This is a genomic window from Micromonospora sp. NPDC048999 (genome assembly GCF_040649295.1).
Lineage (GTDB): Bacteria > Actinomycetota > Actinomycetes > Mycobacteriales > Micromonosporaceae > Micromonospora.
Genome location: NZ_JBEZFI010000020.1, coordinates 57,672 through 112,613 on the forward strand (window position 1 = coordinate 57,672; position 54,942 = coordinate 112,613).

Annotated in this window: 40 protein-coding genes and 1 pseudogene (1 of these 41 cut by a window edge); 34 read left to right on the top strand and 7 right to left on the bottom strand. The window is 69.6% G+C overall.

The window, feature by feature from the left end:
- The 10 genes from AB0C02_RS20675 to AB0C02_RS20720 all read left to right on the top strand — a co-directional run.
- Nucleotides 1-76: the 3' portion of a sugar ABC transporter substrate-binding protein gene (locus AB0C02_RS20675; protein ID WP_357550146.1), read on the top strand. 1,169 nt of this gene lie to the left of the window's left edge; only the last 76 of its 1,245 coding nucleotides appear in the window; its start codon lies off the left edge, out of view; the stop codon is at nucleotides 74-76.
- Between the two features lie 110 nt (nucleotides 77-186).
- Nucleotides 187-1,098, top strand: coding sequence for a sugar ABC transporter permease (locus tag AB0C02_RS20680; RefSeq protein ID WP_357550151.1), 912 nt, complete (start codon nucleotides 187-189; stop codon nucleotides 1,096-1,098).
- A 4-nt stretch (nucleotides 1,099-1,102) separates the two neighbouring features.
- A complete protein-coding gene (locus AB0C02_RS20685) occupies nucleotides 1,103-2,020 on the top strand; it encodes a carbohydrate ABC transporter permease (protein WP_357550154.1) in 918 nt (305 codons plus the stop codon).
- The gene (locus AB0C02_RS20690) at nucleotides 2,017-3,948 is read left to right on the top strand and encodes a beta-L-arabinofuranosidase domain-containing protein (RefSeq protein WP_357550156.1); all 1,932 of its coding nucleotides are present in this window, start codon (nucleotides 2,017-2,019) and stop codon (nucleotides 3,946-3,948) included. The genes AB0C02_RS20685 and AB0C02_RS20690 overlap by 4 nt, the downstream gene beginning before the upstream one ends.
- Nucleotides 3,949-4,229: 281 nt before the next feature.
- The gene (locus tag AB0C02_RS20695) at nucleotides 4,230-9,494 is read left to right on the top strand and encodes a PxKF domain-containing protein (protein ID WP_357550159.1); all 5,265 of its coding nucleotides are present in this window, start codon (nucleotides 4,230-4,232) and stop codon (nucleotides 9,492-9,494) included.
- Between the two features lie 514 nt (nucleotides 9,495-10,008).
- Nucleotides 10,009-12,129: a Xaa-Pro dipeptidyl-peptidase gene (locus AB0C02_RS20700; RefSeq protein ID WP_357550230.1), complete on the top strand. Its 2,121-nt coding sequence runs from the start codon at nucleotides 10,009-10,011 to the stop codon at nucleotides 12,127-12,129.
- A 32-nt stretch (nucleotides 12,130-12,161) separates the two neighbouring features.
- The gene (locus AB0C02_RS20705; RefSeq protein ID WP_357550162.1) at nucleotides 12,162-14,759 is read left to right on the top strand and encodes a M64 family metallopeptidase; all 2,598 of its coding nucleotides are present in this window, start codon (nucleotides 12,162-12,164) and stop codon (nucleotides 14,757-14,759) included.
- A 607-nt stretch (nucleotides 14,760-15,366) separates the two neighbouring features.
- Nucleotides 15,367-16,650, top strand: coding sequence for a transposase (locus tag AB0C02_RS20710; RefSeq protein WP_357550165.1), 1,284 nt, complete (start codon nucleotides 15,367-15,369; stop codon nucleotides 16,648-16,650).
- A 122-nt stretch (nucleotides 16,651-16,772) separates the two neighbouring features.
- Nucleotides 16,773-17,654: a S8 family serine peptidase gene (locus AB0C02_RS20715; RefSeq protein ID WP_357550167.1), complete on the top strand. Its 882-nt coding sequence runs from the start codon at nucleotides 16,773-16,775 to the stop codon at nucleotides 17,652-17,654.
- A gap of 320 nt (nucleotides 17,655-17,974) precedes the next feature.
- On the top strand, nucleotides 17,975-20,101 hold the full coding sequence (locus AB0C02_RS20720; RefSeq protein WP_357550170.1) for a peptidase M6: 2,127 nt from the start codon (nucleotides 17,975-17,977) through the stop codon (nucleotides 20,099-20,101).
- Nucleotides 20,102-20,169: 68 nt separating this feature from the next.
- Here AB0C02_RS20720 and AB0C02_RS20725 read toward each other — a convergent pair whose 3' ends face one another.
- Together AB0C02_RS20725 and AB0C02_RS20730 are read right to left on the bottom strand one after the other, a co-directional pair.
- Nucleotides 20,170-20,733, bottom strand: a complete 564-nt coding sequence (locus AB0C02_RS20725; RefSeq protein ID WP_357550173.1) for a redoxin domain-containing protein — start codon at nucleotides 20,731-20,733, stop codon at nucleotides 20,170-20,172.
- Complete coding sequence (locus AB0C02_RS20730) at nucleotides 20,730-21,170, bottom strand: hypothetical protein (RefSeq protein WP_357550175.1); 441 nt, start codon at nucleotides 21,168-21,170, stop codon at nucleotides 20,730-20,732. Before AB0C02_RS20730 ends, AB0C02_RS20725 begins: the two co-directional genes overlap by 4 nt.
- Before the next feature lie 418 nt (nucleotides 21,171-21,588).
- On the opposite strand from AB0C02_RS20730, the gene AB0C02_RS20735 reads away from it, so the two are divergent.
- Genes AB0C02_RS20735 through AB0C02_RS20755 form a run of 5 tightly spaced genes read left to right on the top strand, consistent with a single transcriptional unit; the run spans nucleotide 21,589 to nucleotide 27,262 of the window.
- Entirely contained in the window at nucleotides 21,589-23,247 is a 1,659-nt protein-coding gene (locus tag AB0C02_RS20735) for an ABC transporter substrate-binding protein (RefSeq protein ID WP_357550178.1), read from the top strand.
- Nucleotides 23,248-23,254: 7 nt separating this feature from the next.
- Nucleotides 23,255-24,259, top strand: coding sequence for an ABC transporter permease (locus AB0C02_RS20740; protein ID WP_357550180.1), 1,005 nt, complete (start codon nucleotides 23,255-23,257; stop codon nucleotides 24,257-24,259).
- Nucleotides 24,256-25,197, top strand: a complete 942-nt coding sequence (locus tag AB0C02_RS20745) for an ABC transporter permease (protein WP_357550181.1) — start codon at nucleotides 24,256-24,258, stop codon at nucleotides 25,195-25,197. The genes AB0C02_RS20740 and AB0C02_RS20745 overlap by 4 nt, the downstream gene beginning before the upstream one ends.
- A gap of 2 nt (nucleotides 25,198-25,199) precedes the next feature.
- Entirely contained in the window at nucleotides 25,200-26,210 is a 1,011-nt protein-coding gene (locus tag AB0C02_RS20750; RefSeq protein WP_357550184.1) for an ABC transporter ATP-binding protein, read from the top strand.
- Nucleotides 26,207-27,262, top strand: a complete 1,056-nt coding sequence (locus tag AB0C02_RS20755) for an oligopeptide/dipeptide ABC transporter ATP-binding protein (protein ID WP_357550186.1) — start codon at nucleotides 26,207-26,209, stop codon at nucleotides 27,260-27,262. Before AB0C02_RS20750 ends, AB0C02_RS20755 begins: the two co-directional genes overlap by 4 nt.
- Before the next feature lie 3 nt (nucleotides 27,263-27,265).
- On the opposite strand, the gene AB0C02_RS20760 is transcribed toward AB0C02_RS20755, so the two are convergent.
- The 3 genes from AB0C02_RS20760 to AB0C02_RS20770 are packed head-to-tail and all read right to left on the bottom strand — an operon-like array spanning nucleotide 27,266 to nucleotide 30,476.
- Nucleotides 27,266-28,738, bottom strand: a complete 1,473-nt coding sequence (locus tag AB0C02_RS20760; protein ID WP_357550189.1) for an NAD(P)/FAD-dependent oxidoreductase — start codon at nucleotides 28,736-28,738, stop codon at nucleotides 27,266-27,268.
- Nucleotides 28,735-29,004 (bottom strand): (2Fe-2S)-binding protein, encoded by a 270-nt coding sequence (locus tag AB0C02_RS20765; RefSeq protein ID WP_357550191.1) that lies wholly within the window; start codon nucleotides 29,002-29,004, stop codon nucleotides 28,735-28,737. Before AB0C02_RS20765 ends, AB0C02_RS20760 begins: the two co-directional genes overlap by 4 nt.
- Nucleotides 29,001-30,476: an FAD-binding oxidoreductase gene (locus AB0C02_RS20770; RefSeq protein WP_357550192.1), complete on the bottom strand. Its 1,476-nt coding sequence runs from the start codon at nucleotides 30,474-30,476 to the stop codon at nucleotides 29,001-29,003. Before AB0C02_RS20770 ends, AB0C02_RS20765 begins: the two co-directional genes overlap by 4 nt.
- On the opposite strand from AB0C02_RS20770, the gene AB0C02_RS20775 reads away from it, so the two are divergent.
- The 12 genes from AB0C02_RS20775 (at nucleotide 30,433) to AB0C02_RS20830 (ending at nucleotide 43,850) form a co-directional block, all read left to right on the top strand.
- Nucleotides 30,433-31,329, top strand: coding sequence for a dihydrodipicolinate synthase family protein (locus tag AB0C02_RS20775; RefSeq protein WP_357550194.1), 897 nt, complete (start codon nucleotides 30,433-30,435; stop codon nucleotides 31,327-31,329). The two genes, AB0C02_RS20770 and AB0C02_RS20775, sit on opposite strands and share 44 nt — an antisense overlap.
- Before the next feature lie 18 nt (nucleotides 31,330-31,347).
- Nucleotides 31,348-32,358 (top strand): proline racemase family protein, encoded by a 1,011-nt coding sequence (locus tag AB0C02_RS20780; protein WP_357550196.1) that lies wholly within the window; start codon nucleotides 31,348-31,350, stop codon nucleotides 32,356-32,358.
- 33 nt (nucleotides 32,359-32,391) lie between these two features.
- Nucleotides 32,392-33,777, top strand: a complete 1,386-nt coding sequence (locus AB0C02_RS20785) for an aldehyde dehydrogenase family protein (protein WP_357550197.1) — start codon at nucleotides 32,392-32,394, stop codon at nucleotides 33,775-33,777.
- Between the two features lie 97 nt (nucleotides 33,778-33,874).
- On the top strand, nucleotides 33,875-34,576 hold the full coding sequence (locus AB0C02_RS20790) for a GntR family transcriptional regulator (RefSeq protein ID WP_357550199.1): 702 nt from the start codon (nucleotides 33,875-33,877) through the stop codon (nucleotides 34,574-34,576).
- Complete coding sequence (locus AB0C02_RS20795) at nucleotides 34,573-35,787, top strand: amidohydrolase family protein (protein ID WP_357550201.1); 1,215 nt, start codon at nucleotides 34,573-34,575, stop codon at nucleotides 35,785-35,787. Before AB0C02_RS20790 ends, AB0C02_RS20795 begins: the two co-directional genes overlap by 4 nt.
- Nucleotides 35,788-35,959: 172 nt before the next feature.
- Nucleotides 35,960-37,330, top strand: a complete 1,371-nt coding sequence (locus AB0C02_RS20800) for a cytochrome P450 (RefSeq protein WP_357550203.1) — start codon at nucleotides 35,960-35,962, stop codon at nucleotides 37,328-37,330.
- Nucleotides 37,327-38,247 carry a terpene synthase family protein gene (locus AB0C02_RS20805; protein WP_357550205.1) on the top strand — a complete coding sequence of 307 codons (921 nt, stop codon included), beginning with the start codon at nucleotides 37,327-37,329 and terminating at the stop codon, nucleotides 38,245-38,247. The genes AB0C02_RS20800 and AB0C02_RS20805 overlap by 4 nt, the downstream gene beginning before the upstream one ends.
- 14 nt (nucleotides 38,248-38,261) lie before the next feature.
- On the top strand, nucleotides 38,262-39,899 hold the full coding sequence (locus tag AB0C02_RS20810) for a prenyltransferase/squalene oxidase repeat-containing protein (protein ID WP_357550207.1): 1,638 nt from the start codon (nucleotides 38,262-38,264) through the stop codon (nucleotides 39,897-39,899).
- A gap of 124 nt (nucleotides 39,900-40,023) precedes the next feature.
- Nucleotides 40,024-42,435: a nitrate- and nitrite sensing domain-containing protein gene (locus AB0C02_RS20815; RefSeq protein WP_357550232.1), complete on the top strand. Its 2,412-nt coding sequence runs from the start codon at nucleotides 40,024-40,026 to the stop codon at nucleotides 42,433-42,435.
- A 16-nt stretch (nucleotides 42,436-42,451) separates the two neighbouring features.
- Entirely contained in the window at nucleotides 42,452-42,871 is a 420-nt protein-coding gene (locus AB0C02_RS20820) for a roadblock/LC7 domain-containing protein (RefSeq protein WP_357550208.1), read from the top strand.
- 9 nt (nucleotides 42,872-42,880) lie between these two features.
- On the top strand, nucleotides 42,881-43,258 hold the full coding sequence (locus AB0C02_RS20825; RefSeq protein WP_357550209.1) for a DUF742 domain-containing protein: 378 nt from the start codon (nucleotides 42,881-42,883) through the stop codon (nucleotides 43,256-43,258).
- Complete coding sequence (locus AB0C02_RS20830; protein ID WP_357550212.1) at nucleotides 43,239-43,850, top strand: ATP/GTP-binding protein; 612 nt, start codon at nucleotides 43,239-43,241, stop codon at nucleotides 43,848-43,850. Before AB0C02_RS20825 ends, AB0C02_RS20830 begins: the two co-directional genes overlap by 20 nt.
- Nucleotides 43,851-43,883: 33 nt before the next feature.
- On the opposite strand, the gene AB0C02_RS20835 is transcribed toward AB0C02_RS20830, so the two are convergent.
- Nucleotides 43,884-45,023, bottom strand: coding sequence for a hypothetical protein (locus AB0C02_RS20835; RefSeq protein ID WP_357550213.1), 1,140 nt, complete (start codon nucleotides 45,021-45,023; stop codon nucleotides 43,884-43,886).
- Between the two features lie 277 nt (nucleotides 45,024-45,300).
- On the opposite strand from AB0C02_RS20835, the gene AB0C02_RS20840 reads away from it, so the two are divergent.
- Together AB0C02_RS20840 and AB0C02_RS20845 are read left to right on the top strand one after the other, a co-directional pair.
- Nucleotides 45,301-46,362: a hypothetical protein gene (locus tag AB0C02_RS20840; protein WP_357550215.1), complete on the top strand. Its 1,062-nt coding sequence runs from the start codon at nucleotides 45,301-45,303 to the stop codon at nucleotides 46,360-46,362.
- A 334-nt stretch (nucleotides 46,363-46,696) separates the two neighbouring features.
- Complete coding sequence (locus tag AB0C02_RS20845; RefSeq protein WP_357550217.1) at nucleotides 46,697-47,752, top strand: hypothetical protein; 1,056 nt, start codon at nucleotides 46,697-46,699, stop codon at nucleotides 47,750-47,752.
- Between the two features lie 46 nt (nucleotides 47,753-47,798).
- Here the strand turns inward: AB0C02_RS20845 and AB0C02_RS20850 are convergent, their stop codons facing one another.
- The gene (locus tag AB0C02_RS20850) at nucleotides 47,799-49,088 is read right to left on the bottom strand and encodes a D-alanyl-D-alanine carboxypeptidase (protein ID WP_357550218.1); all 1,290 of its coding nucleotides are present in this window, start codon (nucleotides 49,086-49,088) and stop codon (nucleotides 47,799-47,801) included.
- A 380-nt stretch (nucleotides 49,089-49,468) separates the two neighbouring features.
- Between AB0C02_RS20850 and AB0C02_RS20855 the strand changes: the two genes are divergently transcribed.
- The 5 genes and pseudogenes from AB0C02_RS20855 to AB0C02_RS20875 all read left to right on the top strand — a co-directional run.
- Nucleotides 49,469-51,634 (top strand): BTAD domain-containing putative transcriptional regulator, encoded by a 2,166-nt coding sequence (locus tag AB0C02_RS20855; RefSeq protein WP_357550221.1) that lies wholly within the window; start codon nucleotides 49,469-49,471, stop codon nucleotides 51,632-51,634.
- 154 nt (nucleotides 51,635-51,788) lie between these two features.
- On the top strand, nucleotides 51,789-52,322 hold the full coding sequence (locus AB0C02_RS20860; protein WP_357550222.1) for a hypothetical protein: 534 nt from the start codon (nucleotides 51,789-51,791) through the stop codon (nucleotides 52,320-52,322).
- On the top strand, nucleotides 52,319-52,864 hold the full coding sequence (locus AB0C02_RS20865) for a hypothetical protein (protein ID WP_357550224.1): 546 nt from the start codon (nucleotides 52,319-52,321) through the stop codon (nucleotides 52,862-52,864). Before AB0C02_RS20860 ends, AB0C02_RS20865 begins: the two co-directional genes overlap by 4 nt.
- Before the next feature lie 17 nt (nucleotides 52,865-52,881).
- The gene (locus AB0C02_RS20870) at nucleotides 52,882-54,345 is read left to right on the top strand and encodes a hypothetical protein (protein WP_357550227.1); all 1,464 of its coding nucleotides are present in this window, start codon (nucleotides 52,882-52,884) and stop codon (nucleotides 54,343-54,345) included.
- A 390-nt stretch (nucleotides 54,346-54,735) separates the two neighbouring features.
- Nucleotides 54,736-54,942: pseudogene (locus AB0C02_RS20875) on the top strand (permease); the annotation flags it as partial.

Genomic DNA, 54,942 nt, shown 5'->3' on the forward strand with positions numbered 1-54,942 from the left:
GCGCGACCAGGTGCTGGGTGACGGCGGCAACCTGCAGAAGGACAACGACGAGATCTCCGCCGTGCTCGGGCAGTAGACCTTCGCCGTGGGCGTGTGCCGGGCCGTCGGCCCGGCACACCCTCGCGCCATGACACCGACCCGGACACCTCAGCGATCTGCCCGCCAGCCGACGAACGAGAGGTTCCCATGAGAGTCAACGCACCCCCAGCCGGTGCGGCGACTCGACGCGTCGCTCGTCGCAGCGGCCGTCGAGCCCTGCTCGGCTGGCTCTACGCCACCCCGACGGCGGTCATCGTGACGGCGCTGTTCGCCGTCCCGCTGCTGCTCGTGATCCGGATGTCGGTGTCAAGGTGGCCGCTGCTGGCCGGCGACCAGGGCATCAACTTCCCCGACAACTTCGTGAAGGCGTTGAACCACCGGTTCTTCACCTCCTCGGTGGTGTTCACCATCAAGTACACGGTGCTCGCGACCGTGCTGCTCCTGCTGCTCGGGCTGGGCCTGGCCCTGCTCGTGCAGGAGTCGAGCCGATGGAACAACCTGATTCGCGCGTCGTTCCTGGTTCCCAGCGCGCTCGGGTTGGCCTCGGCGTCCCTGCTGTTCTACGTGCTCTACTCGCCGTTCGCGAGCCCGCTGGCGCCCCTGATGGAGCGTTGGGGCTTCACCTTCCTCGGTTCACCGACTGCGGCGCTCTTCTCGACGCTCTTCCTCATCGTCTGGCGCTACGCCGGCTTCTACATGGTGCTCATGCTCGTCGGCCTGCAGGGAATATCGGCGGACGTGTACGAGGCCGCCCGGATGGACGGCGCCAGTCGCTGGCAGACCTTCTGGAAGGTCACCCTGCCGCTCCTGCGCCCGACGCTGGCGTTGACCACCGTGCTCTGCGTGACCGGCTCCCTGCTCGCGTTCGAGCAGTTCTACATCCTCACCAAGGGCGGCCCGGACAACAGCACGATCTCCGTGGTGCAGCTCATCTACTCGGTGGCCTTCCAGGGCCAGAACGATCTCGGGGTGGCGGCCGCCATCTCCATCATCGTGCTGGTGGCCCTGGTCATCATCAACGCGCTGCAGATGCGCGCCTTCCGGTCCGAGGAGAGCTGACGCGATGCGCACCGGTTCCCCGTCCACCCCCACCACGGTCGGTGAACGGCCGCCGGCACCCCCGGCCGTACCTGCCGCACCAACCGGTTCGGCCGGTGCCACCATCGCCGGTGTCGCGCTGCGGACCCCCTACTGGGTCCTGACCGGGGCGCTGGCCGTGATCTTCCTGTTCCCGCTCGGCTGGACCGCTGTCGCCTCGATCGCGCCGCAGGCCGGCACGAACCAGACGCACGGCTGGGGGTTCGGCAACTACGAGACGTTGACCCACTACCAGGCCGGCATCTGGCGCTACCTCGCGAACTCCGCGTTCGTGTCCGGGCTGACGGTCGCGTTGACCCTGCTCATCTCCCTGCTCGGGGGCTACGCGTTCGCGCGGTTCCGCTTCCCCGGCAAGAACGTGCTGTTCCTGGTCACGCTGGCCATCCTGATGGTCCCGTACGCGACGCTGCTGATCCCGCTGTACGTGCTGCTCAACGAGGTGGGGCTGCAGAACTCCCTGGTCGGGGTGGCCCTCGTGCTCACGGTGTTCCAACTGCCGTTCTCCACCTTCCTGATGCGCATCTCCTTCGAGGCGGTGCCGCGCGAGCTCGACGAGGCCGCGATGGTCGACGGCTGCTCGTCCTTCGGCGCACTCTGGCGGGTACTCGTGCCGGCCGTGAAGCCGGGCATGATCACCGTCGGGCTCTTCGCCTTCCTCGCCGCGTGGAACGACTTCATGGCGCCGCTGATCCTCATCAACGACTCCGAGCGAATGACCCTGCCGCTGGCCGTGTCCAACCTGCGCGGCCAGGTGCAGGGCGTCGTCGACTACGGCGCGACCGAAGCGGGCGTCGTCGTCCTCGCGCTTCCGTGCATGGTCCTGTTCCTGCTGCTTCAACGACACTACGTGCGCGGCTTCATGTCCGGCGCCCTGAAGGGATGACCATGATCGGCACCGCACCCACCGCCACGCCGGTGATGGCGAGCCGCGGCCGGCTTCGCCCGCTCGGACTGGGTGAAGTCCGGATCTCGGGCGGATTCTGGGCCGAGCGCCAATCGGTCAACGCTGCGGCGACTCTCGAACACATCCAGCACTGGCTTGAGCGAGAGGGCTGGATTCGAAACTTCGACCTCGCTGCCGAGAAGGGTGACCTGGCCCGCGAGCGCCGTGGACGCGAGTTCTCCGACTCGGAGGTCTACAAGTTCCTCGAAGCGATGGCGTGGGAGATCGGCCGGTCGGGCGACGCCGGCCTGGAATCGCGGTTCCTCGCGGTCGTGCGACGGGTGGCAGACGCGCAGGAGCCCGACGGCTACCTCAACACCAAGTTCGGCCGGTCGGGCCAGGCAGCCCGCTGGTCCGACCTCGAATGGGGCCATGAGCTCTACTGTCTCGGTCACCTTTTGCAGGCGGCGGTCGCCCGGGCCCGGACCCGTCCGGACGCCGACGACGGGCTGCTCGCCGTTGCCCGCCGGGCCGCCGACAACGCCTGCGAGACGTTCGGACCGGACGGCATCGACGGCGTCTGCGGGCATCCGGAGATCGAAACCGCGCTCGTGGAGTTCGCCCGGGTCACCGGCGACGACCGTTACCTCACCCAGGCGGCTCTCTTCGTCGAACGCCGGGGGCATGGCCGGCTGCGTGACGTGGAATGGGGCCGGGAGTACTTCCAGGACGACATCCCCGTGCGTCAGGCGGCAGTCCTGCGTGGGCACGCCGTCAGGGCGAACTACCTCTCCGCCGGCGCCGTCGACGTCGCGACCGAGACGGACGACGCCGACCTGTTGGCGGCGGTGGGCCGACAGTGGACGAACACGGTGGCGCGGCGCACGTACGTCACCGGCGGGCAGGGCTCCCGCCACCAGGACGAGGCGTTCGGCGACGACTGGGTGCTGCCCCCCGACCGCGCGTACTCCGAGACCTGCGCCGGCATCGGCTCGGTGATGCTCGCGTGGCGGCTGCTGCTCGCCCACGGCGACCCCGGGTACGCCGACCTCATCGAGCGGACGCTCTACAACGTGGTGTCGACGTCGCCGTCGGCCGACGGGCGAAGCTTCTTCTACACCAACACCCTGCACCGCCGTGAACTCGGCATCGTCCCGGACGCCGACCGGGCCAGCATTCGCGCCGCGGCCTCGTTGCGGGCGCCCTGGTTCGAGGTGTCCTGCTGCCCGACCAATGTGGCACGGACCATGGCCAGCCTGGCGGCGTACGTCGCCACGGCGGACGACGAGGGCCTCCAGCTCCACCAGTACGTGCCCGGCACCGTCGCGCACCGCCTCGCCGACGGACGTGACGTGCGTGTCACGGTCACGACCGACTACCCCCACGACGGCCGCATTCAGGTGCGGGTCGACAGCGACGACGACCGTCCCTGGTCGCTGTCGTTGCGGGTGCCCGCCTGGGCGGGCGAGGGCGCGACCCTGACCGTTGACGGAAGCGCCCGGCCCGTCGGCCCGGGCGTCGTCACCGAGCGACGGACGTGGCGACGCGGCGACGAGGTCGTCCTGTGCCTGCCGATGGCACCCCGCTTCAGCTACCCGGACACCCGCATCGACGCGGTCCGGGGCTGTGTCGCGGTGGAGCGCGGCCCGCTCGTGCTGGCCCTGGAGTCCGTCGACGTCCCCGGTGTCGAGACCGTTGACGAGCTTCGCGTCGACACCAGCCAGCCGCCCCGCCTGGTCGACGGCCGGGCCGTCGTGCGCTGCCGGCGCGTGGACCACCCGCAGGACCACGACTGGCCCTACCGGCCCGGCGGGGCCGAGCCGTCATCCGGGACGGGGGAGGAGTTCGACGAGGTGGCGCTGGTGGAGTACCACGCCTGGGCCAACCGCGGACCCTCGACGATGCGCGTGTGGCTCCCGGCGGGCTGACTGTCAGCTTCGGGGTTGCCGGCGGCGGGTCTCCAAAGTGAGCGCTAACGCCGCGCGGTCATGGGCGTGAGCATTGAGAAAGAAAGAGCTAGGCCGATGATTGACGGCAACAATGTTAGCGCTCACACTCAGGTCTTGTGTGGCTTCGCTCACAGCAGCGCGCCGCACCGGGCGCCGCGCGGTGGCGACGGCACGCATGCCAGACGGGCGGCAACCGCATGCAATTCACCAAATCACCCACCACCGATGTCTAGCCGCACCGATCTCAAGGAGGAGACGCCATGAGTAGACGCGTGAGGAGGACGCCCGTCTGGGCCGCCTTGGCCGCGCTGGTCATGGGAGGTGTCGTCGGCCTGCCCTCCCCGGCCCACGCCGCCAGCCCGATCCTGCCCGGCAACGAGGGCGACGTAGGGGTCTACACCAACGGGCAGAGCCACGTCATGGAGATCGGCGACCCGACCTACACCAACGTCAGCGAGGTCGCCGCGCAGCTCAAGCCCGGGGTGCCGTTCACTGCGACGAACATGCACCAGTCGATCTTCGACCGGGACCTCGCCGCCGGCGGCACGGACTACTACCTCGACCGGATTCTAGGCGTCCGTGGCACTCTCGGGTCGACGGTGCTGATGACCCGGGGCCGCTCCCTCTACATGCGCGGCGCGAGCACCAACAACTTCACCACCATGGGCTTCGCCGGCAGCGCGTACGTCGGCGGCCCGAACAACCTCGGCAACCTGTACACGGTCACCGTGCCGAATCAGACCGTGACCGAGGTCAGCACGAACCGGTTCAACGCGCCGAGCCACGCCAAGGGTCGCTACACGATCGGCACCACCGGAGTCATCGCCGACCTGACAAAGTTCATCACCTACGACAACGTCGCCGTCACCGCCGTCGACTTCAGCAACCCCGGCAGCTCGGCGGTGACATTCACCGTCCGCGCCGCCTCGCCGCTGGCGACCCAGGCCGGTAAGGGCGCGGCTGAACTCACCGGCACCCGCACCATCACCAGTGGCGCCAACAACGGCCTCGTCGACACCCCGTGGAACACCGTCACGATCGACCTCACCGGCGCCGGCTTCACCCGCAGCGGCACCAACCTCGACCGCCAGATCACCGTGCCCGCCGGCGGCACGGCGTCGCTGTCGGTCGTCGGCGCCGTCTCCTCGGACACGCTGCCGAAGACGGTCGAAAGCTACCGGGAGTACGCCGCGATGTCGCCGGCCCAGGCCGTGCGCACCGGCATCACCGACTTCAACCGCCGCTGGGCCCAGGACGTCCCCTACATCAACGTCCCCGACCCCGCCGTGGAGAAGGCCATCGTCTACCGCTGGTGGGGCGAGCGCTACAACAACCTCGACGCCAACGCGCCCGGCTACGTCTACCAGTACCCCACCACGGTCGAGGGGTCGAACCTCTACCAGAACGCCATCGCGCTGACCCAGCCGATGCACCTGCAGGACACCAAGTGGCTGCGCACGCCCTACCTGCCGTACGGCCAGATCCTCAACATCGGCGAGCTCTCCGGCGCCTCGGCATTCCTGGACAGCCCCGGCCACACCAGCTGGAACAACCACTACTCGCAGTACATCGGCACCGCCGGCCTTGAGGCGTACAACGTGCACGGCGGCGGCAAGGAGATCGCCCGTAAGTTCGCCCAGTACTTCGAGGGCGACGGCGTCGGCCAGCTCGAGCACTACGACGGCAACAAGAACAACCTGATCGCCTACGACACCAACTACATGCCGGGCAACGACGCCGACGCCATCTCCTTCGGCTTCCCGAAGTCCAACGCCAGCGCGGCGGGCGCGCGGACGATCGAGCGGCCCGAGTCGGCGTACGTGTGGGGCGCCCTCGACGCCGCCCGGCAGCTCTACCAGATCTCCGGCGCCGACCAGGCCAAGGTCGACGCGATGGCGAACGGCGCCAACGGCGTCCGTGACGCGATCCTCAACCAGCTGTGGAGCCCCGACATGCGGATGTTCCTGGCCCGCACGTCGTACGGAGCCACCAGCGCGGCCAGCTCCAACGGCCGGGCCAACCCGCTGCCCGCGTCGGCTCGTAACCTCATCCCGGCCAAGGAGTCGAACCTCTACGACATCTACGCCCAGAACCTCATCCCGTTCGACCAGTGGCAGAAGTACGTCGACGGATACCGCTTCCTGACCTACGGCGACAACTTCCCGATCTTCCCGTTCTACACCGCCAACCAGTACGACCGGTCGGCCTACGGGATCGGCGGCTCCAACAACTTCTCCAACATCAACTTCACCGTGCAGTACCGTGGCGTCCGCTCGGCGCTGCGGCACTACGACCCCGAGCAGAAGTACATCACCCCGGCGTACGCCAAGCGGCTGCTGGACTGGATGGCCTGGAGCGTCTACCCCAGCGGTGACGCGCGTGTCGCGAACCAGGCGGAGTACTACTCCAACTGGAACCCGACCACGAAGACCTACAACCGCAACAACCCGAACCACGTGATGCTCGGGAACATGAACTACATCTTCGTCGAGGACATGGCCGGCCTCCAGGCGCGCTCCGACGACAAGATCGAGCTGTGGCCGATCACGTTCGGCTACGACCACTTCATGGCCAACAACCTGCGCTACCACGGGCACGACGTGACGATCGTCTGGGACCCCGACGGCAGCAGGTACGGCCTGGGCGCCGGCTACAGCCTGTTCCTGGACGGCGAGAAGAAGGTCAGCACCGACAAGCTCGGCAAGCTCACCTACGACCCGAACACCAACCAGGTCAACGCCGAGGCCGGGCTGACCGTCACCTTCAAGGCGGGTGGCGGGACCACCTTCCCGAGCGCGGTGAACACCAGCATCAAGGACGACCGCGTCGTCGGGTACCTCAAGACGGCCGGCATCGACCTCACCCAGACCGCGCCGAACCTGGCGACCGGCGCCACCCTGGCCTCGTCGTACACCCAGCAGGGCACCCGGCCGACGTCGTGGCGGCAGTTCCACACGCCCGGCTGGAGCACCACCTCGATGAACTACACCCCTGGCGCGATCAAGGAGACCGAGCGGCCGGTGTCGCTGGCCGCGGTGACCGACGGCAGCACCGCCAACGAACCGTACTGGGGCAACTACGGCACCACCGAGAAGAACGGCTACATCGACCTCGACCTGGGGTCGGCCAAGTCCTTCGACAACGTGAAGGTGTTCTTCGTCAGCGACCGCCAGGCCGGCGGCTACCGCGAACCCGCGCGCTGGTGGGTCCAGGTGCCCGACGGCAAGGGCGGCTGGAAGGAGGTGCCGGACCAGTTCAAGAACCCGTCCGTCCCGGCGGCCAAGTTCAACGAGGCGCTCTTCAAGACCGTGACGTCGAACAAGCTGCGCATCGCGTTCACGAACAGCCCGACCCTCTACACGGCCATCTCCGAGATCCAGGTGTTCAACTCGGGCCGGGAGATCCCGCCGGTGTCCAACCAGGCGCCCGTCGTCACCGCCACCCGCGACAACTCGGCGGACGGCAACCTCTCCACCAGGCTGGTCGGCACGGCGTCCGACGACGGCATCCCCTACGACAACGAGCTCACCTTCGGCTGGGAGACGGTCTCGGCGCCGCAGGGCGCGGGCGTCATCTTCTCCGACCCCAAGGCGTTGGCGACTCGGGTGACCGGCACCGTCGCCGGTGACTACGTGTTCCGGTTCTTCGCCGACGACGGCGACAAGCGGTCGGAGGCGACCGTGGCGGTGACCCTCACCAAGCGGGCGATCTCCGCGGAGTTCGGCTCCTCGGGGACGGTCACCACCAGCGGCACCGCGTCGTGGGAGAACCACCAGCGGGTCAACGACCCCAGCACCCCGAGCAGTTCGAACCCGGGCACCGGCAACGGTTGGGGCAGCTGGGGCCAGCAGCAGAGCGGCACCAGCGTCGCACAGGCGGCGTGGATCCAGTACACCTGGACCTCGCCGGTGCGGCTGTCGTCGACCGACATCTACTGGTACGACGACAACGGCGGCACCCGCCGGCCCAACGCCACGACCTACGCCATCGAGACCTCCTCGAACGGCACCACCTGGACGCCGGTCACCCTGACCAAGGGGTCGACGTACGCGGGCGGTCTGGCCATGAACGCCTACAACCACTTCGATTTCGAACCGACCACGACCAGCCGGTTGCGCATCCGCATCTGGGGCGTCCAGGGCAGCGGCGCGGGCACGGGCGTGCTGCGCTGGCGTGCCAACGGCGAGACCGTCGACTCGGTGCGCTCGCCGGTGCTGATCCGGACCGGCGTCGGCCAGGTGCCCACCCTGCCGAACACGCTCGACGCGGTCTACGCCAGCGGCGCCCGCGGCACGGTCGGGTTCAAGTGGCAGGCGATCACGCCCGAGATGGTCGCGGAGCCCAACGTCGACCCGTTCGTGGTCTACGGCACGAACGACGGCTACGGCCTGATCGCCGAGGCCCGCGTCTACGTGCGGCCCGAGATGTCCCAGGGCGGCATCTCGATCCAGGGCGCCGAGCGGTTCGAGCAGACCCTGGAGGTGGGCGAGCAGCCCTACCTGCCCAACAAGGTGGAGGTTTCCTACAACGACGGATCCCGGGACAATCAGGCCATCGGCGTCAGCTGGCGGTACGACGCAAACATCGTCAACACCCCGGGCCGCCACACCGTCATCGGTGACCTGATCCTGCCCGACTACGTCAGCCAGGCCGGTGCCACGCAGACCACGCTGACTCTCACCGTGGGCAAGGACACGGTGGCGCCGACGACGACCCTGACCTGGTCGCCTTCGGAGCCGAACGGCAACAACGGGTGGTACACGGCGGCCCCGTCCTTCACCCTCGACGCGACGGACGCCTTCGCCGTGGCCAGCACGCAGTACCGGGTCAATGGCGGTGACTGGACGACCTACCCGGGCACGCCGGTCACCGTCGACCGGGAGGGCACCAACCGGGTGGAGTTCCGCTCGACCGACACCAGCGGCAACGTCGAGGAGCCGAAGCAGGCCACGGTCAAGGTCGACACGATCGCGCCGACAGCCACGTTCGCCTCGGCGATCGGCGAGGTGTACTTCGGCTCGGTTCCGCCAACTCCCTCGTGCACCGCGAACGACGGCACCTCCGGTCCGGCGGGATGCGTCGTCAGCGGCTACCGCACCGACGTCGGCACGCACATCCTCCTCGCCAGGGCGATCGACGCCGCGGGCAACGTGGGCACGGCCGTGCAGTCGTACACCGTGCTGCCATGGACGCTGAAGGGCTTCTACAGCCCGGTCGACATGGGCGGGGTGCTCAATACGGTCAAGGGCGGCAGCACCGTGCCCATGAAGTTCCAGGTCTTCTCGGGCACCACCGAGCTGACCGACCCGGCGCTGATCACGATGAACGCCAAGCAGGGCACGTGCGGCGTCGGTATGCCGACGGCCGAGATTGAGATGCTCGCCAGCGGTGGCACCTCACTGAGGTACGTGGACGGCAAGTTCCAGTACAACTGGAAGACGCCAACCGCCCCCGGCACCTGCTACGCGGTCACCGCCACGACACCTGACGGGTCCGCCCTCACCGCGCAGTTCAAGCTGCGGTGACCGGGCACTGACCCACGCGGAGGGGCTGCTTTCGGCAGCCCCTCCGCTGCCCGTCTGCCCACCACCTTGTTCGGGGGAGACCACTCCACTGCCCGGAGGCGGCGGGCGGTCGCCAGCCGGCTTCCGCAGCAGACGACCAGCGATGAGACGACCGGCATTGTTGCGACGTTGGATGGCCGGAGTCCCACCGAAGTTCCGTCAGCTGTCGGGTGCTCCCGCTCAGCGGCGACAGCTACGGTCTGGTGGCCGGCAGAGAAACCGGTAGATGAAGTCGGTGGCGGCCGCCTGCCGGCAGACGGTCTCACGGGCTCCGGCGATGCCGGGGGAGCGGTGGGCTCAGCAAGGGGACGGCGTCCGGCCGGACGGTTGGCTACCTCAGCCGTGGCGCGATCCGGATCGGACCGCGCGAACCTCGGCTGTTCGGGTCGACGGGAGTCGGATTTCGCACCACCGGCTGCGACGTCAGTCCACTGCCCAGGGGCCACCACCTGAGGACAGGAAGGGACTCGCAATGATGCGACGAAATGTGCGTCCACGGGTTGCCAGCCTCACAGCTGCCACCTGTGTGGCGGCACTGGCTTTTTCCCTGGGCACCGCGACACCGGCTGTTGCCGCCCCCGACGGCGTCGGGCCGATCTTCGTGGACGGGCAGGCGCAGATCGTGCCTGAGTTCGCGAACTCGAGCGGCTGGATCCGGCAGCGGTTGTGGGTGGAGACCGAGTTCGACTCCGACGGCGACGGCAAGCTCGACCGCATGCACGTGGACGTCACCCGGCCGGGGCAGACCGCGCAGGGACTGAAGGTGCCGGTCGTCTACGAGACGAGCCCGTACTACGCCGGCACGGCGTCCACCCAGTCGCAGTACTTCTGGAACGTGCGACACGAACTCGGCGAGCAGCCCCCGGCCCGGATCTCACCGCCGCAGATCGCCCACCAGCCGAACCGGACCGCCGTGTCCACAAGCGAGGTCAGCACGTGGGTGCCGCGCGGCTTCGCCGTGGTCCACTCCGACTCTCCGGGTACCGGACTGTCGCAGGGCTGCCCGACGGTCGGCGGATCCAACGAGTCGCTGGCGCCGAAGGCGGTGATCGACTGGCTGAACGGTCGCGCGAAGGGTTACACCAGCGTCAACGGGGATGAAGAGGTCTCGGCGACAAGCTGGGCGACCGGCAAGGTCGGCATGACCGGTACGTCGTACAACGGAACGCTGCCGCTCGCCGCCGCGACCACCGGTGTCGACGGCCTTGAGGCGATCATCCCGATCGCGCCGAACACCTCGTACTACCACTACTACCGCTCCAACGGCCTGGTCCGGAACCCCGGCGGCTATGCCGGCGAGGACGTCGACTACCTGTTCGACTACATCAACAGCGGCTATCCGGACCGTCGGGCGTACTGCATCGAGAACGTCCGGGGCGAGATGAACCGGTTCCAGGACCGGGTTACCGGCGACTACAACGACTTCTGGGCCAGCCGCGACTATCTCAACGTCGTCCAGAACGTCAAGGCCGCCACCCTGATGGCGCACGGGTTCAACGACTGGAACGTGGTGCCCGAGCACAGCGTGCGGATCCTTGAGGCGCTGAAGAAGCAGGGTACGCCGGTGCAGGCCTACTACCACCAGGCTGGGCACGGAGGCGCCCCGCCGCTGGACATGCGCAACCGGTGGTTCACCCGCTACCTGTACGGCGTTCAGAACGGCGTGGAGAACGACGCGCGGGCCTGGATCGTGCGTAACGAGACCGGTCCCAGCCAGCTCACCCCGTACGCGGACTACCCCAACCCGGCCGCGTCGCCCGTCACCATGGTGCTCAAGCCCGGCGGTAACACCACCGGCGAACTGACCTCGTTGGCGCGGCCCGGCAAGGGCGTGGAGTCGCTGGTCGACGCCGGCAACACCGCCTGCAACGCCGGCACCCTGGCCACCACCGTGTCCGACCAGCGGCTGCTCTACGTGACGCCGGAACTCACCGCGCCGGTGCACATCTCCGGCACGGCGTCGGTGACGCTGCGGATGAGCGCGAGCAAGCCGGCGGCCAACCTGTCGGTTGCCCTGGTGCGGCTGCCGTGGACCGGTGGATCGGGCTGCGAGTCGAGCACCCGGGGCACCACGACGAGCATCATCACCCGTGGCTGGGCCGACCCGCAGAACCGCCACTCGCTCACCCGGAGCGAGCCGCTGGTGCCCGGGCAGTTCGTCGACGTGACCGTGCCGCTGCAGCCGGATGACCAGGTCATCCCGGCGGGCTACCGGATCGGCCTGATGGTCTTCTCCACCGACCACGAGTTCACCCTGCATCCCGCTCCGGGCACCGTGCTCAACGTCGACCTGGCCGCGACGTCCCTGCGGCTGCCCGTGGTCGGCGGGCCGCTGGCGATGTCGACCTGCGCGACCACCGACACCCGGGCGACCGTGGTGATCGGCGGCGTCGACAGCGGCGTGCGCAACCAGTCGCTGGCCGGCAATTGCACGATCAACGACCACATCCTCGACGGGGAGCGGTGGTCGAACCACGGCGAGTTCGTGACGCACGTCAACGAGGTCGTGGACCAGCTCATCGCGGCTGGAGCGATCCGGTCGAACCAGCGCGGGGCCATCGTGTCGGCGGCGGCCAAGTCGCGCGTCGGCAAGTGACGAAGTAGCACGGAGAGGGAGGTGGACAGCCAGTGAGACTCAAGTTAGCGACCTTCGCGGCGCTCGCCTTGGTGGCCGGCCTGTTGACCGGCGCCGGCCCGGCGAGCGGCGCTCCGGCGGACGGCCCGCCGATGCCATTGCCCACCCCGAAGGTGCATCCGATTCAAGTCACCGGCCCGGCGGCCGAGCGGCTGAACCTGATCATCCTCGGTGACGGCTACCAGTGGGACCAGCAGGGGATCTTCCTGAAGGACGTGGACCGCAACCTGGCCGTCATGTGGGCCACGGAGCCGTTCCGGACCTATCGCGACTACATCAACGTGTACGCGGTGGAGATCGCCTCGATCGACTACGGCGTCCGGTGCGACCCAGATGGGCGGGTACGAAACCCGGACGGCACGATCCGGGACACCGGTCAGCGTGAGGGTCCGATCAACGCCAAGAACACCGCGCTGCGGATGATCTACCAGGACGGCTGCAGCGACCCGCTGTCGCGCGGCACCGTCTACGGCGGGGCGCCGCTGAACTGTGCGAACTACGCCGCCTACTATCCGGCCGGGGTCAACCCCTGCGAGACCGGCAGCCAGGCGCACAACCGGATCATCGACAACTACGTCGCGCCGGTCCTGGGTATCCCGCGCACGGCGCAGAACCTGCAGACCCTGGCGATCTTCAACACGTTCACGTACGGCGGGATCGGCGGCACCCAGGCGACGACCTCCGGCGGTTCCCCGCAGGGCCCGCTGATCTCGTTGCACGAGATCGGCCACTCGCTCGGCACGTTGGTCGACGAGTACCCCTACTCGTCCCGTGACGTGGTGCGGTCCTGCTACACCGGCGGCGAGCCGAGCAGCTTCCACCACACCATCTACAGCGACCCGCAGAAGATGGTCCAGGACCAGAAGAAGTGGTGGCGCTGGGTCGGCGAGGAGAGTCGCTCCGGCGGCACGATCGGGACGCACGAGGGCGGCGGCATGTACCCGTGCGGCCAGCGCCGGCCGAGCGAGCACTCGATGATGCGCTGGATCGGGTTCGACCTCGACCAGATCGGCCTCGAACACATGGTCGCCCGGGTGACCGGGATGCGTAACTCCGGGCAGATGAACGTCCGGAGCACCGCGCAGGGCACGGTGGCGTCCGACAGCGTGCTGTGGGTCGAGCCCGGCCAGCCGCGCTACCACGAGCTGCAGGTCACCTGGCGGATCGGTGGCCCGAACGGCACCGTGCTCGACACGCACAACAGCAGCAACCTCGACCTCGGCGAGCTGAACCTGCCCGCCGGGACCGTGGTGCACGTCGAGGTGCGGGACCCGGTGGGGCCGGACGGCGTCGACTGGGTACGTAACCCGTCGACCAACAATGCGGCCACCGACTCGGGCTACAACGGGGCGCGGTTCGTGCAGACCCGGCAGTGGACGGTGGGTGGCACGAAGGCGACGCCGTCGTCGCCTGCCGCGACCATCACCGGCTCCACGCCGAACACGCAGCCGGTCGCCGGCGACGAGGTGGTCTATGTGCGGACCAACCACCCGGCCGACCGGATCCTCGGCGTGGCCTGGTCGCTGGACGGCAAGGCGCTGCCGAACCCGCACAACAGCCGCAACCTCGATCTCGGGGCGCTGAAGCTGGCGTCGGGCACCCACAAGCTGGCCGCGGTGGTGACCGACCCGGCCGATCCGGGTGGCGTCTCCGACCGGATCGAATGGACCGTCGACAACGCGATGCCGACCGCGCCGCGTGCGCTGTCGGAGCCGCTGACCCGGCTCGCGGACAGCATGGAGCACCCGGTCTACTTCGACGGCTGGGACATGTGGCTGGACCCGCAGGACGACCACACCGGATACGACGAAGAGCGCTATGTCGTCGGTCAGCTCCGGTTGGACAAGGACGGGTGGTTCAACTACTTCGGCTTCCCCGAGCAGCCGATGCCCGAATCGCCGTTCCAGTTCCGCCACTCGGGCACGAACATCAAGGCGCTGACGTACGGCAACCTCGGCACCGGTGGCCTGTCGAAGGCGGCGTTCGAGCAGACCCTGCCGGACGACCACCCGGGCGGCGGTTTCGTGCCGGGCTTCGGCACGCACCTGGTCGAGCACCGGGCGATCGACGCGGCCGGCAACATCGGCGACCCGAGCGCCTACCGGGCCACCGTGCTGCCCGGCTCGTCGCCCGGCTGCACCACCACGTTGACCGGCAAGCAGCACAAGCTGGTGGTCAGCGAGGGCGTCACCTGTCTCAAGGGCGCCCAGGTGGCCGGCGGGGTGTCGGTGCGCGCCGGCGCCTCACTGGTGGTCCGGGACAGCTCGATCAACGGCGGGTTGACGGCGACCGGCGCTCAGGCGGTGCAGCTGTTCGGCAGCACGGTGAACGGCAGCTCGCGGATCACCGGAACCACGCGGGACGTGACGATCGCCGGCAGCACCTTCAACGGCTCGTTCACCCTGTCGGACAACGTCCAGGTCACCGCCAACGAGCGGTTCAGCCGGCTGGCCGGCGCCTACGGGCCGATCCTGGTCGGTAGCCGAGTCAACGGATCGCTGAGCTGCACCGGCAACAGCGCGGCGGTCAAGGACTTCGGCGCGCCGAACACCGTGAACGGCGCCAAGGGCGGCGACTGCGCCGCGCTGTAGCGGGCCGTCGCTGAAATAGGAGCACGTGTGGTGGGCCGGCAATCGCCGGCCCACCATTTTTTCACCGGCGTACGAATCGGTTGCAGCACAACGGAGTGTTCGTTCGTTGCGACAGTGGTTCGATCCACCGGAGAGAAACCGCGGCGTATGTAGGTAGTTATGTCGGCGGATGACAAAATAGAATTCCGAGCAAGATTCCTTTCGCGGTGGCGTCCGCCGGATGGCGACTCCTACCGCAGATTTACCGCGCCCCAGAAACGGAGGAAGCCGCTGTGGCCAGGCGTTTGTCGGCCGCCGTCGCGCCCGGTGCACTCGTCGTGCCCGCCGCATTGACCGCCGGGTCAGCGTACGCGAACAATCGTCGGGTGGGCATGAGGTTGTCGAGCAGGTGACGTCCGATGGTCCCGCCCCGGCGTCGACCGTAAAAGTTACCTCGCGATCCTCAGCATCGACATCATCGCAGGCCAACCTGCATTGACAGACCAGGGCGATCCTTAACTTCACGGTCTTGTGACGAAAACCAAGTGGGCGTGAAGCAGGAAAGCGCAGTGCCTGCCAGTGCGAACCGGGTCATCGGCGATCATGAACACAATGTAGGATTCCGGATGTGAAGGCGGACGCGGGCCGGCGTTACCGGCTGTATCCCACCGAGGGGCAGGCGGAGCGTTTGACCGGGTGGGGGCACACGTGTCGCTGGCTGTACAACACCGCGTTGGAGCAGCGCCAGTTCGTTTGGCGGCAGCGCAAGACGACCCTCGGGGTGACCGCCCAGTGCGCCCATCTAACTGAGGCGCGTAAGGACTTCGATTGGGTGGCTGATCTGCCGGCGCAGTCCGGTCAGCAGGTGCTGCGTAACCTGGATCAGGCGTACCGGAACTGGTGGAATCCGCAGCATCCCGCTGGAGCGCCGACCTGCAAACGTAAGTCGGCGCGGTTGTCGGTTCCGTTTCCCGGTCAGGCCATCGAGGTCCGTCGCCTCAACCGGCGGTGGGGTGTGGTCAGCCTGCCGAAGGTCGGCGAGGTCAAGTTCCGGTGGTCCCGTCGGTTGGGCGGCGCGGTCCGGAACGCGGTGGTGTCCTTCGACGGTGTCGCCTGGCACGTCGGTTTCGGCATCCACACCGGCGTCACCACGCCCGAGGCGCATGCCCGGCCCGACACGGTGGTGGGTGTCGACCGTGGTGTGAAGGTCGCGTTGGCGATGTCCGACGGGCGCATGTGGAACCGCACCTTCACCACCCCCGGCCAGGAACGGAAGCTGGCCAGGCTGAAGTCGACGGCTGGCCGGCAGGAGACCGCCCGCCGCAAACACGGCGCGACAACCTCGAACCGGGCCCGCAAGATCAGGGCGCAGGTCGCCCGGGCCGAGGCGAAGGTCCGTAACCGGCGCCGTGACTTCGTGATGTGGGCCGCGAACCGACTCTGCGCCCAGCACGCGGTCGTCAAGATCGAACGCCTCGACATTCAAGCGATGACCGCCACCGCCAAAGGCACAAACGAGAAGCCTGGTACCAAGGTGCGGCAGAAAGCCGGACTGAACCGGGCCATCCTCGACAAAGGCTGGGGCCTGTTCCACACGGCCCTGGACAACAAGGCACGCACCACCGGCACCCGAATCGCCAGGGTGCCAGCCGCATACACGTCTCTGCGGTGCAGCCGCTGCCGGTACACGGATCGGGACAATCGCGAGAGCCAAGCGGTGTTCCGGTGCGGGTCCTGCGGATATGAGGCCAACGCTGACGTGAACGCGGCGATCAACGTCAGGGACGCCGCCGAGGTGGCGTCCCCACTCACCGGGCGGGCAGTCCGGGACAGGAACCGCAAGGCGTCCTGTCGACCACCCACCCAGCGCCGACCACGTACGGCGCTGGAAACGGGCGTCTCCCGCCGATAGGCGGGAGAGGATGTCAAGGCATTTCGCCGAACGAGCTGCTGCCTTCCGGCCGCACCTCGTGGAACCCGGGGCCGGCGCTGGTCTACCTGGCCGCCAACGGCGGCCTGCGACCCGGCGATGTCGTGTTGCTGGAGCAGCAGACCTCCAGCCCACTGGGCGGGACCCGGTACGCGCCGCTGGAGTGGATCCCGGCGGTGTTCGACGCGATCAAGCTGCTGACCGGGCTGGGCGTCACCGTGGTGTCCACCGGCGGTAACGGCGACACCAACTCCGACGACCCGATGTACACCCGCAACGGCATCCGCTGGTTCGACCCGACCGTGCAGCACTCCGGCTCGATCATGGTCGGGGCCGGTAGCAGCACCGACCACGAGCGGCTCAGCTTCTCCAACTACGGCACCCGGTTCGACCTGCAGGGCTGGGGGCAGAACATCACCACCACGGGGAGCGGCGGCAACCTGCAGGGTGGTACGAGCCCCGCGAACCTCAACATCCGTTACACGCAGTCGTTCGGTGGCACCTCGGGCGCCGGGCCGGTCGTGACGAACGCGGTCGTGGCAATCCAGTCATACCTCAAGGCCACCGGGCAGGAGCCCTGGACCAGCCAGCAGATCGTCGAGGTGCTGCGGGCCACCGGCACGCCGCAGGGCACGGCCACGGCGGGCCAGCAGATCGGCCCGCTGCCCAACCTCGAGGCCGCGCTCAAGCTGATCGAGGTCGACGCGCCGGTCTCGACCATCACCCTGAGCCACCACGCCAACCCCAAGGTGGACTGGGTGGCCAACCCGCTGGCCACGCTGAGCGCCGATGACGGTTGGGGCGTCGGCGTCGCCCGCATCGAGTACCGCCTCGACGGCGGATCGTGGACGCCGTACCAGGCGCCGTTCCGGGTGAAGGGGCCGGGCAATCGCACGATCGAGTACCGGGCCGTCGACAACAACGGCAACGTCGAGAAGGCCAACACGTTGACCTTCGACAACCCGCGGGTGCCGGCACAACGGTAGTACCGGTCCGCTACGGCCGGGCCCACCTCGCTACCGAGGTGGGCCCGGCCGCACGCGTCTCGACACCCACTGTGGACGCTCGGCCGTGTATCGCGTCGACAGGCCAGGTTCTTGACCACCCCCACCATGCTGCGGTGTGATAGTGCAATAGCACACCTCGGATCTGCCGGAGACCTGCTTCGAGGCAGCTTGATCGCCCGGGCTCCACGTCACCCATCGGTGCCCGGCTCTCGGACGCCCAATCCGGTCGCGCCTTCGGGCGCAAGGGTCCGAAGTTCTCCCGAGTGCCACGCACGAGCGTCACACAGAAAGGGAAACTTGTGACAGACCTGCTCATCCCGCAACGAACGCCATGGCGGCGGAAGTGGCGGCACCTGGTTGCCGCGGCGGGCGCCGTCGTCCTGCTCGCCACCGCGCCGGTCCAGCCCGGGTACGCCGCATCCCCGGTCGACGGCGCGGGCAAGCTGCAGCCCGTCGATCCGCAGAACTGGAAGAACCAGTACGACATGACCTGGGCGGACTGGAAGGACATTCCAAACACCCAGTGGAACGATCCGAAGGTCAAGCCGTCCGTGCGGGGTCTGAAGATCGCCCTGGTCGCGGTCGACTTCTCCGACCAGCCGTTCGTGATCACCCAGCCCAAGAAGAGCGACCAGTTCGGCAACCCGCAGATCGACCCGATCAGTCGCGAGGCCGTCCCGGAGTTCTACCGGGACTACTACATGACGCCCAACGAGCTCAACCACGGGCGCACCATCCACGAGTACTGGATGGAGCAGAGCCGTGGCCAGTTCGGCGTCGACACGCTCGACGCGTTCGGCCCGTACGAGATGCCGCGTCACCTCTTCGAGTACGGCCTGAACGAGTTCAACCAGCAGTCGGCCTGCCCGAAGGGCTACACGTGTAACGGAAACCTCAACAACGACGCGGCCAACGCGTGGCGGGCCGCCCGCGGCTGCACGGGCAACTGCGGGTACGACGTGATCCTGCGCGTCTACGCCGGTTACGACGAGACCAGCATCTGGCAGGAATTCGGCGAGATGATGTTCCAGAACAAGGAGGACATCCCCGACGAGTGGGGCCCGCCGGCCGAGTTCAACAAGGACGGGACCCTCCCGAACTGGGCGGCGACCCGCTATGTCGAGTGGACGTCGTGGAAGGCGGCCGCCCAGCACTGGGGCCAGTCATCGATCCGGCAAGGGGAGAGCTCCGGCACCATCACCCACGAGATGGGCCACTTCTTTTTCAGCATCGGTGACAACAACAACAACCCGTTCTCCCACCGGGAGAAACCCCCGTCGCCCTTCCACCGGGTCGGCTCGGCACCGTGGGACATGATGGACCGGGGATCGTTCAACGGTCCCGGGGGCCATCACATGCGCTGGGTGGTGCCGCCGAACCAGGGCGGCTGGAGCCCGGCCGGCCTCATGCTGCGCAACAAGATCACGATGAACATCGTGCCGCCGGAGAACGTGCTCCGAATCAGCCGGCAGGCGTTGGCCGATTCCGGCGTCGTCGTCGCCAAGGTCACCGCCCGTGCGGTCGATCCGGGGCCGCAGGGCATCTCCGGCGTCCGCGTCGCCCTGGACGGCTCGGGCCGCGCCGACCGCACCCCCGACTGCAACATCAACACGGATCCGTTCTGCCACGGCAACACCGGCTGGGACGACTACACCGTCGAGGTCGTGGACCGGATGGGCTTCGACTCCTTCACCCCGGACAGCGGCGTCCTGATCGCGAAGAACAAGAGCCGGGAGAGCAGCACCTGCGGTTACAACTGCTTCGACTGGGTGATCGACGCCAACCCGCAGGACATCGAGATGATCGACTACTACGCACCGGACGGCACCCCGGTGATGGCCACCATCGCCGACCACCGCCAGCTCAACGACGCCCTCTTCCACGCCGGGACCGACTCCGGTTCCAAGTACGAGTACGTCGACCAGGCGAACCGGCTGCACATCTACGTGTTGGACCTCCGTCGGGACTCCGACGGCATCCTCTCGTACACGGTGGCCATCCGGTCGCTGGACGGATCCGGGCCGAACGCGCGCGGCGTCGCGCTGGGGCAGCCGGTGAAGCAGGGCGTCCAGCCGTCGCGGACCGCGCAGTGCACGTTCCCGCTGCGCAACACCGGAGCGGCGGGGGTCACCGCCGGGCAGCCGCGCGACCTGTCGGCGTACGTCGACTCCGACGTCTACCGGCTCTCGGCGAGTTCGGCGGGCAAGGGCTGGACGACCTGGATGCCGTACGAGGTCGTGGCGGCCAAGGCCGGCGGTACGGTCGAGGTGCCGGTCTACGCCACCCGGACCCCGGGCTCGGTGAACCAGGCCACGGTCACCCTGACCGCGACCTCGGAGAGCGACCCGAGCAGGTCGACGAGCGTGACCTGCCAGGTGCACGTCAAGGACACCACTCCCGGCGCCGGCCAGGGCCAGGGGCGGTGACCCGGAGGTAACCCGTCAGACGCGACCGGCGGCAGCCAATTGGCTGCCGCCGGTCGTGGTTGGGCGGGCTACCTGGTCACGAGGTCGTTGAGCTGGGCGCGCAGCGTGTCGGTGCCGCCGGGCCAGCCACGGAGCAGCTTGCCCCCCTTGGTCACCAGCGCGACCAGCGGTGGTTCCTCCACCCGGTACTTCCGCCAGATCTGTCCCGTCGCATCGATCCCCACCGGGTGCTTGACCTCGTTGTCGCGGACGTACTGGCGCATGCGATCGGCGGTCGAGTCGGCGCCTACGCCCACGAAGAGGATCACGTCGCGATAGTCCTCGACGAGCTGGTTGATCTCGCGCTGCTGCTCGGCGCAGAGCGTGCACCAGGGTTCGAGGAAGACCAGGACCACCGGGCGGCGGTCCCACTGCTCGGTCATGTCCAGGACCGTTCCGTCGAGCAGCTCCAGGGTGAATCCGGGGGCTCGCGGAGCGTTCGTCGGCGGGGCGACGAAGGTGACGCCCTTGGGCACCGGGCCCGGGAGAGCCGCCGACGGGGGCCGGTCGACGACCTCGCCCGTCGAGCCGGTGCAGCCGCCCAGCGCCAGGGCGACGACCAGCAACGCCGGGAGACAGCTGCGGGACCTCACGACACCACCACCTCACCCGCGAATTCCGCGCTGTCGCTCTTCTGGATCGACACGGCCGGCCGATCCGGCAGGACCAGGACCTGTCCCTCGACGTGTTCCGCCGTCTCGACCTTGAGCAGCATCACGCACAGGGTCGGCTCCCGCTTGACCTTGCTGAAGTCGACGTCCATCGCCTTCTCCGAGGTGCCCGTGGGAAGGGTTCCCCGCGCGATCTCGCGGCCGTCGCCGTCCCTGATGACGAACGGCGCCTCGGCGTGGGCGAAGCGGTAGGGCCCGGCCCCGGCGCAACTGGTGCCGGGCGGGCGCAGGTTCCAGTCGGGCACGGTCAGTCGGATGACCTGGGTCTTTGCCGGGGCGGCGGGCGGATCGGAACAGCCACCGGCGGATGTTGCGGTCAGCATGGCCATGCCGAGCAGTAGCGCTCGTCGTCGGTACATCGTGTCCCTTTCATCGGCAACGGTGCAGATGCGGCGGGGCCGTCCGCGTCGGCGGTGGCGGGCGGGTCGTTCGTGGACGTTGGCGGGACGTGTGTGGGTCGCCTTTGTCGCTTGTGACGGGTCGACGCGGCGGGCGTGACCTCGGACGCCGGGGTCACGATTGAGAAACGAGGTTGCAATTGTACATTGCACCAGCGGGTTTCGATGGCTACTCTGCCTGGCAGAGTTCAGCCCCAGGAGGTGCTCCGCACCCTCGACATGTCTGCGGTAGACCACCCGTCCGCCACGCCTCACACCCGCCCGGATCTCCGCTTCCGGGTCGGGCCCAACCGTCCCGGCACGAGCGCCTGTGCTGATCCACAGGGGAGGTGCGAGCGTGCCCAGCGGCCCGCGCGACGGACAGCCAAGGAGGAAATAGATGCGTGTGTACGGCAAAGTGGGGCGGATAGTCGCCCTGACGGCCAGCGTAGGGTTGCTCGCCGCGGCCACCGCGTGCAGTGGCGCCACATCGACCGGGGACGGAGAGAGCAAGACCTTCGTCTTCGGCGCTTCCGACGACCCCAAGACGCTGGATGCGGCCTACGTGTCCGACGGCGAGTCCTTCCGCGTCATCTTCCAGATCTACGAGACGCTGGTGGCGCTGAAGCCGGGAACGACCGAGGTCGTCCCGTCGCTGGCCACCGACTGGAAGGTGAGCGACGACGGGTTGACCTACACCTTCAACCTGGTCAAGGACGTCAAGTTCCACGACGGCGAACCGTTCGACGCCAAGGCCGTCTGCTACAACTTCGACCGCTGGTACCACTTCAAGGGCGCGCAGCAGAACGGCGACATCTCCTACTACTGGCAGACCATCTTCGGTGGCTTCGCCACCCAGGACAGCGAGTCCGCGCCGAAGACCAGCCGCTACGACTCCTGTGAGGCCACCGAGGACTCGGTGGCGACGCTGCACCTGAAGCAGCCGTCGTCCGCGCTGCTGTCCGGCCTGGTGCTGCCCGCCTTCGCCATCGCCAGCCCCAAGGCGATCGAGGAGGGCGGGACCGACCTCGCGATCAACGGTGACTCGATCGCCTACACCGGCGGCTTCGGTACCAAGGTGGTGGCCGGCACCGGGCCGTTCAAGTTCGTCAGCTGGGACCGTGGCGAGAAGCTCGTCCTGGCGGCGAACGAGACCTACCGCGAGGGCAAGCCCGCGCTGGACCGGATCATCTTCCGGCCCATCGCCGACGCGACCGCGCGGATGCAGGCGTTGCAGGCCGGCGAGATCGACGCCTACGAGGGCGTCGCGGCGGCCGACATCCAGGCCGTGAAGAACGTCGGCCAGGTGGTCGAGCGTCCGGCCTTCAACGTCGGGTACGTCGGCATGAACCAGAAGGTGCCGCTGCTGAAGAACCACAAGATCCGCGAGGCGATCGCGCACGCCCTGAACCGCCAGGCGCTGCTGTCCGCGGCGTACCCCGAGGGCGCCGAGGTGGCCAACCAGTTCCTGCCGCCGTCGCAGTGGGGCTACAACAACAGCATCAAGGGCTACGAGTACGACCCGGAGAAGGCCAAGCAGCTCGTCGCCGAGTCGGGGGAGAAGGACCTGAAGCTGGAGTTCTGGTACCCGGCCAACGTCTCTCGTCCGTACATGCCCAACCCGCAGGCGGTCTACGAGTCCTTCGCCGCGGACCTGGAGAAGGTCGGCTTCACCATCGTCCCGAAGACGGTCCCGTGGACGCCGGACTACCTGCAGAGCATCCAGGCCGACGGGAAGGGCCAGCTCTTCCTGCTGGGCTGGAGCGGCGACTACGCCGACCCGGACAACTTCGTGGGCACCTTCTTCCGCGAGACCACCCCGCAGTTCAACCTGACCGACCCGGAGATCCAGGGGCTGCTCAACAAGGGCTTGGCGGAGACCGACCAGGCCGCCCGGCAGAAGCTGTACGAGGAGGCCAACCAGCTCATCTTCGACTACATCCCCGGGGTTCCGTTCGTGCACAACCGGCCGCTGCTGGGGCTGGGCAAGAACGTTTCCGGCTACCAGCCGTCCCCCGTGAGCCTCGAGTACTTCAAGCTCGTGAAGATCGAAGGCTGACAGTCACGTGCTCCGCTTCGTCGCTCGACGGCTGCTTCAGCTGATCCCCATCCTGCTGGGGTTGTCGGTCCTGCTGTTCGCCTGGGTGCGCGCGCTCCCTGGCGGGCCTGCCCAGGCGCTGCTCGGGGAGAAGGCGACACCGGCGGCCATCGAACAGATCGAGGCGCAGCTCGGCCTGGACCGCCCGCTCTGGGAACAGTACGTTCAGTTCCTCGGGCGGGCGGTCCGGCTGGACTTCGGCGCGTCGCTGCAGACCGGACGGCCGGTCCTCGAGGAGATGGCGCGCCGATTCCCGGCCACGATCGAGCTGGCCATCGCCGCGCTCGTCATAGCCGTCGCGGTGGGCATCCCGCTGGGTTACCTGGCCGCCCGGCGCTACGGAACCTGGTTGGACAGCGTCCTGGTCTCGGGCTCCCTGCTCGGGGTGACCGTTCCGATCTTCTTCCTGGCGTACCTGCTCAAGCTCGTCTTCGCCGTCCAGCTCGGCTGGCTGCCGACCGCCGGCCGGGCGGATCCGCGCGCCTACGCCGAGCACCCCACCGGCTTCTACGTCCTCGACGGCATCGTCACCGGCAACCTGCCGGCGAGCTGGGACGCCCTGACACACCTGATCCTGCCCGCGATCGCGTTGGCCTCGATCCCGCTCGCCGTGATCGTCCGGATGACCCGCGCCTCGGTGCTCAACGTCCTGCACGAGGACTACGTGCGGACCGCCGAGGCGAAGGGCCTGCTGGCCGGCACGGTGACCCGCCGGCACGTGCTGCGGAACTCGATGCTGCCGGTGACCACCGTCATCGGGCTCCAGATGGGTGTCCTGCTCGCCGGAGCCGTTCTCACCGAGACGGTGTTCGCCTTCGCCGGCGTCGGCAAGTTCATGGCCGACGGCATCGTCGCACGCGATTTCCCGACCATTCAGGGTTTCATCCTGGTGATTGCCGTGAGTTACGTACTCATCAACATGATCGTCGACCTTCTGTACGGCCTGCTCGATCCCCGAGTGAGGGTGTCGTGAGTATCGCGGAGGAAGCTCCCCCCGGGGAACCGACCAGCCCGAACGGGGTCGACGCGGTGGCCGCCGAGCAGCCACCGGCGCGCGGCCTGCGCGGTGAGGCCATGCGCCGCCTGCTGCGCAACCCGATGGCGATGGTCGGGTTCGCGCTGATCCTGGTGTTCGTCGCGGTCGCCGTCTTCGCGCCATGGATCGCGCCGTACTCGCCGAAGGACAACTCGTGGTTGTCCCAGGTCCGGCCCGGCGCCTACCCCGGGCCCTCGGCCGAGCACTGGCTGGGCATCGATCCGTTGGGCCGGGACGTCTTCTCGCGGCTGGTCCACGGGGCTCGGCAGTCGCTGCTGATCGGCGTGGTGTCACTGACCATCGGCGCCACCGTCGGGGTGTTCCTCGGGCTGCTCGCGGGCGCCTTCGGCGGCTGGGTCGACGTGCTGGTCATGCGGCTGGTCGACATCATGCTCTCCGTACCGGGCCTGCTGTTCGCCATCGCGATCGCCGCGCTGCTGGGGCAGAGCCTGACCTCGGTCATGATCGCCATCGCAGTGGTCAACGTGCCGATCTTCGCCCGGCTGCTGCGCGGTGAGATGCTCGGGCAACGCGCCGCCGACTACGTGCTGGCGGCGCGCTCGCTCGGCATCTCCCGGGCCGGCATCGTGTTCCGCCACGTGCTGCCGAACTCGTTCACCCCGGTGATCGTCCAGGGCACCCTGACCCTCGCCCTGGCCATCGTCGAGGCGGCGGGTCTGGCCTTCCTCGGGCTGTCCGGCAGCGATCCCTCGGCGCCGGAATGGGGACGCATGTTGACCGACGCCCAGGTCGCGCTGACCTCCGCCCCACAACTGGCGCTGTACCCGGGGCTGGCGATCGTCCTCGCCGCGCTCGGCTTCACCCTCGTCGGCGAGGCGTTGCGCGAAGCACTCGACCCCAAGCTACGGCGGTAAAGATGAGCTTCCTGCGCGTACGGGACCTCACGGTCACCTTCACCCGGCCCGGGCACCCGCCGGTGCGGGCGGTCGACGGCGTCAGCTTCGACATCGAGGCGGGGCAGTCGGTGGGGATCGTCGGCGAGTCCGGCTCCGGCAAGTCCGTCACGTCACTGGCCATCATGCGGCTGCTGCCCGCCCGGGGCGTACGGGTCACCGGCAGCATCATGCTCGGCGACCAGGACCTGTTGTCCCTTTCCCCACGGCGGATGCGGGACGTCCGTGGCCGGGAGGTGGCCATGATCTTCCAGGATCCGATGACCTCCCTCAACCCGGTGGTCACCGTGGGGCGGCAACTCGTCGAGGTGATCGTCCGGCACGACGCCAAGTCGACCGCCGAGGCCAGAGCGGAGGCCGAGGCGCTGTTCGACCGGGTCGGGATCCCGGACCCGGCGCGCCGGCTACGGGAGTATCCGCACCAACTGTCCGGCGGGATGCGGCAGCGGGTGATGATCGCCATGGCGATCGCCTGCCGGCCGCGGCTGCTCATCGCCGACGAGCCCACCACGGCGCTCGACGTGACCATCCAGGCGCAGATCCTCGACCTGCTGCGAGACCTCGTCGAGGAGAGCGGCTCCGGGCTGATGATGATCACCCACGATCTCGGGGTCGTGGCCGGCCTGTGCGAGCGCGTGCATGTGATGTACTCCGGCCGGATCGTGGAATCCGCCCCGGCCAGCGGCCTGTTCGGGCAGCCCGCCCACCCGTACACCGATGGTCTGCTGCGCTCGATACCCCGCATGGACGGCGAGCGCGGCGGCCTGTTGCACACGATTCGCGGTTCGGTGCGAGACGTCGTGCCGTGGGATCGCGGCTGCGCGTTCCAGCCCCGTTGTGACCATGCGGTCGACAGCTGCCTGGGTGCCGCGCCACCGGTGCGGGAACTCAGCCTCGACCCGCCGCGCCAGGTCCGCTGTCCACGCCCGCTGGAATCCGCCGGCGCGGGACGTCACGAGGGTGGTGCCGAATGAACCTGCTTCAGGTACGCGATCTCAAGGTCCACTTCCCGATCCGCGGCGGAACGCTCCAACGCCGGCAACACGGCTCGGTGAAGGCCGTGGACGGCGTGGACCTGGACGTGGCCGCCGGGACCACGTTCGGCCTGGTGGGGGAGTCCGGCTGCGGAAAGTCCACCCTCGCGCGCGCCATCATGCGGTTGATCGAACCGACCAGTGGCACCGTTCACATCGACGGCGAGGACCTTCTCGCCCTCGGCGAACGGCGGCTGCGATCGGCGCGGCGGAACTTCCAAATGGTCTTCCAGGATCCGATGGCCAGCCTGGACCCCCGGCAGAGCGTGGAATCCCTGCTCACCGAGCCGCTGCGCGCCCACCGGATCCCCGGCGGAGCGGCGGAACACGCGCGGCGGATCCGGCACCTGCTGGAGGTGGTGGGACTGCCGGCGACCGCCCTGCACCGCTACCCGCACGAGTTCTCCGGCGGCCAGCGTCAGCGGATCGGCATCGCCCGGGCCCTGGTGCTGAGCCCCAAGCTGGTCGTCGCCGACGAGCCGGTGTCCGCGTTGGACGTCTCGGTCCAGGCGCAGGTGATCAACCTGCTCAAGGAACTGCAGGAACGGTTCTCGCTGACCTATCTGGTCATCGCGCACGACCTCGCCGTGGTGCGGCACATCAGCGACACCGTGGCGGTGATGTACCTGGGATCGATCATCGAGCAGGCCCCGTCCGAGCTGCTCTACCGTAAGCCGACCCATCCCTACACCAGGGCCCTCATGGGGGCGGTGCCGGTGCCGGACCCGGCGGTCGAGGCGGGCCGCAACCGGATCCTGCTGCGCGGTGACCTGCCGTCGCCGGCCAACCCGCCCGCTGGGTGCCGGTTCCACACCCGCTGCCCGTGGCGCCAGCCCACCCGCTGCGCCGACGAGCGACCGCCGCTGCGCACGCTCGCACCGGGGCAGCAGGTTGCCTGCCACTACGCGGAGGACATCGAGTCCGGCCGGATCCAGCCGACGGTGACCGCCGCGCCGAAAGCCAAGCCGGCAGCGCCGCACGCCCAACGCTGACGGCTATCCGCCGTCGCCGCCCGCGTTGCCTTCGGTCGACGGCATCGCCAGTTGGCCGAGGGGAATGGGTGTGGCGATCGGTCGTTGCGCGAAGGCGCGCAGATCCTCCACCGTCGGGGAACGGCGGAGGTGACGGGCCGTCAGACACACCGTGGCGAAGCCGCACACCCGGCCCTGGCACCAGCCCATGCCAGGGCGGGCGAGCAGCTTGACGGTGCGCGGGTCGCTGGCGCCGAGATCGCCGATGGTGTGCCGGATCGCCCCGGCGGTCACCTCCTCGCACCGGCACACCAGAGTGCCGTCGGGCAGGTTGTCCAGCGCAGCGGGGGGTACGGGGTAGACGCGGTGCATCACCCCGGCGAAGCGGCGCAGGGCGGCCCGCCGCCGTAGCAGCCGGGAGAGCCTCGCCGACGCGGGTGTGACGCCGAGCGAGGCGGCCGCCGACCGGCCCGCGATCTCACCTTCGACCGACGCGAGGTCGGCGCCGCCGATGCCGGTGGATTCGCCGGCGGCCCAGACCCCGTCGACGGTGGTCTGTTGGCTGTCGTCGACCGTCACCACCAGGCTGGAGTCGACGTCCACCCGGGTGGCGCAGCCGATCTGCAGGTGCAGGTCGAGCTGCGGGGTGAAGCCCCACCCGACGGCGAGCAGGTCGCATTCGACGTACCGCTGGGTGTGCGCCTCGGGGCGTCCGTCCCGGCCGAGCCGGGCGACCACCACCCCGGTCAACCGGTCGGTCCCCTCGGCCCGCGTGACGACGTGTCGATGCCGTACCGCGACCCGGTGCCGGGCGAGCTGGGCAGCGTACGCCGACGCCTCACCCACCTTGTTCAGGGCGCCGAGCAGCACGCGGGGTGACCGGGCGAAGCCGAAGGGGGCGTTGGCCTCGATCACGCCTCGGACCCGGGCGCCGTGGCGGGCGAGGCCCACGGCCACCGGCAGCAGGAAGGGGCCGGTGCCCGCAACCACGGCGGTCTTCCCGGCGACCACGAGATGACCCTTCAGTAGCGCCTGCGCCCCGCCTGCGGTCATGACCCCGGGCAGATCCCAGCCGGGGAACGGCAACTGCCGGTCGTACGCGCCGGTCGCCAGGATCAGGCGGCGGGCCTGGATGGTGACCGGCGGCCGTCCGGCCTGCTGCCGGGGCTCCGGGCCCACCAGGCAGTGGATCGCCCACCCGTCGTCGATGCGTTCGACGGACCAGACGTGGTGCTCGGCCAAGCGCTGAACCTTTTGTTGGCCGGCGAGGTCGTCCAGCCGCTTGTTCGTGTCGACGAAGCGGCGCCAGGAGTGGTGCAGCGTGTCCGGTGTGAAGCGGCCGGCACCGGGGGCCGGGGAGCGCCAGTACTGCCCGCCGGGGCGGATCCCGGCATCGATGAGGGCCACCATCGCGCCGGAATCGGCCGCGGCCAGCGCCGCCGCGAGGCCGGCCGGCCCGGCTCCGACAACGGCGACGTCGACCTTGGGAGTGTTCACTGCCCGGTGCCAAGCTGAGTGCGTACGTCGTCGCCGGGTCGGGCGGGCGCCAGACAGGCCCGCACCGAGGGCTGGCCGTTGACGCTGACCAGGCAGTCGAAGCAGATGCCGATGCCGCAGAAGAGGCCACGCGGGCGCTGCCCGTGCCGGGTGGTCCGCCAGGACCTGACATCCGCCGCGGTGAGGGCGGCACCGATCGTCCAGCCGTCACGGCATGCGATCGGTTCGCCGTCGAACGTGATGTCGAACGGGGCGGGGCCTGTCATGCGGAAGCCTCCGTGAAGCGGTCGGGCCGGAACGGGTGCAGGTCGATGTCGGGTGGGCCGCCGGTCAGCGCCTGCGCGATGAGCAGGCCGGTGCCCATGGACAGGCCGATGCCGGCGCCCTCGTGGCCGCACGCGTGGTAGAGGCCGGGGGCGCGCGGGTCCGGCCCGATCACCGGCAGGTGGTCGGGGCAGTACGGGCGGAACCCGTGGTAGGCGCGGATCGCCGAGACCCCGGCGAGGCTGGGGAACAGCCGCACCGCTCCGTGGGCGAGCGCGCCGAGTGCGGCTGGCGAGAACGTGTGGTCGAAACCGACGCGCTCGCGGCTGGCGCCGATGAGCACGGTGCCGGCCCGGGTGCCCTCGACGACGGCCGAGGTCTGCAGGGCGGCGGAGTCGCTGGCCACGTCGCCGATGTAGTCGGTGAGGTACACCTTGTGCCGGATGATCGGCGGGAGCGGTTCGGTGACCAGGATGAATCCGCGGCGAGGTGCCACCGGCACGCGTACGGCGGCGAGGGCGGCGAGTTCGCCGGCCCAGGTTCCGGCGGCGTTGAGCACGGCGCCGCTGGAGATGTCGCCTTGTGGCGTGCGGACACCCACGACTCGATCTCCGTCGCGGAGGTAGCCGGTCACCGGCTGGTGCGGTAGCACGGTTGCGCCACCTCGCCGGGCGAGCCGGAGCAGGTGCGCCGTGGCGAGCATCGGTTGCACCTGCATGTCCTGCGGGTACAGGTAGCCGCCGGCGAGATCGTCTGCCAGGTGCGGTTCGTGCTCGTGCAGTTCGTGCGCCGGTACGGCCAGCGCCTCGACTCCGAGCGCCTGTTGCTTTCCGGTCAGCCGCTGCATAACTTCCAGAGGTGCCTGGCCGGTTGCCACGACAAGGCCGCCTTTGGTCTCGAGCTCGACCGCGCGGCCGAACGTCGTGCCGTCGAGCGGCAGGTCGGCCAGGGCGCGCCACTGCTGGTTCGACAGCAGCGCGAGGTCGAGTTCGGGGCCGAGCTCCTTGTCGGAGACCAGGATGTTCCCTTCGCCGGCCCCGGTTGTTCCGCCAGCGATCGGTCCTCGATCGACGACGGCAACCGACAGGCCCGCTTGGGTGGCGTAGTAAGCGCAGGCGGCGCCGACGATCCCCGCTCCGATGACGACCAGGTCAGGGCTGATCGCGAGGCGCGTACGACTGTCGTGTCTGGTCACGACGCGGCCGCCGGCGCTCGGCTGACGCGGTGGCGCGCAGTCGCGCCGACGGGCGCGGGAGGGGTGTCGGGCATGGGCACCTCGGGCAGCGTTGCGGCTGGAGTCCTTCGCTTGCGCTGTTGTAGTGTGACATTGTACGGCCGTCGCCGCCAGGGTGATGCCCGCAGCAGCGGCGACCGGATACAGATCGTTCGGGTGCGGTCGGACGTATGCGACCAGAGAGAAGGAGTGCTGGATGCACGCGCGATTGAAGCCATGGCACGGGGTGCTGGTAGCCACGGCGCTGCCCTTCGATGATCGGCTGGAGGTCGATCTCGATCGTTTCGCCGAGCACGTCCGGTGGTTGGCCGCCGAGGGCTGCGACGGGGTGACCCCGAACGGGTCACTGGGCGAGTACCAGACGCTGACGGAGAAGGAACGCAGCGCCGTGGTGCGTACGGCGGTCGACGCCGCCCCGGACGGCTTCACCGTGATGCCCGGCATCGCCGCCTACGGTGCGCTGGAGGCGCGCAGGTGGGCCGAGGACGCCGCCGAGGCCGGCTGCGACGCGGTCATGCTGCTGCCCCCGAACGCCTACCGGGCCGACGAGCGGGCCGTTGTCGAGCACTACCGGGAGGTCGCCAAGGTCGGCATTCCCGTGGTGGCGTACAACAACCCGCTCGACACCAAGGTCAACCTCACGCCGGCCCTGCTCGCCCAGCTGAGCGGCGAGGGCCTGATCGTGGGCGTCAAGGAGTTCTCCGGCGACGTCCGCCGTACCTACGAGATCACCGAGCTGGCCCCGGAACTCGACGTGCTGATCGGCGCCGACGACGTCGCGCTGGAGGTGGGCCTCGGCGGAGCGCGGGGCTGGGTCGCGGGCTACGTCAACGCGCTGCCGCGCGCGAGCGTGCAACTGTTCAACGCCGCCACCAGCGGCGACCTGGCCACCGCCCTGCCGCTGTACCGGACGCTGCACGAGCTGCTGCGGTGGGATTCGAAGACGGAGTTCGTCCAGGCGATCAAGCTGTCGATGGACATCGTTGGCCGGTACGGCGGCCCCTGCCGCCCGCCCCGGGTCCCGCTCACCGCCGAGCAGCAGCGCGCCGTCCGAGAGGCCACCGAAAAGGCGATCGCGGCCGGATACCGATAGCGAGAGGGCGGTAGACACGTGCGCACCAACCGGGTGTTCCACGCGATCGACTCGCACACCGAGGGCATGCCGACGCGGGTGATCACCGGTGGCGTCGGGGTCATCCCCGGCAGTTCGATGGCCGAACGCCGCCAACACTTCCTCGAGCATCTCGACCACATCCGCACGCTGCTGATGTACGAGCCCCGTGGACACTCGGCCATGAGTGGGGCCATCCTGCAACCGCCCACTCGACCCGACGCCGACTGGGGTGTGCTGTACATCGAGGTGAGCGGGTGCCTGCCGATGTGCGGGCACGGCACCATCGGGGTGGCCACGGTGCTGGTGGAGACCGGGATGGTGCCGGTCACCGAGCCGGTGACCCGGATCCGGCTCGACACGCCCGCCGGCCTGGTCATCGCCGAGGTGGCGGTGCGCGACGGGCGCGCCGAGTCGGTCACCCTGCGGAACGTCGCGGCGTACGTGCACGAGCTGGACGCGACAGTCGAGGTGCCCGGGCTCGGCACGCTCACCCTCGATGTCGCGTTCGGCGGCAACCTCTACGCCATCATCGGGCTCGACCAGCTCGGCATCGCGTTCGCCCCGACGGACGCCCGGCTCCGGCAGCGGATGCTGGACGCCGGACTGGCCATCATGGACGCGGTGACCGAGCAGGTCAACCCGGTGCATCCGGAGAATCCGGACATCGCCGGTTGTCATCACGTCTATCTCGCGGCACCCGGTTCGGACGCCCGGCACTCCCGGCACGCGATGGCCATCCATCCGGGCTGGTTCGACCGGTCACCGTGCGGCACCGGCACGTCAGCCCGGATGGCCCAACTGCACGCCCGAGGCGAACTGCCGTTGAACACCGACTTCGTCAACGAGTCGATCATCGGGAGCCGGTTCGTCGGCCGACTGCTCGAGTCCACCACCGTCGCCGACCGGCCGGCGGTGGTCCCGACGGTCACCGGTCGCGCCTGGATCACCGGCACCGCGCAGTACTTCCTCGACCCCACCGACCCGTTCCCCGCCGGATTCCTGCTCTGACCAACCCTCGCGGTAGCGAAACGCCTGGAGCCCATGTTGTCTGTCGTACAGTCCACATCTCCGCAGAACCCCACCGATCTGGTCGTCACGGTCGCCGAGGCCACCGGGTCCGACGTCGACCAGGCCGCACGCCGGGCCCGCCAGGCACAGCGAGCCTGGGCCGCCGCGTCGCCCGCGGAACGGTCCGCCGCCCTGCATGCAGCAGGCGAGGCGGTGGCGGCCGCGACGGACGAGTTGGCCGCGCTGGTGGTGCGCGAGGTGGGTAAGCCTCGGTCCGAGGCGCTCGGCGAGGTCGCCCGATCCGTGGCCATCCTGCGCTACCACGCCCAGCAGGTGTTCGATCCGATCGGTGCGCTCCACGAACCGAGCGGTGGCGGCCCTGGGCTGACCTACACCCGTCGACGTGCCCGCGGGATCGCCGCCCTGATCACGCCCTGGAACTTCCCCCTGGCGATCCCCCTGTGGAAGGCCGCGCCGGCGCTGGCCTTCGGCAACGCGGCGCTGATCAAGCCGGCGCCGCAGGCGACGGCGTGCGCGCTGCGGCTGGCCGAACTGATCGGGCCGCACCTTCCCGACGGGCTTCTCGCCGTGCTGCCCGGCGACGCCGAGCCCGGTCAGGCGGTCGTCGCGGCCGGCGACGTCGTCTCGTTCACCGGATCCGCCGCGGTCGGCTCGGTCGTGGCATCGGCTGCGGCCCGACGTGGCGTCGCCGTCCAGTGCGAGATGGGGGGCCAGAACCCGGCCATCGTGCTGCCCGACGTGGACGTCGCCGCCGTGGCCCGGCAGATCGCCTACGCCGCTTTCGGTTACGCGGGGCAGAAGTGCACCGCCACGAAACGGGTGATCGTCGTGGGTGACCCGGCCGGCTTCACCGAGGCGCTGGTGGCCGCGACGGAGGAGCTACGCCTCGGCGACCCGGCCGATCCCGCGACCAGCATCGGCCCGGTCATCGACTCCGCCGCGCGCGACCGGGTGCTGGCGGCGGCGGCAAGCGCCAAGGCCAGCGGTGGCCGGGTCCTCACCGGCGGCCGCCCGGGACCCGGTGACGGCTGGTACGTCGCACCGACCCTCGTCGACAACCTACCGGCCGACCATCCTCTGCTGAACGAGGAGGTGTTCGGACCGATCTGCGCGGTGAGCGGGGTCGGCAGTGTCGCCGAGGCCGTCGAGGCAGCGAACGACGTCCGCTACGGCCTGACCGCCTCCGTGTTCACCGCCGACCTGGGCACCGCGCTGCGGTGCGCCGACGGACTGGCGGCGGGGCAGATAAAGATCAACGCTCCGACGACGGGCGTCGACTTCTACCTCCCGTTCGGTGGGGAGCGGGACTCCAGCTTCGGCCAGCGGGAGCAGGGCAAGGCCGCGCAGGAGTTCTACACCTCGCTGCACACGGTCACCGCGGCGGTCGCCCCGGCATGAGCATGAGACGACCCGGGTGTCGCGGAGCGGTGGGATTCAGCCCAACTATCCTACGAGCGAAGGGGGTGCTGTAGTGCCACAGTCGTTGCATCTGCCGATGCTTGAGGCGCGGCGTAGCGTGCGTAGCCAGGTCGCCCACGCCCTGCGCGCGGCTCTCGTCGCCGGCGAGATGCGTCCCGGGGAGATCTACTCCGCGCCCACCCTGGCCGCGCAGTTCGGCGTGTCACCCACGCCGGTCCGGGAGGCGATGCTGGACCTGGTCAAAGAAGGCCTGGTCGAGACGGTGCCCAACAAGGGTTTCCGGGCCACCGAGCTCACCGACGAGGAACTGGACAACATCACCGAGATCCGGCAGCTTCTCGAGGTGCCGATGACCGTCCGGGCGGCAGGCGTCGCGACTGCCGACGACCTGGCCCGCCTGCGGCCGATGGCGCAACGGATCGTCGAGGCGGCGCAGGAGAAAGACCTGATCGCGTACATCGAGCAGGACCGCGTCTTCCACCTGGAACTGCTCGCGCTGGCGGGCAACGCGAACCTGGTCTCGCTCGTCGGCGAGTTGCGGTCCCGGACGAGGCTGTACGGCCTGACCCGGCTCGCTGCCGACGGCGAGCTGGTCTCCTCGGCTGCGGAACACCTCCAGATGCTCGACCTCATCGCCGCCAACGACCGGCGTGGCCTCGAACGACTGATCAAGGCGCACATCGGCCACGTGCGCGGCAGCTGGGCCGGCCGTGAGGAACGCCCGAGCAGGCAGCGCGCGCGAGGCGCGGCGGCGGCACACGGCGAAGCACGCCAATGAGCGCGGCACCTGCGCTGACTGTCGTCAACGCTGTCTTCTTCGACGGCGTGTCGGCCGAGCTGGCCGAGGGCACGATCCACATCCACGACGGCGTCATCGTGGCGCTCGACGGCACCGCGCGCCCGGCCGGGCAGGTGATAGACGCGCGTGGTGGCACGGTCATCCCCGGCCTCATCGACGCCCACTTCCACGCCTACGGCATCGGGCTGGATCTGCTCGCGGTCGAGTCCAGCCCACTCAGCTACCTCTCGTTGGTCGGGGCTCGTCGCCTCGCCTCCGCCCTCAGCCGCGGGTTCACCACCGTGCGTGACGTGGCGGGCGGAGACCCCGGCCTGGCCAGGGCCGTCACCGAGGGGCTGATCGCGGCGCCGCGGTATCTGTACACCGGGCCGGCGCTGTCGCAGACCGGCGGGCACGGTGATCCCCGCCCTGGTGACCTGGACCTGTGCCCCGGTGGGGCGCATCTGGCCGAGATCGTGGATGGGGTCGACGCGCTGCGCCGCGCTGTCCGGGACCGCTTCCGACAGGGCGCCCACGCCATCAAGATCATGGCCTCCGGCGGGGTGGTGTCGCTGACCGACCCCATCCGCGTCCCGCAGTATTCGGCGGCAGAGGTCCGGGCGGTGACCGACGAGGCCACCAGACGCGGCAGCTACGTCGCTGCCCATGCCTACTCTCCGGAGGCGATCGCCCACGCCGTGACCAACGGGGTGCGCACTGTCGAACACGGCAATCTGCTGGACGCGTCCACCGCCGCCCTGATGGCCGAGCACGGTGCGTTCCTCGTGCCCACGCTGGTCGCCTACGACGCCATGGACCGGCGTGGCGAGGAGGTCGGGCTCGCACCGATCGGGCAGGCGAAGAACCGCGAGGTGTTGGCCGCCGGCCGGCGGGCGATCGAGTTGGCCCGGGCGGCGGGCGTGCCGATCGGCTTCGGCACGGACCTGATGGGCATGCTGGAAGACGAGCAGCTCACCGGCCTGCGGCTGCAGGTCGAGGTCGAGGGGGCACTCGAGACACTGCGCTCCGCGACGTCCGTCAACGCCGAGATCATCGGTCGGCCCGACCTGGGACGCATCGCCGTTGGTGCCCGAGCCGACCTGGTGATTCTGCCTGGCAATCCGCTCGAGGACCCATCGCTCCTGTGGGCTGATCCACGACACCGGAGCGTCGTCAAGGACGGCCAGCTGATAGCCACCCATTCAGCCTGACGGAGTGCGACCAAGACGGTCGCCGCGCGCTTGAAGGTCCGATGAGGGTGTTGGCCCAGCCTGGTGCTCCGGGGGCGCGCGTGCGACGATCATCCGCGTTCTTGCTACGGCCACCCGCTGGCCGCGCGGCCGCCCTACGGTCGGGGTGAACGACAGATCGTGGAGGATCTCAATGTCTGAGGCGACCGTCATCGCCGGCCGGGCTGGATCGGTCTCCCTGCGCCGCGCACTACCGCGTCTGGTCCGAGACCCGTTGGGGGCTCTCGTTCATTTCGGGAACCAGTCCGGTGGCGGGATTGTGCGGCTGAACCTCGGCACCTTCCGTCCGTACCTGGTCACCCACCCCGAGCATCTACAGCAGATTCTGCGTGACAGGACCAACTTCATCCGCGACGGCGAGAGCATGCTGTGGCGTTCGGTCCGCCGAGCGGTCGGTGACGCGATCCTCGTCACCGAGGGAGAATTATGGGAGTCCAGTCGAGACACCCTGCAACCGCTGTTCACCGCCAAGCGTGCCGAGTTGCTGGTCGACCGGATGGCGGTAGCAATCGCCGAGGCGGTCGAAGCTCTGGATGAGCCGGCACGAACGGGGCAGGCCGTCGACGCTGTCACCCTGATGTCGCAAATTGTGTGCCGGGCCACCACCCGGGTGCTCTTCGGCAAGAAGATCCCTGTGCCCGATGCGCTCCAGATTTTCGCGCACCTGGGCACGATCACGCGGACGATGGTGTCTCGTCTGCTCGCCCCGGGCGTGCCCTACTGGATTCCTCTGCCGGGTGACCGTGCGTTCCGTAAGGCCGTGGAGGGCATTGACGCGCTGGTCCTGCCGATCATTCGGAAGGAGCGCGCGAATCCGGGCGATGGCGACGACATCATCGCGACGCTGTGCCGCCCGAGGGCTGACGGATCGCAGGCCAGCGAGGAGCAGATCCGCAGCGACGTCGTCGCCATGTTCTCGACCGCCAACGAGACCACGATCGGCGTCCTGTCCTGGCTGTGGCCGGTCCTTGAAGCGCACCCCGAGGTGGCCGACCGGTTGTATGCCGAGATCGACGAGGTTGTCGGGCGTGGGCCGGTGCAGCGTGCGCATATCGCGGAGATGCGCTACAGCCGGATGGTCCTGGACGAGATGCTCCGCCTTTGGCCCGCGGGCTGGACCATCCCGCGTACCGCGGTCGGTGAGCAGGTCCTGGGCGGCGTCCGGATCGAGGCTGGAGCGACCATCCTGGTCAGCCCGTACGCGACGCAGCGGATGGAGGCGTTCTGGGACCGCCCTGGGGTCTTCGATCCGGAGCGGTTCTCCCCTGACCGCCCGAAGCGGCAGTACCGCTACAGCTATTTCCCCTTCGGGGGCGGCCCGCACCAGTGCATCGGCCAGCATCTCTTCCTCCTCGAGGCTCCCATTATCGTGGCCACGCTACTGAGCCGATACCGCTTCCGGCTCGGGCAGCCAGCCGACCTCACACCGAGGCTCGGCGCATCGCTGCGGCCCCGACCAAACACGCTCACCCTGCTGCCGCGCGAAAGCTCCTCGGTGTCGTGACTTCAACCCCGCACGTACCGCTCTCCGCTGGCAACCTGCTCACCGTGGCAGAGCAGGGACGGATCTGCGCGTTGGCCGTCAGCCTCGAACGTGACCTACACGAGGTCGTGTCCCACCACCAGGACCTGTTTGCCGGCCGGCCCTTCGACTCGGCACTGGTCAGCAGTATCGCGATGTCGATCGCCGCCACCGCGCCCGAATACCCGGCCGAGCAGCTGCGCGTGACCACGCGGATTCTGCTGTGGGTGTTCGCGGCCGACTGGCAGATCGACTACCTGGCCAAGGCGGCAGACGACGTACGGGCAGTGATCGCCGGCTGCCTTGCGGTCGCCGACGGCAGCACACCCCCCGACAAGCACCCCCTGGCCCGGCTGTTGGCCGAGATCCGCGACGAGTTGGCGTCGACGCCGGCGTTTGCCGCCATGCAGCCGATGTGGCGGGAAGAACTCGGGCGAATGTTCACGGCCGTCGAGCAGGAGTGGTACTGGAAAACCACGCACGAGGCCGCAGAAGGCCCACGACGTGGCGCCCCGACGCTCGATGAGTACCTCGGCAACGCCGACAACCTCGCCTGCGTGCTGGTCAACGTGACGCACTGGATCGTCATCGGCGATCAGGACTGCCTCGACCACTGGGAAGACCTGAGAGTCGCCAGCCGCGAGGTGCAGCGCGCGTTGCGTCTCGTCAACGACCTGGCCACGTATCGGCGCGACCTCCAATGGGGGGACCTGAACGCGCTCATGCTCGTCGACGACTCCACCGAGGTGACCGCCAGGCTCACCACCCTCATCGAGGGCAGCCACGAGCTGATCCGGCCGTTGGAGACAACCTGCCCCCGGCAGGCTGCCTACATGAGACGCCAGATCGCGTTCACGAGCGGCTTCTACGAGGTGTCGGACTTCTGGGGCAGCCTGTGAGCAGCGAGAGCACCATGACCGCCGACACGGTGAACGGCTCTCTCGACGCCGCCGTACGTGACCTGATCGCCAGCTTGGTGGCAGAGCCGTGGGGTCAGATTGCCCCATCGGTGTACGAGACCGGGCGGCTCGTGACGTTGTGTCCGTGGCTCGACGGGCATGCCGAGCGGATCGCATTCCTGCTGCGGACCCAGCGGGCGGACGGAGGGTGGGGCCCGCCGCAGGGGTATGCGCTGGTTCCCACCCTGAGCGCCACCGAGGCGCTGCTCGCGACCCTCCGCTCAACGGGATCAGGGGCGCAGCGGGGTCACGAGGAGGCGCTCCTGGCCACAGCGGCCGCCCGGGGCCTGCAGGCGCTCACCAACTGGCTACGCGCGGATCTGCTGGTGCCGGACACGCCGGGAGCGGACCTTATCGTGCCCTGCCTGGTGGCGGAGATCAATCAGCACCTCGACCAGGTGGCTGCGCCCTCCCTCGAACCCTGGCGGGGCGTGCGGTTAGGTCTGCCAGCGGGCATGGACGAGGCCCGCCTGGTCAAGGTTCGACACGCGTTGGCGGCTGGAGTTGAGCTGCCCGGCAAGTTGCTGCATTTCCTGGAGGTCTTTGGCCCTGCTGCCCGGCGCGCCGCAGGCATCCACCCGGCGGGGCCCGGCACGGTCGGCGCCTCTCCGGCGGCAACCGCTGCCTGGATCGGCAGCCCCGATTCGTTTTCCCCCACCGGCCCCGCCCTCGCTTACCTGGCGAACGTCGCTCACGATGGCCCGGTGCCGTGTCCGCTTCCGATCACCGTGTTCGAACAGGCGTGGGTGGTGAGCGGACTGGCACGGGCCGGCATGCGGTTCGAAGTGCCCCCAGGCATCGTGGCGAGCCTGGGCGCGGCGATGGGCCCGCGGGGCACCCCCACCGGGCCGGGGCTTCCCGCCGACGCGGACACCACGTCGGTGGCGCTGTATGCGCTCGGGCAGATCGGCCAGCCGGTAGACCTCCGAGGTTTGTGGACGTACGAGACCGCGGACGGGTTCTGCACGTGGCCGGGTGAGGATGGGTTCTCGGTCACCACCAACGCGCACGTCCTGGATGCCGTCGGTCAGTACGTGCACGGCAGCGTCGATCCCGCGCGACGGTACGTGGCCGCCATCGAGCGGCTGACGGTGACGCTACGAGAGCACCAGCTGCCCGACGGACAGTGGCGCGACCGATGGCACGCCTCGCCGTACTACGCCACCATGTGCTGCACCCTCGCGCTCAACGACTTCGGCCGCGGGCCCATCGCGGTCGAGGCGGTGGCGAGGGCCGTCGACTGGGTCCTGTCCACCCAACGGTCCGATGGGTCGTGGGGCCGTTGGGGCGGCACCGCCGAGGAGACCGCGTACGCGCTGCAGGTGCTCCTGGCCGCGCGCCCGGAGGCCGCTGGAGTTGGCGCGGCCGCGAGTCGCGGTTACGTGTACCTGAGCAGCCCGGCGGGCCGGAAACCTGGTCCTCCCCTGTGGTACGGCAAGGAGCTGTACCACCCGGCGGCGATCGTCGACGCCGAGGTGCTCGCCGCATTGCACCTCGCGCGGCAGCGGCCGGACTTGGCCGCAGTGGCGGTCACCACAACTGTGCCCAAACCGCGACAGGCTGCCGGCAAGCCGGTGATCAGGGGCGCTTGAGGGACTCTTGGGACACTGCTAGCGTGCCACGATGGCGCGCACCGAAGCCTCGGGTGTGGCCAAATATCGCACATTCACCACGGCTCTATGCCAGGTGCTTCGAACGGCCGACTGGGACGGTGTAATGCGTTCTCGCAGTACTAGCCTGCGGACCAAAGTGGTTGCGATGTTGGCGTCGCTCACTGCCCTGTGGGCATTCGCGGCGTGGGTGACCCTCCGGGACGGCCTGAATCTGCTCTGGGTCAATACGCTGAACAGCACGGTGTACGAGCCGAGCGCACCGCTGCTGACGGCACTGCAGAACGAACGTCGGCTCACGCTGACCTACCTGGGTGGATCAGCCGACAGCCAGACGCGATCGGCTCTGGGCACGCAGCGACAAGAGACTGAGCAGCTCGCCGCAAGCTTCAAGGAGTCCGCACAGAGCTGGCAAACGGATCTCGCTGGCAGCGCGACGCTGGCCAAACGACTCGACGCCACCTACGCCAGCTTGGACGCCCTCGCCGCCGCCAGGAAATCCATCGATGAGCGCACCATCGACCGCACGAGCGCGGCGGCGGCATTCGGCGACTCGATCGACTCGATCTTCGGCATCTACCACGCCACCGCGAGCCTCGATGACAAAGAGATCGCGGGATACGCCGCCGCGCTCATCCAGCTGAACCGCATGGGGGAGCTGATCTCGCAAGAGGATGCGCTCATGAGCGGCGTCCTCGCCAGCGGCCGGCTCACCGCCGCCGACCAGGCGCAGTTCAGCCAACTCGTCGGTGCCCAGCGATTCGCGGGTGCCGAAACCTCGGTCGAGCTGTCACCCGACGACCGCGCCCGATACGATCAGCTGCTCGCGGGTGAGGCCTTCAGCCGACTCCGGTCGGTCGAAGACAAAATTGTCCAGACCGGCCCCACGCGGTCGAGCCTTCTGGTCGAGGCGTCCCAATGGCGCACCGCGGTGGACGCGGCTCAGGCCGAGCTGCAAGATGTCGTGACGGCCGGCGGCAACGGGATCGTGTCCGGTGCCATTGGCGTGGCCGTCTGGGTCATCGGCCGACTGCTCCTCGCGGTAGGCCTTGGAACGGCCGCCGTGGCCGCCTCGATCGTTCTCTCGATCACGACCGCCCGCGCCTTGGTGGCCCAGCTGCAGCGACTTCGCGATGCCGCCCACCAGCTCGCGGACGAGCGACTGCCCAGCGTGGTCGAGCGCCTCGGCCACGGCGAAAATGTCGACGTCGCCGTCGAAGCACCACCGCTGGACTTCGGCGCCGACGAGATCGGGCAGGTTGGTCAGGCCTTCAACCGGGTCCAGGAGACCGCCATCCGCACCGCGGTCGAGCAGGCGGAGCTGCGGCGGAACGTGCGTGACGTCTTCCTCAGTCTCGCCCGGCGCACGCAGGGCCTCGTCCACCGCCAGGTGACCCTTCTCGACGCGATGGAGCGTCGGGAGCATGACGCCGACGAGCTGGAGGACCTGTTCCGCGTCGACCACCTCGCCACTCGCATGAGGCGCAACGCGGAGAACCTCATCGTCCTGTCCGGCGCGGCGCCCGGGCGTGCCTGGCGCCGCGACGTGCCCATGATCGACGTGGCGCGCGCGGCGATCCAGGAGGTGGAGGACTACACCCGGGTGACGGTGTTGCCGTTCGGCTCGGTAGGTCTGGCCGGCCGCGCCGCCGGTGACGTCATCCATCTGCTCGCCGAGCTCGTCGAGAACGCGCTGTCCTTCTCGCCCCCGAACACCGAGGTCGAGGTGCGGGGGCAGGAAGTGGCGCGCGGCTTCGCCATCGAGGTCGAGGACCGCGGCCTCGGCATGAGCGAGGAAGAACTCGCCGAGGCGAACGAGCGTATCGCCAGCCCCACCGAGTTCAACCTGGCCAACGCCAAGCAACTGGGCCTGTTCGTCGTCAGTCACCTCGCCCAGCGTCACGACATCAGCGTCAAGCTGAAGGCCTCGCCCTACGGCGGGACCACCGCGGTGGTGCTCATTCCGTCGGAGTTGGTGACCAAGAACGACCCCTCTGCCGAGATGCCTCCCGAGGCCGGCGGTCGGTCAGCCGGCCGGCCCGGTGCCGGCCACGTCGGTCGCCTGCCCGCCACCGGGGAACGACAGGGGGCGGTCGTGCTGACGGAGCCGCCCCCCGGCCACCAGCCCACGATGGAACTGCCGGCGGTCGGCCCGCGAGAGCCGCTGCGCAGGGCCGCGGATGACACCGCGACCGAGGTGCTGGAGCCGGCCGGCGCGGGCACCGAGGTGAGGCAGCACCCCCAGCCCGCCGCCGATCGCACCCCACAAGGGTTGCCCGTACGGGTCCGGCAGGCGAACCTCGCGCCACAACTGCGGGCCGACGCCGATCCGGAGTCCGAGGCGTCCGAGGCGTCCGCGGAGGCCGCCCCGGGCAGGTCGCCGGAACAGATTCGCAAGCTGATGAGCCGCTACCAGACCGGTACGCGCCGTGGACGCGACGACGCGCGTCTGCTCACGGACGAAGACGTAGAGCCCCCTGTCGCCGATGACTCCCCGGCGAGCGGGACCGATCGGTAGAAAGAGGAACGAGCACGTGCAGCAGCAGAACTCTTCGAGGTCCGATCTGGCCTGGCTGCTCGATGACCTGGTCAGGCGGGTCAAACAGACCCAGCACGCCGTCGTGCTTTCGGTGGACGGCCTGCTGATGGCGTCCTCCGCCGGGCTCGGCCGCGAGGACGCCGAGCAACTGGCCGCGATCGCGTCGGGAATCCAGAGCCTTGCCAAGGGCGCCGGACGCCACTTCGGCGGCGGGCCCGTGCGACAGACCGTGATCGAGATGCAGTCGTCGTTCCTGTTCGTCACGGCGGCCGGCCACGGTGCCTGCCTGGCCGTCCTCGCGGCCGAGGAGGCCGACGTCGGCCTGGTCGCCTACGAGATGGCCATGGTTGTCACGCGGGCCGGCAAGTATCTGGCTTCCCCAGCGCGGGGCGACGTCCAGCTCACCGGGAGGTAGAGGCCGTCCATGACGAGGCCTGACGCAGAGCCGCTGTGGGTCGATGACGAGGCCGGACCGGTGGTACGGCCCTACGCCATGACCCGCGGGCGGGCCAGACCGAGGAACGGCTTCAACGTGATCTCACTCGTGACCGCAACTCGGCCGGTGCTGCCCATCGACGTCGGGTTGGTGCCGGAGCACGCTCGGATCATCGAGCTGTGCCAGCAGCCGCTCGCGCTGGCAGAGGTCGCCGCCTATCTCCGACTGCCGCTGAACACGGTTCGCGTTCTGCTCGACGACCTGGTCGCGCGCCAGCTTGTGCAGATCGCCGAACCCCGTCCGCCCGCCACACTTCCCGACGACAGCGTATTCGAGGCGCTCATCCATGGACTACGAGAACTCTGACCGGGGGGATCGGACGATCCTGCCCACCGCCCTCAAGATCCTCATCGCGGGTGGCTTCGGCGTAGGCAAGACCACCCTCGTCGGATCGGTCAGCGAAACCCAGCCGCTGCGCACCGAAGAGGTCCTCTCCGAACAAGGCATCGGCGTCGATGACATCTCCGGTGTGGAGACGAAGGCCACCACCACGGTGGCCATGGACTTCGGGCGCATCAGCTTCGGCGACGACCTGGTGCTCTATCTCTTCGGCACCCCGGGGCAGGACCGCTTCTGGTTCATCTGGGACGAACTGGCGCTCGGCGCTCTCGGTGCCGTGGTGCTCGCCGACACCCGTCGCCTGGCCGACTGCTTCCCGTCCATCGACTACTTCGAGGGCCAAGGCCTGCCGTTCATCGTCGCCGTGAACTGCTTCGACGGCTCTCGACAGTACAGCCTCGACGAGGTGAAGATGGCGCTGAACCTCGACCCGGAGGTGCCCGTCATGCTGTGCGATGCCCGGAAACGCGAGTCCAGCAAGGAAGTCCTCATCAGTCTGCTTCACCACGTGATGAAGGGGCGTGGCCTGACTCGCGAGCCCGAATCCGTCGGTTCCTGACGACCAGCCGGGTTTCGCCTGACCCCGCCCTGACTACGCGGCATCGCCGGTCCGGCTGGTCGTAGGGCCCGCGATCGTCACCAGGTCGTCGAGTGCGTGTGCCAGGCGCAGCGGCCAACCGGCGACGAACTCGGCGGACTCGTCCAGTGCGAAGTCGGTGCGCAACAGGTCGGGCGTGTCCGCGTATCGGCGGACCCACGAGACGACCTCGGACGGCTGCACGCGCCGGGCCACCCCCAACGCTTCGGCCGCGCCGGCGTTCCACTCCTCCTGGCCCGGAACCACGTCGACGATGAGGGTCGGCCGGCGGCTGAAAGCTGCCTCGTTGAGGGTGAACCACCCGGCCTTGCCGATGACCAGGTCGCAGGCCGCCAGCAGCACCTCGAAGTCGTCGGACACCCCCCGTACCAGCCATGGTCGATGGGCGGCGAGGTCGTGGAACCGGGCCAGCAGCGCCTTGTTGTCTCCCGCGTTGAGGATCAACTGCACGTCCAGATCACTGTCGGCCAACTGCCGGGCGGCCGCGAGCACCCCGTGTCCCAACCCCGCGCCGCCTGCGGTGAGCAGCACAGTGAACCGCTGACCGAGGCCGAGTCTGTCTCGGGAGTCGGCCTGCTGCCGGCCTGCCTGTAGCGCAGACAGGACGGGGGCACCGACGACATGGACGTGGGACGCGGGCCCGTGCAGCCGGACGGCGTGCTCCCGAGTCCCCGGATCGGTCAGCAGCAGCCGGTCGTACCGGCCGTGGAACCAGATCCGGTTGACCGGTCCGCTGTCGGTCACCAGCGGAATGACCGGTACATCCGGTGCGGGCCGTCGTCGTGCGCACAGGTAACCCGCCACCGGATGGGTGGTGATCACGACATCCGGCGCCATCCGCCCTAACCATCGTGCCGCCGCTGCGCCGAGCGCGAGATCCGACAACCGGCAGACGACGCCGGGCCACCTGCCCGCGACCTGGTAGAGCCGGCGGTGCGGATGACCGCGAAAGCGGCTCGTGGACCATCGATAGGCGGTGCGGAGAACCCGGTCGAGGCGCAGCGGTCGGAAGAGGTGGGCGCAGATGTCCTCGACCGCCACCTCGAGGGCGGGATCACGCTGACGAAGCAGCCGACCGACGGCCTCGGCCGCCCGCATGTGGCCGTCGCCGAACGGTGCGCCAACGACGAGCACCCTGCGTATCGCCCTGCCCGCCACTGTTCGACTTCCCCCACCGCCGGATACCACCGACCGGACCTCCTTCGGTGGTATCCCCGGATCGTCTCGACCTATACCTGGCCCGCCGAGCGACGGCCCGGCCCGGATCCTTGATTCGGCGCGAGAGTTCATCGTCGCGTCATCGGCCGGTCACGGTCTCGCCGTTCGCCGCCGGAACAGTGGCCGTCCGACGCCCGGCTCACGGACACCGGCGTCGCCCCATCGTCCCGTCGCACGTCAAAGGCAGGCCGCCGTGTCCGAGCCCGTCACCGTCCCGCTCGCCGAGATCGTCGCCGATGTCCTTCCCGCGGACGTACCGGAGGCCGTCATCGGGGAGGTCATCGCCGAACTGCTGCTCGCCGAGAGCCCGCGGGTGCTCGCCGACGACCCGGTGGAGGCCGTCGCCGCCCTCACCGAGTTGGTCGAGGCGGCGACCCGGCAGGTGTTCGCCCCGGACCCGCTGGCCGATCCGGTCGCGGCCCTTACCCACCCGACGCTCCCGCCGGAGCCGGCCGATCCGGTCGCGGCGGCCGCCGCCCGCGCCGGCGTCGACATCCGCCCGGTCGACACGCACGTCGACGTCGCCGCCGCCGTCAGTGTCCTCGACGGGGTGTTCGCCCCGGGCGCGGGGCACCACTTCTATCCACCGAGCCTGCTGCGTAACCTGCTCGCCGCCGGCGCGCCGGTCCTGCTGGCCTGGGACGGCGAGACGCCCGTCGGCGTGGTGCTCGCTCTGGTGGGGTGGACCGCCAACGGCCAGCCGATGGTGCAGTCCGGTCCGATGGCGGTGTTGCCCACCGCTCGCGGCCGCGGCGTGTCGATCGCGTTGAAGCTCGCCCAGCGGGCCTGGGCGATCGAGCGGGGCGTGACCGAGATCCGCTGGACGTTCGACGCGATGGCCGCGGTCAACGCCAACCTCAACCTGTGCCGGCTCGGCGCGACCGTGGAGGCGTTCCTACCCGGCTACGAAGGCCTCCGTGACGCCGCCAGCCCCATCCCACTGCCCTACGACCGGTTGCTCGTCGCCTGGCATCTCACCGGCACGCCGGCCGGACCCGCCGACGGCGACGCCGAGCCGGTGTGGGCGGTTGTCTCCGCCGACGGGCTGCCGGTGCTCGACCCGACGTGGACCCTCGCTCCCGCCGCGTTGGTCGCCTTGCCGGCCGACATCTCCGCGCTGCGCCGGGACGACCCGGCCGCGGCCAGCGCCTGGCAGCACGCCGTCGGCGGCGTGTTGCAGGAGGCGCTCGCGTCCGGCTGGCGGGCCGGCTGGGACCCCGTCGGCGCCTATCGGCTCACCGCGCCCGACCGCTGACCCGCCCTCGCCCGTACTTCAGGCCCTCGTTGGGTGCTTCACCCTGGTTACGGACCGCGGCGCGATATCTGCTGTCGCTCGCCTTTTTTGCGGGACCTGAATCGTCGTTCGCGCGCCCGTGTGAAATTGCGCGCTCGCAGTTCCGGGCGTACGCGCATTACCCTTCACGCCAATGCCCGGAAGGCCGACCGTGTGGAGATACATGACCAGGAAGATGCGAGGTTCGGCCGCTTTCCTGCTCGTTGCCCTTCTCGTGGCGACGATCGTGGGCCGAATCACGGGTGTGAGCCCGTTCGGAGTCAATGTGGCGGCAGCGTGGCCCAGACTGGAATCTGTGTCCGACCCGGATGTGACGCACAACGACGGGCCCCCGGCCACGCCGGCTGATCTTTTCAACGGGACGGCGACCCTGGCCCAGGCGGCCGGATCCCCGTTTCCCGACGCGATCGGCAGCCACGCCGAGAGCACCTCGGTCATCTGGAACGGGCAGTACCTCATGTACTACCGGACCTTCATCAGCTCGACGGGAGAGACCTGCTCCATTCCACAGGGCGTGGCGTTGGCGACATCGAGCGACGGCGGCGTCACCTGGACACCGGACAACGGCGGACGTCCGTTGCCCGGCCTGCAGACGGTCCAGCAGGGGCAGAGTTGCCGCTTCGACGACAGCGTCGAGAGCACCTGGATCTACTCGCCGGACGTCATCGCCGACGGATCCCGGCTTGTCATGGTGTTCGAGCAGCGTGACCACGACCCGAACTACGGCGGGCCAGGGCAGGGCCGCAGCCTGCACTCCATTAGGTATGTCACCAGCCCGGACGGCCGTAACTGGTCGAACAGCACCCTCCTGCTGTCGCCCGGGGCGGTCGGCGCCTGGGACGACGAGATCGGGACACCGGATATCGAAAAGGACGAGACCGGCTACATCCTGACGTTCCACGGTCACGACGCGACCGGGCGCATGAAGCAGACGCGCGGGGTGGTTCGGCTCGACGCACTGAACGGCGAATACACCGGCGCCCGCCAGAAGATCAACCTGACGCCGACCCCGGACTGGGCCAACTTCGGGGTGGGTAAGGCAGCAATGACTCGCGAGCCCGACGGCTACTGGTACATCGTCTTCGAGGCCTTCTCGGGTGCCAGCGGAGCGTGCGGTCGTACGGACACCCAGACGGTGGTCGGCATCGCGCGTAGCACCGACGCCGTGAACTGGTCGGTGGCGCCGACCCCGTTGATCTACGGCCGCGACGGGCTCAGCTGCGGTTACGACATGCCTTCCTGGCAACTGCTCGGCGATGTCCGGGGCATCGTCACGCCCAACGACCCGCCGGAGGGCGGCAGCCTGGTGCGCTGGAACATTGTCGGCAAGCAGGCGCGGAGCAAGCCGTAAGCTTCGCCGTGCCGCGTTCCTCGCGCTCAGGACCGGTGCCGTCGGCTCACCGATGCCGTCGGATGCGGTCCCAGGTGCTCGGCGGCTCCAGCCCTACGTCGGTGCGTAGCTCAGCGGCGACCGGCGCGCCGCCGCCGGCGACCGCGGTGACCCGGCCGTGTTCGGCCTCGGCCGGCAGCCGTGCCGGCACGGTGGGGATGTCGATGTCCAGCCGTACCCGCATGCCGGGCCAGCCCACCACCGTCAGGTCCTGCGCGGCGTTGAGTGCCGTGCCTGCGCCGAGTGGCCCCTGCACGGTGGCGATCTGATCGCCGGCCCGGACGACGGGGTGCACCCCGATCGCGGCGGCGGCGGTGCGGACCAGTGGCCGGGTCGCCCGGAACACCCGGTCCAGCTGTACGGGGGTGTCGGCGCCGGGCTGCCCCAGGACGGCACCCACGACGGTGAACTTCCGGCCCGCCACCTTGACCACGGCGGCGAACACGAGGCAGCCGCCGGCCTCGTCGGTGGACCCGGTCTTGATCCCCACGACACCGTCCTGGCCGACCAGCGAGTTGTAGTTCTTCACGGTGCCGGCAACCGGCAGGGTGGCCTCCTTCTGCGCCACGATCTCCGCGAACGCCGGGAGTTTCATCGCCTCTCGGGCCAGGATCACCTGGTCGACGGCGGTGCTCACGGTGCCCGGGTCGTACCCGGACGGATCGGTGTAGTGGGTGTTGGTCATGCCGAGCGTGGCGGCGGTGTCGTTCATCTTGGCGACGAACGCCTCGATGCTGCCGGCGTCCCAGGCGGCGAGGATGCGCGCCATGTTGTTCGCCGACGGCAGCAGCACCGCCTGGAGCGCCTGCCGTTCGGTGAAGACCGCGCCCGCGACGACCGGCACGAGCGATTCCTCGCGGGCCAGTTCCGCCGGGTACGCGGCGGCCTGCTGGGCGCTGACGGTGAGCTTGGGCCCATGCTGGCCCCGGTTGAGGGGATGCCCGGTCAGGATGACGTACGCCGTCATCACCTTGGTCACGCTCGCGATCGGCACCGGCTTGCGTCCGCCCGACGTGCCGAACGAGCCGACCCCCTCGACGGACAGGGCGGCCTGCCCGGTCTTCGGCCACGGTATCGCCGGGGCCGTGCCGGGGATGACCATCGACGCGGGCACGGTCCGCGTGACCGTCGGCGCGGGCAGCGGGTGGCGCAGCGGCGCGATGGCCACCAGCACGGCGGCGGCCAGGATCAGGGCCAGCAGGCCACTGATCAGCCTCCGGGGGCGGCGTGCGCGATGTCGGCCCCGGGATCGTGGCGGGACCGGTTCAAGCACCTGGTTCGTCGCGGCATCGAGCATGCTGGTTCCTTCCCCCGTGTGGCGCCGGCCCGCCGTGCGGCGGCACCGACGCGCTGATCTCGATACCACCGCGAGGAGAGCCTAGTCAAGATCGTCCCCGCATCGCGGCGACATCGCGACACGGCTTTCCCGCCACTGTCCGGAGTCTTCGCGCTTGGCGACAAGGAGTAGGTTCGACAGATGGCGGCGGCGCGGGCGGTGGCTCCGCCGCCGGTGCGAAAGGATGTCGACTTCGTGCTCGAATTCACGCGGACGAACATCTGGGACAGGCAAGCGCTCGCGCCGTCCTGCGGCGTCACATCCTCACCCCCGGATCGGATGACGAGGACCAGTGACAGGTGAGCGGCGGCGCCAGGACCACCGACACGGGCGGTGCTGACATGCTCGGGGTTCTCGGGCCGGTCGAGGCGGCCGTACGGGACGGGCGTTACGACGACGCCCTGCGTCACCTCGCGGCCGTGCCGGCGGACGCGCCGCTGCCGGCGGCGCTGGCCTGGCGCCTCGGCGTGCTGCTGCACCAACGGGGGCGGTTCGACGCGGCCGATGCCTGCTACCGACGCGCGGCCCTCGACGTGGCACACCAGCAGGCGTCCGCGCTGGCGGACCAGGCCCAGGTGCTCGCCGGGTGGGCCGCGACACGTTGGGCGAGAGGAGACCAGGCACCGGCCCGGCAGTTGGCCGAGCAGGCCGTCCGCATCGCGGAGCAGAGCGGGGACGACTCCGCGGTGGCGGCGGCGTACGTGGCCCAGGCGCTGGCCGCGTTCGGCGACGGCGACCGGGCCGACAACGAGTACGCGTACGCCCGGGCGCTGGCGGCGGCCGAGCGAGCCGGTGACTTCGGCCAGCAGCTCCGAATCCGGTGCAACATCGGCTCACGGCTGGTGGAGGAGGGGCGCTACCGGCCGGCGGTCGAGGAACTCCGCGAGGCCGTCCGCCTCGGCGAGTTGCTCGGCCATCAGACGCTACTGGCGTTGGCGCTGCACAACCGGGCGGAGGCCTGGTTGGGGCTGGGCGAGTTGCGCCGCGCGCGTAGCGACGCGGACGAGGCCCTGGCCCTGTGGCAGCGGGTCGGGTCGCCGCTGGCGGCTTTCGGGTTGACGCTGACCGCCCGGGTGCACCGGGTACGCGGCGCGGCTCGCCAGGCGATAGCTGCCTACCAGGCGGCGCTGGCGATGGGAGAGCCGGACGGCAACGCCCAGGTGTTGGTCGAGGCGTGCGCGGGGCTCGCGCGGCTCAGCTACACCGACAATCCGGCAGCGGCGGCGCAGTACGCGGAGCGTGCCCTGGCGCTGCCCAGCGCCGGCGGACCCACCGTTGCCGAACTGGCTGCGGGCTGGGTCGCCCTCTGCTCCGGTGACCCACAGACCGCGCTGCGGTACGCCGAACAGGTCCGGGCGGAGGCCGGCCGCCGTCGTGACGCCGCCGGCCTGGCCGAGGCCATGGAGCTCGCCGCGCTCGCCTCCCACCTGGACAGCAATGAGGCGGCCGCCACCCGGGCGGTGCGCCGCCTCCTCGCCAGCCTGGTCGAGGCGGCGGCCATCTGGGCCGAGCTCGGCAACGAGTTCGCCCTCGCCACCAATGCCCTCCTGCAGGCGCGCCTGCGCGGCGACCAGGTCGCGGAGGAGCTGGCCTACGAACGGCTCAATCAGATCGGCGTACAGGAAGGCGCCTGGCAGGTCGCCGGCCCGTTGGCGGCGATCGGGCCGACGCCCGTGCCCGAGGTCGAGGTGCAGACCCTGGGCCAGTTCACCGTACGGCTGGCCGGCGTGTCCGTGCCGGTGGCCAGCTGGCAGTCCCGCAAGGCGCGGGACCTACTCAAGATGGTGGTCGGTCAGCTCGGGAAGCCGGTCGCCCGCGAGGCCCTGGCCACCGCGCTGTGGCCGGAGGCGCGCACCGAGGTGGCGCTGCGCCGCCTGTCGGTGCTGATCTCGACCGTCCGGGGTGTACTCGATCCGGATCGGCGACATCCGGCGGACCGCTACCTCGCCACCGACCCGGCCACCGTACGGATCAATCCGGCGCACGTCGCGGTGGACGCGCTGCGCTTCTACGAGGCGGCCCGCGCGGCCATCGCGGCGGACGGCGCGAGCACGACGACGGTCCGGCCGAGCGGCAGCCCGACCCCGGGAAACGCTGCCAACGGCGACGGTGCACTCGGCGACGACGATGCTCGGCTGTTGAGTCGCCTGGAGGCGGTGGTGGCCGGGTACACCGGCGATTTCTGCGACGACGGCGAGGTCGCCGCGGACTGGGTGCGGCGACCCCGGGTCGTCCTTGCCGACCTGCATCGTGAGGCGATCCACCGGCTGGCGAGGCGGTGCCGGCAACTCGGTCGCACCGAGGCGGCGATCGGCTGGTACCTGCGACTGACCGTCGAGGACTGCTACGACGAGCCGGCCCACCTGGGGCTGATCGGCGCGTTGTCGGCCGTTGGGCGGCACGGTGAGGCCAGCCGCCGCTACCACGAGTACGTCGCGCGGATGCGGGAGATGGACGTCGAGCCCGCCCCGTTCCCCTCCCCGAGCGGGATGCGCCCGCCCGCCTGAACAATTCCTGAACGACTCCCGAAACCGGCCGATCAGACTGATCAAGTGGACGGACGTGGGCCTCCCCGTCGGGCAGTGCCGGCAGGTGCCGCGGACCGTCAGCGAGGTCGGACGTATGCGAGGCGGTCGGCTCGCGCTCGTCAGAGGGGGATCGATGACACGAATTCGGGGGAGTGTTGCCGCACTGGCGGTCGGGCTCCTGTTGGCAGGCTGCGGGCCCGACGACTCGAAGCCGGCGGCGGGCGGCGCCGACTCGGCCGGCGCCACCACCCAGGTCGACGGCGGGAAGCCGACAGCCCAGGCCGACGGCAGGGACGCGCCGAGCCAGGGCAAGCCGGGTGGCGGCGGCCGCTGGTGCGACGCGGCGGCGGCGTTCTTGGAGGCAGTGGATCCGCTGTTCGACGCCAACGCGACCGACAACAAGGTCGATGTAAAGCGGGCGCACGCCCGGGTGAAGGATCTGAGGGCGGCGGCGCCGGCCGAGATCAAGGCCCAGGTGGCGGCGATGAGCGATTTCTACGACGCGTTCATCGACACCACTGGCAAGAGCATGGCCGGCGATCCCGCGGCCTACGCACGCCTCGGCCCGCTCATGGAGAAGGTCAAGACGGCGGCCCCGGCGATGGGGGACTACACGACGAAGCACTGCCCGGAGCTCGTCAAGTCGCTGCCGGACGGGTTGTCGTGACGAAGCGAGGCATCGGCCGGTGGCTGCTCGTGGCGCCGGCCACCGTGCTGCTGTTCGCGGCGCCGGCGTGCGGACGATCGGAGGAGCCGTCCCGGCCGGCGAGCGCCGACGGCGAACCGTCGGCGACCACCGCCACGGACCCCGCCGAGGATGCCCCACCGGCCGACAAGCCGGCACCGAAGGCGTGTGACCTGGTGACCGATCAGGAGGCGGACGCCCTGGCTGGGGTCAAGCTCGACCCGAAGCGGGAGGCCCCGGGGAGCTGCACGTGGACGGCGCCGGTCACCGGCCCGACCGGCCAGGTGGAGGTCTACGTCGGCGACGGTGCGAAGAAGACGCTCGACATCGACCGCATGCTGGACCATGACCTGGAGACGCTGTCCGGCGTCGGCGACGAGGCGTACCTCGACACGCAGGCGAACGACGTCTTCGTCCGCAAGGCGGACACGTGGGTCGAGATCCGCCTGGTGCGGCTCAACGACCCGAAGGAGAACCATAAGCCCCTCAAGGACCTGATCCGGGTGGTGGCCGACCGGCTGTGAGTGGGGCAGGGGCGAACATGGGCAGGCGTAGGTGGACGGCGGTCGGGCTGGTCGTGATCCTGCTGACCACCGGCTGCGGAAGGGCCGACAGCGGCGGCGACGCCGACACCGACGATCGGTACGGGTACGGCCCGAAGCCGGACAGGTCCGTGGTCTACCAGTCGGATGTCGTGCTCGTGCAGGGTGGCAGCCGGGTGATCCGGTCGGTGAGCAAGGACGGGTTCACCTACGTGATCGACGGCAAGGCCCCTGGCGTCAAGGACGTCGCGCCGGGAAAGATCATGTTCGCTACGAGCGAGGCGGTCGGCCGAGTGGTGAAGGTCGAGCGGTCCGGTGGTGACAAGGCCGTCACTCTGGCCCCGGTGCGGCTGACCGACGTGGTGCGGGACGGCCACTTCACGTTCGACCAACCGCTCGACGTGGAGGCGCAGCGGTTCGTTCCGTTCCCTGACCTGCTCGGCGAGGTCGTGGACGGGGGCCCGGCCGGGGCGGCGCCGGTCGTGCCGGACGCCGCGCAGGCGACCGGGCTGGGGGTGAACGCCTTCGGCGCGGGCGGTTTCCGGTTCGCCGCGCCGCCGATCGTCCTCGCCCCAGCACGCGAGCCGGGAGCGCGGGGCGCCAAGAGCATCAAGCAGAAGGTCGGCGAGTGGGACGTTGAGGCGTACAAGGACCGGTCGAAGCTGGGGCTGACCGCGTCGCACTCGACAGCCCTGCAGCGTCTCAAGGTCGACTTCGACATCCAGTTGCTGCTGCGGAACCTGCGGGCGTGGGGAGACATCCGGGTGACCAACGGCGTGATTCCCCACCCGCAGTTCCGCATCGACGGGGTCGAGGGGCTCGCCATCACCATCGCCGCAGGTGCCGAGGGCGGGTTGGCGGACAACAAGAAGGTCAAGATCGAGCTGCCCATCGAGGTGAGGCAGCCCATCATCATCGGGGGATTCCCGGCGACCCTCACGCAGACGTTCAAGTTCCTCGTCACCACGGGGTTCTCGGCGAAGAACGGAAACATCAAGGCCACCGGCAGGTGGGGGCTCGACGGACCGATCGGGTATGTCCAGTCGAACGTTCTGACGCCGACCTTCTCCGTGCGGGACAGCATCGTGAAGTCCATCCGTGGCGTCTCGATCGGCGTCGAGGGCATCGTCGTGGCCGCGGAGTTCCGCTTCGGATTCATGATCGGCCTGCCGGTCGCGGGCGCCGGGCCGTTCGTCGGCATCGTGGCGTCGGTCGGCGTGACCAACGGATCGGCGGCGGGCCGGATCGGCTTGCCGCTGCCCGTGGGGCCGGGGGTGAAATGCCGGGGATCCACGCTCGTCCTCACCGTTCGAGCGGGTGAGGGCATCAGCCTGTCGCAGCCGCTGGCCAAGGTGATCGAGCATGTGCTGGGGGTCGGCATCCCCAAGGAGGCCGACTTCATCAAGAAGGACATCGTCAGCCGGACCGCCGTGGAGCCCGACGTGCCCCTGTGTCGGGGCTGACCAGGCCCCACGGGGCAGGGGGCGACCCGACGGCGTCAGCCCCGGCGCCTCTGGTCAAATTGGCAATCATTTCCTTTAGCGGGTGTTGGGTGGGGCGCGACGCCCGCCTGCGTCGCAGCTGACCCCACCGTCACCTGGCGTCTTGTCACAGTGTGATCACGACTCGCGGATGCCTAGTGACACTGGATTTCAATAACCGGATGATCCTCCTCGGTTGCCCCGCCGCCAGGCGGTTGTCGTGGAAGGAATCCGCCCGTGAGCCAGTCATCCCAGCAGGCAGGCGGACCCTAGCGGCACAGGCCGACGGAGGGGGCGGATCTCTTCAGCATCCCGGACCCCTGCGTCACGTCCTGACCACTCCCGGATGCTTGCGTCAGATACGCCGAAGAGGTGATCGCCCTGAGTACGACCGATTCCGTACCCCCTGCCGCGCCCCCCGTCGAGCAGCGCCCGCCGTCGGGGACGGCCGCCGAACCCGCGTCGCCCAAGCGTCGTCGGGCGATCGGTTCGGTTGAGGTGTTGTGTGTGGTGCTCATTTTGGTCGGTGTTTTGCATCGGCAGGTGGGTGTGTGGGTGGCTGATGCGCGGTTGCAGACG

Excerpts from the sequence above, each read along its gene's own strand:
- AB0C02_RS20690 (WP_357550156.1), top strand. The coding sequence starts at position 2,017 with ATGACCATGATCGGCACCGCACCCACCGCCACGCCGGTGATGGCGAGC.
- AB0C02_RS20680 (WP_357550151.1), top strand. The coding sequence starts at position 187 with ATGAGAGTCAACGCACCCCCAGCCGGTGCGGCGACTCGACGCGTCGCT.
- AB0C02_RS20765 (WP_357550191.1), bottom strand. The coding sequence starts at position 29,004 with ATGACAGGCCCCGCCCCGTTCGACATCACGTTCGACGGCGAACCGATC.
- AB0C02_RS20790 (WP_357550199.1), top strand. The coding sequence starts at position 33,875 with ATGCTTGAGGCGCGGCGTAGCGTGCGTAGCCAGGTCGCCCACGCCCTG.
- AB0C02_RS20695 (WP_357550159.1), top strand. The coding sequence starts at position 4,230 with ATGAGTAGACGCGTGAGGAGGACGCCCGTCTGGGCCGCCTTGGCCGCG.
- AB0C02_RS20800 (WP_357550203.1), top strand. The coding sequence starts at position 35,960 with ATGTCTGAGGCGACCGTCATCGCCGGCCGGGCTGGATCGGTCTCCCTG.
- AB0C02_RS20870 (WP_357550227.1), top strand. The coding sequence starts at position 52,882 with ATGGGCAGGCGTAGGTGGACGGCGGTCGGGCTGGTCGTGATCCTGCTG.
- AB0C02_RS20855 (WP_357550221.1), top strand. The coding sequence starts at position 49,469 with ATGCTCGGGGTTCTCGGGCCGGTCGAGGCGGCCGTACGGGACGGGCGT.
- AB0C02_RS20730 (WP_357550175.1), bottom strand. The coding sequence starts at position 21,170 with ATGTACCGACGACGAGCGCTACTGCTCGGCATGGCCATGCTGACCGCA.
- AB0C02_RS20685 (WP_357550154.1), top strand. The coding sequence starts at position 1,103 with ATGCGCACCGGTTCCCCGTCCACCCCCACCACGGTCGGTGAACGGCCG.
- AB0C02_RS20825 (WP_357550209.1), top strand. The coding sequence starts at position 42,881 with ATGACGAGGCCTGACGCAGAGCCGCTGTGGGTCGATGACGAGGCCGGA.
- AB0C02_RS20860 (WP_357550222.1), top strand. The coding sequence starts at position 51,789 with ATGACACGAATTCGGGGGAGTGTTGCCGCACTGGCGGTCGGGCTCCTG.
- AB0C02_RS20735 (WP_357550178.1), top strand. The coding sequence starts at position 21,589 with ATGCGTGTGTACGGCAAAGTGGGGCGGATAGTCGCCCTGACGGCCAGC.
- AB0C02_RS20810 (WP_357550207.1), top strand. The coding sequence starts at position 38,262 with ATGACCGCCGACACGGTGAACGGCTCTCTCGACGCCGCCGTACGTGAC.
- AB0C02_RS20785 (WP_357550197.1), top strand. The coding sequence starts at position 32,392 with ATGTTGTCTGTCGTACAGTCCACATCTCCGCAGAACCCCACCGATCTG.
- AB0C02_RS20775 (WP_357550194.1), top strand. The coding sequence starts at position 30,433 with ATGCACGCGCGATTGAAGCCATGGCACGGGGTGCTGGTAGCCACGGCG.
- AB0C02_RS20850 (WP_357550218.1), bottom strand. The coding sequence starts at position 49,088 with ATGCTCGATGCCGCGACGAACCAGGTGCTTGAACCGGTCCCGCCACGA.
- AB0C02_RS20830 (WP_357550212.1), top strand. The coding sequence starts at position 43,239 with ATGGACTACGAGAACTCTGACCGGGGGGATCGGACGATCCTGCCCACC.
- AB0C02_RS20750 (WP_357550184.1), top strand. The coding sequence starts at position 25,200 with ATGAGCTTCCTGCGCGTACGGGACCTCACGGTCACCTTCACCCGGCCC.
- AB0C02_RS20755 (WP_357550186.1), top strand. The coding sequence starts at position 26,207 with ATGAACCTGCTTCAGGTACGCGATCTCAAGGTCCACTTCCCGATCCGC.
- AB0C02_RS20815 (WP_357550232.1), top strand. The coding sequence starts at position 40,024 with ATGCGTTCTCGCAGTACTAGCCTGCGGACCAAAGTGGTTGCGATGTTG.
- AB0C02_RS20700 (WP_357550230.1), top strand. The coding sequence starts at position 10,009 with ATGCGACGAAATGTGCGTCCACGGGTTGCCAGCCTCACAGCTGCCACC.
- AB0C02_RS20795 (WP_357550201.1), top strand. The coding sequence starts at position 34,573 with ATGAGCGCGGCACCTGCGCTGACTGTCGTCAACGCTGTCTTCTTCGAC.